This is a genomic window from Flavipsychrobacter sp., assembly GCA_041392855.1.
Lineage (GTDB): Bacteria > Bacteroidota > Bacteroidia > Chitinophagales > Chitinophagaceae > UBA5543.
The window spans coordinates 182,843-240,513 of record JAWKLD010000001.1 but is presented as its reverse complement, the minus strand read 5'-3'; the positions used below and the strand labels follow the sequence as shown (position 1 = coordinate 240,513).

Here is a 57,671-nt window from a genome sequence, read left to right as displayed (position 1 = left end):
GCTTTTGCACATTGACTATCAATTATTAGAAGATGAAGCAACTATACATCATAACAATAACGATGCGTGCAGTTATATTATTATGACTGCATTAGTCAAATAAATACATTAATCTCATTACCCACATATTGCTATACTGTTCAGCTCTACCAAACTCAGGGTGTATTGCCGTTCTTACAGGTAATAAAGAGTATTGGAAACGAACATTTAAATACAAGCCCTTTACCAGATGCAGATTGCCCCCTACAATAAAATTCACATCAAATTTTCTGAAACTAAAGTTATTCAGGTTAGCAGTATCATTGAACGCGGTATTACTTGTAGTAGCTTTTTCGTCTGAACCTATTAATTGAGAATAAGAAAAGCCTCCTCCAAAATGACTTTTACGCTTATCGTAATAGTGTATTTGTAAAGGCACTTCGGCATAGTGCAGATCAATAGTATAGTCAGTTATTAAATACTGTTTGGTATTGGATACTTGATTTTTATGCGCTCTAGCTCCTCTTTGAGAATATAGTATCTCCATACTAGCGGCTACTTTGGGCGCTATATTAGTGTAGATAATACCACCAGCATTGAGACCTATCTTTCTATAGCCTGCAAAATTATCTCCATCTATTTGTGAAAAGTTAGCACCTACTACCGCTCCACCATAAAAAGTACGCTGTTCTTCTATATAATAGTTGCTCTGTGCAAATGTTATCCCCTCTGTACTCACAACTAAGAATAAGCTCAGTATTAATCCTCGTATTTTTCTATTTTTAACCACTGAAATTGTATTTGCAAATGAACTTCAAATATACACCAAACACACTAAAAAAAATGGAACAACTATTCGAGGAAGCTCGATATGTTATCCGTTACGAAAAAGGGAACTTCAACTCCGGCTATTGTATCATTGAGGACAGGAAGGTGGCTGTTATCAATAAGTTCTTAAGTGTGGAAGGGCGAATTAATGTATTGGTAGAGATATTACCTACTATAGAAGTTACAAAAGAAGAATTGAGCGGAGAGATGCTAAAATGGTATGAAGACCTGATGAAAGGAATTGAGAAAAAGGCAAATGATGATAGCGCAGAACAATCAAAAATAGACCTATAGAATGCTCAAAGTCACATTTCTTGGAACCGGAACCTCTCAAGGCGTGCCTGTAATAGCATGCAAATGTGATATATGTTTATCTAACAACCCGAAAGACAGCCGTCTTCGGTCTTCTATACTCATACAGTCTGACAACACTACTATTGTTATCGACACAGGTCCCGACTTTAGATATCAAATGCTTAGGGCTAAAGTAGAGCAGTTGGATGCAATAGTGTATACACATGGGCATAAAGACCATGTTGCGGGGCTTGATGATGTTAGAGCATATAATTTCTTCATGGGGAAGCCAATGCAAATATTTGCTAATGAAGAGACGCAAGAGGTGCTTCGTAGAGAGTTTGAATATGTATTTAATAATAGATCCTACCCTGGCATTCCTCAAATTGACTTAAATACAATTAACGGTCAAGATAGCTTCACTATTGGCGATATCACTATTACTCCAATAAAAGTGATGCACTATAAAATGGAGGTACTTGGCTTTAGGATCAATGATTTCACCTATATCACCGATGCTAATTATATAGCAGAAAACGAACTGGAGAAAATAAAAGGAAGTAGCACCTTAGTATTAAATGCCTTGAGGCTAGAAAAGCATATATCACACTTCACACTGGAAGAGGCCATAGCTATAGCTCAGCAAATAGCTCCAGAAAATACATACTTCACGCATATTAGCCACCAATTAGGGCTTCATGATGCTATATCAGAACAACTACCGGTTAATATTTCGTTGGCATATGACGGATTAACCCTCCATTTATGATTTCCTTTGCACTATCCTTCTTATATTCACAATCTACAAATCGATACAATGAAAAGAATATTTACGCTAATAGTAGCATTAGCAACACTTACAGTAGCTGCACAAGCACAGCCAGGCAATACTAAAATGAACATAGGAGATGCAGCTCCTGAATTAGAGTTCAAGAACCCTCAAGGAGAGACCATTAAACTATCAGAGATCAGTAAAAAAAGAGTTGTTTTACTTGATTTTTGGGCATCTTGGTGCGGTCCTTGCCGTCATGCCAACCCGAAACTAGTAGCATTATATAATGACTATAAAGACAAAAAGTTTAAAGACGCCAAAAAAGGCTTTACAATAGTTAGTTTCTCTTTAGACAAAGACAAGGATAAATGGATAGCTGCTATCGAAAAAGATGGTTTGGTTTGGCCTTACCATATGAGTGACTTAGGTGGCTGGGAATCTGTAGGAGGAGCAGCTTATGGCGTTCGTTTTATCCCTCAAGCCTTTCTTATAGGGCCTGACGGGAAGATCATAGCAAAATATAATTTTGCCGAGCAAGCTGCAGAAGACCTAAAAAAACTACTTAAATAAAATAAATAACAGATATCTAGATATTTTTGCGGATTAAGTTAAAAGAACTTAACTTTGCAAGCTCATTTAATCGCATGGTCAGAATCATGCTTAAAAAGATATAACAAATGAAAAAAGGAATACATCCTGAAGAGTACCGCTTAGTAGTATTTAAAGACATGTCAAACGACTATGGTTTCTTGACTCGTTCTACTACTCCAACAAAAGAAACTATTGTTTGGGAAGATGGTAATGAATATCCACTTGTAAAAGTCGAGATATCTCACAAGTCTCACCCTTTCTATACAGGTAAGTCTGTATTTGTGGATACAGCTGGTCGTATCGAGAAGTTCAAAAAGCGTTACGCGAAGAAGTAGTACTACTACTTACTTGCTTATCGAATTTAAAATCCCGACTTTTGTCGGGATTTTTGTTTTTATAAAATCGCTCTATCCCCTTAGGGGTATTACGAAGAGTGCTAATTTCGGATATGACAATTATACTATTCGACGACGAAACTCGTTACCAACTTCTACCATTTACACATACACGACCAATAGCAGATATTCGTTGTGGAATCATGACAATGCGCGAACGTTGGGAACATTTCTTCAAACAAGAATCAGGATCTTTAACTGAAGAATACCTCCAAGAAGTATACCCTACTAATGCTTCTACCGACAACCTGTTCATCAACGGAAGCGTTTTTGCTACACAGGAACTATACGAACAAATAAATTCCCTTTCAGCAGGTCAACAACTACTACAAGGAGACCTTATAATAGCAGCACGTGTAGATGACTCTGCCTTGTCATTTAATAACGGCATCCATATTGACACTAATATTGAAAGCATTGCGCATCAAGGTGAAATAACTAGACTTAAGCATATCTGGGATATATTCAAGCTTAATGGTGCTGCTATCACCAACGATTTTGCACTCCTAACTAAAGGTCGAAAAAGCCAAACAATACCTGAAGATGTAACCGTAAGAAGTGCTGATAATATATTTATAGAAGAAGGAGCCAACATAGCGGCAGGATGCATTATCAATGCGACAACAGGGCCTATATATATAGGCAAAAATGCAGAAATACTGGAAGGCGTTTTAATGCGAGGTCCTATTGCAGTATGTGAACATGCAGCATTAAAAATGGGGGCTAAAATTTATGCTGACACTACCATTGGTTCAGGCTGCAAAGTAGGTGGAGAAAATAGCAATGTTGTCTATTTTGCTAACAGTAATAAGGGGCATGATGGCTACTTGGGAAATGCTGTAATTGGCGAATGGTGTAACCTCGGTGCAGACACCAATTGCTCCAACCTGAAAAACAACTACGACACCATCAAAATATGGGATGAACATAATAACAAGTCCATACAAACCGGAGAAACTTTCTGTGGTTTACTAATGGGAGATCATTCTAAATGTGGTATCAATACCATGTTTAACACCGGGACAGTAGTAGGTGTTTCTGCCAATATATATGGTGGTAGTTTCCCCGAAAAATTTATTCCTTCATTTGCATGGGGAGGTAGCGAAGGTATGACCAGCTATAGACTGGAAAGAGCTTTGGAGACAGCGGATAGAATGATGGCTAGAAGAAAAAGAAGCCTTAATGAAAAGGAGCGAAAAATGTATCAATATATATTTGACCATACTCAATCGCAAAGAGACACCTTTGCTAATGGATAATACTTTATACAATTAAAACACATAAGATGCGTAAAAAAATAGTAGCAGGTAACTGGAAAATGAATCAAAATCTTGCTGAAGGACAAACTTTAGTTAACGATATCATTAACGGCTTACCTACCCTTACAGATACTAAGCAAGTAGTTATATGCCCACCATACTTAAACATAGCGCTTACTGTAGCACAAACCAATAATGCAGCGCATATAAGTACAGGAGCACAAAACTGTCACGAAAAAGCATCTGGAGCATACACTGGTGAAATATCGGCACCCATGCTAGCGCACTTGGGGGTAAGCTATGTGATCATAGGCCACTCTGAGCGTCGTGAATACTTCAATGAAAGCAACGAACAATTGGCTCAAAAAGTAGATGTTGCCTTATCAAACAATCTACAAGTTATCTTTTGTTGTGGAGAGTCTCTTGAAATAAGGGATGCTAATGAGCAAAATAGCTTTGTAGAAAAACAAATAAAAGAAAGCCTTTTCCACCTTGGCGAAGAGCAAATGAAAAATGTTGTTATTGCCTACGAGCCTATTTGGGCTATTGGTACAGGTCGTACGGCAAGCTCTGAGCAAGCTCAGGAAATACATGCTCATATCCGTTCGGTATTAGCAGGAAAATATGGTGAAACTATAGCAAATGATACTACAATATTATATGGCGGTAGCTGTAAACCAAGCAATGCCAATGAGCTTTTTGCTTGCCCAGACGTAGATGGAGGGTTGATTGGTGGTGCTGCCTTAAAAGCTGAAGACTTCCTTGGTATTATTAACGCAATGATGGCAAATTAATTTTTCGTAAAAAAAGTTTTGACGGAAAGAAAACGTGTGCTATCTTTGCAATCCCAAAACGGAGATGCCGCGTTGGTCAAGGGGTTAAGACGCCTCCCTTTCACGGAGGAATCACGGGTTCGATTCCCGTACGTGGTACATCAAAAAAGCAGCTCAAATGAGCTGCTTTTTTATTGGCATACATTCTTAATTGCCTATGTTATTATCTAAGCCATGTCTTCTATTATCTTACAATCAACACACCACCTAACAATTATATAATCAGTATAAATTACATACAATCAAAAGGTTGAATATAAATACCATAACAGAAATGTTACCTTTGCTTACATCTCACGGCCTCGTAGTACAATGGATAGTATAAGAGTTTCCGAAGCTCCAGATTCAGGTTCGATTCCTGACGAGGCTGCTATTTAACAACAAAAGCCACCCAATGGGTGGCTTTTGTTGTTAATGAATAATATTAGCATAAAGCTATTATGAAACTGCTGCTTGCATGGCTGCAACATTGAGCTTAGCAATTTCAGGAAGTGTTTGCCGCCCTGCTGTAGAATCATCTACTTCCCCAAAGTTGTCAGATAATATAGCGCTAAGAGAGTCATAAACACCTTGCGCCATATCTCCTGATTTTACAGGAGCACCTACAATATTATTATCCTCACTACCATGAAACTGTACTGACGCTTGTGCAAATATCATTTTAGGGCCATCTTGCGTAATAGCAAACCCAGTAAGGAGAATAATATGATCGTCTCCTGTAGCACGTTCATAATCTATTTTACATGACACCAGCATCCCTGCATCTTCTTTCATGTTTGAGGTCTCTTGATACCAGGTACGATAAGTATCTCCACCTTTCATATATTCCATTGTCGTGTTAAGACTACCTGATGTATTGGCCCATTGAAACCAAGATTTACTAATTGTTATTTCATTTTGGCTACCCAATTCAGTAGCAAAAGTATTATGATCAAAAGTCATTTTATTATTGTTTTAAGGTGATTGAATTTGATTAAGATTTAACTACTGAATAGCAAGCCCTATTAATAACATGTGCAACGACAGGAATTAAATAAAAACGTCCTCCATCGTTCTCAGACCACTTTGCCATTAAATTAGAAATATCATTAAACACTTTACAAGCTGTATCAAACACTTCTATAAATTCATTGGCTGCCGCCTCTGATATACCACAGGATTCCAACGCACCTACTGCACCTAGGATCTCCGCAGATATATCTACAGCTTTCACAACACCATCAGGTATTTGATAGTTACTACCTGCATCCCAAGTATAGTTAGTGATACTAATAAGCCCGTCTGAATTAAACGTAAGATCAAGGGTCACATGGTCATCTGTAGACATACCAATAATATGATCAATAGAAAGAGACACCACCATTGTGTCTATTGATGGGTAAGATATAGTAGGGGCATAGATACGATATTCTGCATCTTGAGTTTGATAAGCAAAAGCATCGCCACTTATCTTGTTATCGGTATATTCCCCGTCAAACAACCCCTTAAATGTATCTTGATCGAATGATAATGACCAATTACTTGGTAGTTGATTATATAACTCAAAACTCTGGATTTGATTTTTCCAATCGCCATCAGTACCTCTGCTTACACTATTAAGATCTTTATAGGTTGTATTAGGATATATACGCTTGTAATTGCCTCCATAATTAGTCTCATCATAGATGGCAAGCCATGCCCCCGTTCCTGTTTTAAGCGAGTTGATACTATTATACATTGACTTAGTCAAATCGGTAGTATAACCAACACTTAAAAGACTATCCACTGAAGTACTTCCGCTATAAGTTTTATTGTCTCCTTTCAAATTGGTATTCTCTGTAAAATACACCTTGCACCCATTTAAGTCTAATGTCGGCGTTCCTGAGCTCGTATCCCAAAAAGAAGGTTTACTATCATACATCACAAAGCTTTGTATCTGATTTTTCCAGTCACCTCCACCACTTCTACTCGTATTGTTTAGATCACTGAGAGAAGTGCTAGGACCGACTTTCATCCAGTCGCCTTCGTAATATTTACTATTGTAAACTACGACCCAAGTATCTGAGCCTGTTTTCATGGAATCAATTCCGTTCATTACTCCACTTTCTTTCCCTTGTGGATCTGCATAATAATCGGAATCTCCATCATAATCATTGTTCTTATAAAATGTTACATGACACATATTTTCATGGTTTTATGGTTAATAAAAAGGTTGTAATCAATTAGCCACAATATGCAACCAATACATAACCAAATACAAAAAACACGCGTCACAAAAGCGTTACACCATCGTTACAATAGCGTTACAGACAAACTCTGTCTCCTTTACATCAAATAGGGAAATCTCTTTCCCTTTATTATTCTCCCCTATTATATAAGAAGTAAAGCGTATCTATTCAAGAAAAACTGCTGCTAGAACTCTGCAAATAATAACATAATAATAGCTAGACCACCTACTTATACTATCATATAAAACAAGAAACAAATCAATATAGTAATACGTAAAACCATAGAGGATTGTATCTTCGCACCTACCATTGTAGGTATATTTAAAAATGTCACAATATCAGAGACATATATCCCGACTATTGATAAGGCTTGACAACGTAAGAGTTAAGTATGTTCGCCATCGTAACTTTTTGATCGTCATAAGTTTTATAGTAGGTGCGCTTTCTGCTTTGGCTGCTGTATTCTTAAAGCTAACAGTACAGTTTGTAGAGCATCAGGCTGAATATGTCAATGACCTGATGGGCAGTAGCTGGCTTACCGCAATATTCCCATTATTAGGTATTGGTATTTCTTTATTCTTGCTTACAAAGGTTTTCAAAAACAAATTAACACGTGGGGTTGGCTATATCATAGATAGCATATTCACTAAAAAGAGTAGAATAGAAAAGAAGCATGCTTTCGGTCACATGTTTACAAGTGCTGTAACTGTGGCTCTTGGAGGCTCTGTAGGTTTGGAGGCCCCAATTGTAGCTACAGGCGCTGCTATTGGTTCTAATACAGCAAGAGATCTAAGATTATCTTATAGAGACACTACTCTATTGTTGGCATGTGGTGCTGCTAGTGGTATTGCTGCTATCTTTAATAGCCCTATAGCCGGTATTATTTTCGCTTTAGAGGTCTTAATCATAGATTTTAATATCCCCTTTGTTATTCCTTTGCTGATATCAACAGCTACGGCAACTGTTATATCACAGGTTTTATATCCTGATAAGTTCTTCTTTCTCATAATTGAAAGTTGGGACATCAGCTCTATCCCATTCTATATATTACTTGGCAGTCTTTGCGGATTGATTTCTGTATACACTACTCATGTTGTAGAAAGAATAGAAGGGTATTTTAATACAAGAGAACTCAATGCTCGTACTTGGCTAATGGGTAGTATTCCCCTATGCTTACTCATATTTATTATGCCCGACCTATATGGAGAAGGATATGGATTAATTACCAAACTCCTACACGGCAATTATGATGCATTAATAGACCACTCTTTTGCACGGCATATTAACAACTCTCACATTGGCATTATAGTTATGTGTATGTTGCTGATCGGCTTTAAGTCTATCAGTGCTGCATTAACAACAGGAGCAGGAGGTAATGGAGGTATATTTGCACCTTCACTTATGATCGGAGGTTTAGTAGGCTTCCTATTCTCTTATGTGGTCAACTTATTCCATTTTATACAATTACGTACAGAGAACTTTATTGTAGCAGCTATGGCAGGGGTATTGGCAGGAGTGATGCACGCACCGCTTACCGCTATATTTCTATTAGCAGAGATTACAGGTGGTTATACTCTATTCATACCACTAATGATAGTTACAGCTATATCCTATTTTATTACCAGAAAATATGTAAGACACTCAATATACCACAAGGCCTTGGTAGAGAAGCGTGTTTTAGATGAGGACGAGAACACTCCTGAGAGCTTATAAATCTAGGTAGTAGGGTTGCATGAGTTTTGTAAACTCATTGGTATAACCTTGATCAGCATAGATACATAACTCCTCCGCAGCAATTGCACTAACAGGATTTCGCCGACACAAACCTATTATTCTGTTATGAGCTTGTGTAACTCTAGGTTTTACTAATAGCTTAGCGGGTACGCTCCACCCTTTATTATTCAGTAATTGCTCCCAAATATCAAATTCTGTAGCAGGAAGCATGATAGAGGCATACCCATCTTTAGTTAATACCTTATCTATAGCAGCAAACAGGTCTTCATAACTTAAGCTATCATTATGCCTTGCCATATTTCTATTAGCATGTACCCCCTGCAAGCTATTCTGAAAAAAAGGGGGGTTGCATATCACCATATCATATAGCTCTTCAGGCATAAACGTTTTTACATCTGTATGATGTACATGAACTCTACTATTCCATGGAGCATTTGCTATATTATCTGTTGCTTGCAAGGCCGCATTTCTATCCAACTCTACTGCGTCAATATAAATATATTCATTACGCTGTGCCAACATTAACGATAAAAGCCCTGTACCAGTTCCTATGTCTAATACTCGTTTAACAGAAGGCTCAATGGGAGTCCACGCACCTTGCATGCAAGCATCTGTAGACACTTTCATGGCACAATGGGCTTGCTCTATTTTAAACTGCTTGAATTGAAAATAGTTGTTACTCATATCCACTTTGCTCTGGCAGTAGGACTGATCGTCAAGTCTACAAAACTCCCTTTCAGGTATTTATAATAACCTGTAATACCTATCATTGCAGCATTATCTGTACAGTATTCAAACTTAGGTATATACACATCCCAACCTAGTTTTGCTCCAACAGTTTCCAGCTCTTTTCTCAAACCACTATTGGCAGATACGCCACCCGCAATACCTACCTGATCAATGTTTAGATCTTTGGCCGCCTTTTTTAGCTTTTTCATGAGAGACTGTATGATTGTATGCTGCACCGAAGCACAGATATCATTGATATTCTCTTCAATGAAATTGGGATTGTCTTTTTTCTGCTTTTGAAGGAAGTATAGAACAGAAGTTTTGATGCCACTAAAGCTAAACTGATAATCCTTCATATTAGATATAGGAAATTCGAACTTCGTTGCATCTCCTTGCTGTGCTAGTTTGTCTACCATTGGACCTCCTGGATAAGGCAATCCCAACATCTTGGCTACCTTATCAAAAGCCTCCCCCGCTGCATCATCAATAGTTTCACCAAGTACTTCCATATCAAGATGATCTTTCACTAATACAACTTGAGTATGCCCTCCCGAAACGGTTAAACAAAGGAATGGGAACCTAGGTTTTGGCTCTTCTATAAAGTGAGCTAAGACATGAGCTTGCATATGGTGCACATCTATTAAAGGAATATCCATTGCTTGAGCAAAACCTTTTGCAAAACAAGCACCTACTAATAAAGAGCCTATTAAACCAGGCGCTTGAGTAAAAGCAATAGCATTAATTTCCTCTTTTGTAACCCCAGCTCTTTTTAGCGCTACATCTACTACAGGTACGATCTTTTGCATATGTGCTCGCGATGCCATTTCCGGCACCACTCCACCAAACTCTTCATGCACTTTTTGTGTTGCCACAAGATTACTCAGCACTTGCCCATTCTGTATTACGGCTGCACTCGTATCGTCACAAGAAGACTCTATTGCTAATATATTTACCACGAGGATTATTAAAAGTTATCCTACAAAAATAGGCAAAGAAAAGTATCTAAGTTATTTACAATGTTGATTTCTATATTTGTTGAAGTAGCAACTAATGAAGTACGTACTATTTATAGGCATTTTATCCATCTTGTCAGGCAGCTTGGCTTCCTGCAATCAAGAAAGTACGACCAATGACAACAAGCCTGTGAAATTATTATTCCATTTCGAACAAGATAGCACCTATAAGTACTTAGTAAAAAGCGACATCGAGATAAAGCCCCAGATAGGAGATAAAGATATCTCCATTACACAAGGCATGACCATTGCTTGCAAGTACAAAAAAACGTCCAGTAGAGGCACAAGCAGTAATATGTCTGTAACATACGATCGTATCATGATAAGCTCAGGTAACGATCAGAACCGATTAGAATTTGATAGTGATCATGATAACGGTGTCGGCAAAGTATTTCAGAGCATAAGAGAAGTTATTCATCAGCCTTTTGAGATGGTCATTACACCTTATGGTAATATCATTACTTCTTCTGGCATTGCCGACCCCAACAATAAAGGCAAATATTTTAGTGACACAGCGTTTCAGAAAGTAATGCTACAAGCACTACAGATATACCCTAAAAAAATAATCCAACCCGGCGATATTTGGGAAAGGAAATTTACTAGCTCAATAGGATTTATACATGTAGAAATAGTCAATAACTACAAATTAATGTTTGTCAACAATGATGTGGCGCATATAGAATTGACAGGCAGAATAAATGCGACCAATGACAATCGGCAAAAGATCGATATCAATGGAATACAAAGAGGTAGCATGGACGTTGCATTAAACAGCGGACTAGTTACCAATGGTAAAATGGAACAACAGCTATCGGGGCTTTTGTATTTAAATGGTAAAGAAACTCCTGTATCCATAAATGCTACTACTCATATAATGGGTACAAAAGCAGAAATCCCTGAATAACTGAAAACAGCATCCAAGGATTTCTAATATAGCAACCTGATAAAAGGTATAATTCAATTATTGTGCCAAATCATCATTTTGGCCCTCTTCTTCCGTATTATTTTCGTCATCGTTATGTCTCATTTCTTCATCAGTATTCCATTCTACAATGAAATTGTTTCTCCCGCCACCTATCATGATCGACAAAAAGCGTTGCTGAACTAGCTCTAGCATTGCAAGAAACGTGAATATAGCATGTATTCTATTTTCCACTTCTGAGAATAATGCCTCAAAAGACACTTTTCTATGCTCTTTAAGATGTGACAATAAGAACTTCCGCTGTCCATCCATACTGTAGTTATACTTAACGACTACGTGTTGTGGTCTATCCGTTCTCGCCTTCAAGCGCATCATTACCCGCTCAAAAGCTTGCATCAACTTATAGCTGGTAACGGTTTGTATCTCTGTACCTTCCGAATGTTCGTCAGTTATTGAGCTTAACTCCCCTTTAATATTTCCTCTCTTCTGCTGTAATAGTCGCTCTGCTTCCATTACGATCATCTGCTCAGAAGCTTCTTTAAAGCGCTTATATTCCAGTAATTTATCTACTAATTCCTGTCTTGGGTCTATTTCGTTTCCTTGTTCATCAACTTCTTTACGAGGCAGTAGCATCTTAGCTTTGATCCTCATCAGCGTTGATACAAACAAAATAAATTCACTAGCCAACTCTATATTTAATGCCTCTTTTTGGTGTATATAGGACAAGAAATCTTGAGTTATCTTATTAATCGGAATATTATAAATGTCTAGCTCATCCCTCTCTATAAAAAAGAGCAACAAGTCAAAAGGCCCTTCAAAATCAGGCAGTTTTATTTGATATACAGTAGACATTAATTAATTATCCAATATTTTATTTACAAATGAAGTACATCAAATGTAATATTTAAAAGCTAGATATTCTTATTAGAATTTATATTGGAAACCTAGTGTAAATATTTGTTTGATCTGTACCCAGCCCAAATCGTTTCCTATCTCATCTTTTTGTTGTGTAACTCCTTTTTCATCAACAAAAGTATCGGCGTATGGCAAATCATTATCATATATAAACGTAGCACCCAATGCTAGGCTAATGCTTTTGTTTATTTTATAAGAGAACAGGTTATCCCATAATACATCCACATTTCCAGGATTATCCTTTTTCACCACATTTCCAGCAGCATCAGTTGCATCCTTAGCTAAGTAGTTCATGTATAGGTCTACCCTAGTTTTGAAAGACATATTTTCTCTAATATTTGCAGTGTATCTTCCTGAGAAATAGGCACCAAGCTCAAAACGTGAGTTTTTGCCATATTCAATACCAAAAGCGCCTTCAGGTTTTCTTGTTGTGTATAGTACATCAGCAATAGTAAGCCTTGCCGCTATAGGAGAAAAGAAAACAGTAAAGTTATTACCTTGTCTATATTCTAACCCTTGTGCAAAAATGAAATAAGCCGGTGAAAAAGCATTTGACGTAGGCATCGTATCAAAATTGGGTACTTCATAGTCGAAACCCTGTGTGAATTGAGACTTAAAGTTGAACAATGTGGTCAAATAAAAATCCCTAGTCGTATCTAATCTATATCCGTACTTTGAAGTAAAATCTATACGGTCATCTATCTTTCTTGGGATGAAGTTGTTTGAGTAGGCATAAAACAGACCATAGTTCAAGTCCAGGTTGTTACTCCACAAACTTCTATGATACAATCTATTGATGTAACCACTAAATAATCCGTTTACAGTAAGAGAGGCAAGCTCACCACCTGCAGCCCAGTTATGCAAAAAACCCTGATTAAAACCAACGTTCAATACTCCTCCATATACCCATGCTACAGTATCCTTATTTTTAATCGATAAGGACTTCTGCAAAGAAGCTGTTTTTTCTACCTGTGCAAATGAAGCGGTAGTAACGCATAATAACGCAATAAGTAATAGTTTTTTCATGTCCTATTTTTAATATGTTATTTATTTAGGCTTGTATTTAGATTCAGTAAGTATTCTTTGAGCTTCTATCTCACTATCTATTATTTCTTGTACGGATAGCTCTTGGTGTTCATTGGCATACGCCTTTACAATTTGCAGTCCCACCCAAGCACCAATATCACCAGGACTAGCCTCGGGCATTCCTGTAGAGCTTGGTCCATCCATTACATATCTTATCACCTTTTGTATACTGTTTTCATACAGCAGGTTCTCTCTTATGAAAAAATCATAGATCATGCCTTCATTAGCTTCACACCATGCCAACTGCTCAGGAGTATAACCTAGTCTCACCTCATTTGAAACAAAGGGAAGGACTTTTTCTAAAAAATACATTTCCTTACCTCTTTGTATCATCATATCCAATAAAGACTTACCATCAGCTAAAAACTCATGTCTGTTTTGATAAATAGCTCTAAACACTGCAACGGGCAAATATTGCTCATCTAACTTGGTGTACATATAGGTTGCAATACCTACCGACCTGTAAAAGGGATACCCCTCGCCCAAAAACATATCTAATCCTATACCCACATTATTATCTCCGAAAGAAAAAGCACCCCAGTTATTCAACCCAGATACAACATATACAAAGTTGGGCTCTCTATAATCTGGTATATAATACTTTGTATACTTTAACCCTAGCTCAATTTGCTTTTCAAGTTCCTTTGTGTCTTCAAAATGAGCATTTACGCTATCAAAAACGCCTCTATAATCTTTGTGTGTAAGAAAGGTTTTCAACCCTTCTTTTATTGCTGGGTTGTCATCAACATAATCTCCTTTTATACCAAAACCCATTAGTGTATCTAAATAAAAGTCTAATACATGAGGATATTTTGCAGATAACTGCGCTAACCCGGCACCAATATTATTTGTATCGATAGTTGCCAGATCTCGGTCTAATCTACTACTGCTAAGCTTTACCTCAACAGCACTCACATCGGGCGTTTTAGTAGTATCACAACTATATATGATAATACTAAGCAGCGCTACAGTACATAAAGACGATAGTTTTCCCCACTTGTTTATATTAATCATATTTGAAAATCATTGAGTTCCCAGTAATTGCACTTACTTTTACAGCGGCAAAATTAGTATTACTATTTTATTTGCCAAGTAGTATTAATATTTATATAAACCATAATAAATATGAAAAAAGCATTAGTTCTATCCATTCTAGTAGCTATAAGTACATGTGCTTTAGCACAAACATATGAATATGGTCCGGCTGTGCCTGCAAAATCGGGGCTAGATGTTGGTAAAATGCGTTTTGGACTTTTCCTTGCTCCAAATATCTCTTGGATGAAACCTACAGCATCTAAGAGTAATGATGGACTTTACTTGGTAAATAGTGAGGGCAGTAAACTTGGCTACTCTTGGGGGTTAATGGCTGATTATTTCTTTTCAGAGAACTATGGTATCGCCACGGGCTTCCAACTAAACACTACAGGAGGGAAAATACAAGCTAATTATAATACTAATAATACCTCCAACATATCGCCTAACCAATTGGTAAAGGCGGCCTACTTCGATTACAAACTACAGTATCTGGAAGTTCCATTTGGGCTGAAGTTAATGAGCGATAACTTATCAGGCGGCATAAGAGTATTTGGTAACATCGGCGTTACACTTGGTATTAATATCTCTAAAAAAGTAACTTATGATGTTACCTACACAGATACTATGACAAGCGGAGGCCAACTTGTAACTGTAGACAGAAACCTTACTGGGGAGAACGAGAAATTAAAAGGAGGACTATCTATTACTCCTGTTCTTCTTCAAATGAACCTTGGCGCAGGTATAGAATATCAGATCACCGACAAACTTAGCTTTTATACAGGTTTGTTTTTCAACAACGGTTTTACTCCTGATGTAACAAACCCTAAGGAAATAAACATGGGCTATAAAGGCAACTTCTCTGATGCTAACACTCGCCTCAATAATATGTCCTTGAGAATAGGAATGTACTTCTAAAAAAACTCAATTGTAATTTAAGCCTGTGCTTTTTGCATGGGCTTTTTCATGTAGTATTGTAGCTAGTTTTAGTTTAATTTTGCCGTATATATGAAGATTTTTCTAGCACAACAGAACTACCATATTGGTAATTTTGAGGCGAATACCAATAAAATTATTACTGCTATTAGAGCAGCTAAAGAGCAAGGCGGTGATCTAATTATTTTTTCAGAATTAGCTGTTTGCGGCTACCCTCCCCGAGACTTTTTAGAGTTTGATGATTTTATAGAACAAAGTCTGCAAGCCATAGATAAAATAAAAGAGGAGTGTGATACTATAGCTGCAATTGTTGGTGCACCATCTCGCAACCCAAGAACATTAGGCAAAGACCTTTTCAATAGTGCCTTTTTCTTACATGAGAAAAAGATAAAAGATAGCATACAAAAAACACTACTGCCTACTTACGATATATTTGACGAGAACAGATACTTTGAGCCTGCTTATGACTGGGGTACAATAGACTTTAAAGGTAAGACCATAGCACTTACTATTTGCGAAGACATATGGAATCTTGGCGACAACCCTCTTTATAGAGTATGCCCTATGGATATACTCATAAAACAACAACCTGATATTATGGTCAATATCAGTGCCTCTCCATTTGATTATGCTCAAGCCGAAGAACGACTTGGCATTGTTAAAAGAAATGTGAGAAAGTATAAAATACCAATGATATACTGTAATACCGTAGGCTCTCAAACAGAAATTGTTTTTGATGGAGGCTCGGTTGTTATGGATGCAAATCAAAACCTTATTCTTGAACTACCTTACTTCAAAGAAGAGCTACGCTCATTTGAATTAAACGATGATAATAGCTTTGATCTACCTGTCATCAAGGAAGCCAAAGAAATACCATACTCAGATCCTATGCCTGCTGAACTGGATAGCTGGCTGGACATACACGAAATATATGATGCTTTAGTTATGGGCATCAAAGATTACTTTGATAAAATGGGTTTTACGAAGGCTATTATAGCTTCCTCTGGTGGTATTGATAGCGCTGTAACTTTAACGCTTGCCTGCCATGCTTTAGGTGCAGAAAATGTAACCGCCTTATTAATGCCTTCCCAATTCTCAACTAGCCACTCTGTAACTGACGCAGAACACCTATCTAAAAATTTAGGCAACCCTTACGAGACCATAGCTATAAAAGACATATTTGAGCAATTCCAAGAGCATTTAAAACCTGTTTTCAAAGAGCTGCCTTTTGACGTTGCCGAAGAGAATTTGCAATCGCGTATACGCGGCACCTTAGTAATGGCCATGTCTAATAAATTCGGATCTATTCTACTCAACACGTCAAATAAAAGTGAACTTGCTACTGGCTACGGTACCTTGTATGGAGATATGGCAGGAGGGCTTGGTGTTTTAGGAGACCTGTACAAAGTTCAGGTGTATGCCCTAGCCAAATATATTAATAGAAATGAAGAGATAATACCTAATCATATTATTAACAAGGCACCTTCCGCGGAACTAAGACCAGACCAAAAAGATAGCGATAGCTTACCGGACTATGCTATTCTAGATACCATTCTATACCAATATATTGAATGTAGGAAAGGTCCTAAAGATATTGTTGCTATGGGTCATGATAAGGATCTTGTTAGCAGAATACTGCGTATGGTGAATATGAATGAATATAAAAGGAATCAATTCTGCCCTATTATTAGAGTATCACCAAAAGCATTTGGTGTAGGAAGAAGGGTACCAATTGTAGGAAAATATTTATCCTAAAAAAAGAGCAGCCCATATGGACTGCTCTTTTATATTTTGAGAGAGAGACTTCTTAGTCTTGAGTAGCAGTGTACACTACATCTACAGTGTAAGTACCTGCAGGGTAAGCGAAACCAGGAGTAGCTTTGTACTTTACAGAGAAAGTTTGGTTACCACCACGGTCACCGTCAGTGATCAAGTCTTGGTTAGAGCTAGTCAAAGTGTTGTAAGCAGAGCTAGAGAAGTTAGCACCGATGCTACCACCTGTATTGTTAGCAGAAACCATCACTCCAAGAACACCAGAAACAGGCATGATAGGAGCAGGAGAAGTAGAACCACTGTATGAGAAGTTAGCAGCGTTAGTTTTTACTGCAACTGTGAAGTTTTTATTAGAACGAACTTTAAGTTCTTGAGCGCTAGTCTCAACACCGTTAGCGTAGTCGTTAACAGTTGTGAAAGGGATAGTTACGTCAGAACCTGTAGCATTACCAGTTCCAGTGAAAGTAATTTCGATAGCGTTGCTCAAAGCTAATTTAGTAGTTTGAGAAGCAGAAGAGTTAGCGTTACCCTCGTCAGCTGATGCTGTGAAACCTAGAGAAACTAATGCTGCGATTGCGATGATCTTTTTCATAATTGTTGTTTTTGTTTGTTTAATAAATGTTTTGTCGTTATTGACAATACAAAGATGCGACCCGCGACCGCATAGAGGAAAAAAAAAGAGCTTGTTAACCCATCGTTAGGAACTGGTTAACCACCCATTAACAAATGGGAAAACACGTTTTTAGATTAAAAGCCGCTTATAGATGGAATCCTACGAATATTAGTAGTAATTTATATTCCCTCTTATTCAAAGTAATATGATAACACAAATTATCAATCAGTACGATTTCAATTTAGCGTTTGCTCAACGTTTGGTAGAGGATCTAACAGAGTCTCAGATGACGCAAGTAGCATCAAAAGGGTTGGTTAACCACCCTGCATTTACATTAGGGCATTTAATATCCGGTAGTGCTTTATTAGTAGAAGATCTAGGTGGTACTTTTATTATGGAGAAGGAGTGGGCGGAACTATTTTTACGTAAAGGGCCTGGAGATCCTAGATTACCATTAACAGGAGTTAAGTACCCTAATAAAAAACAGTTACTATCAGAGCTGGAGCATCAACACGATCTGGTAAAGCTGCAACTAAGAAATATCACAAATGAAGAACTTTTCAAACCGCTAAAATGGCGTTTTAGTAATTATATGCCTACTATCGCAGATGTTGTATTTTTCATGTGTATATCGCATGAATCTATGCATTTAGGTCAGCTTTCAGCTTGGAGAAGAGCTATGGAGCTACCATCTGCTCTTGCTAAACTATAGTCATTAACGTAACCACACTATTTATGTATACAATACGTCTTATCTCAACTCAAGAGATACACTCTATTATCCCACTACTTAAACTACTAGATGAAACTAAAGCTGAAGATGTATTACAATCTAGACTGGAAGATATGGTTGCTAAAAATTATAGTTGTGTAGGAGTATATGACGACAACAAACTAATTGGCATATCAGGCTTATGGATTCTTAACAAATATTATGTAGGTAAACATCTGGAGGTTGACAATGTAATTATATTACCTGAATATCGTTCAAAAGGGATAGGTGACTTGCTTATGAAATGGATATTTGATTATGCAATATCCATTGGCTGTATTGCCTCCGAGCTCAACTGCTACACTTCCAATCATAAGGGATTACGTTTTTGGATAAATAAGGGCTACAAGATCATTGGTTACCATATGCAAAAAATGCTGTAATAATAAAGCCGCTACAATTGTAGCGGCTTTATTATTTATGTAGTTCTAATTGATTATCTGATCAATGTTACTTCACCTTTGTAGGTCTCTACATACCCATCAGGGAAACCTACTCTTATGATGTAACTATAGTTACCCATATCCTGTGGCTCTCCTTTCCAAGTACCATTCCACGCTACATTAGGACCTGCACCACTGAATATCTCTTGACCCCAACGGTTGAATACTCTAAACTCCATTACTCTCTGGAAGCTCAGGTTAGACACCTTGAACAGGTCATTCTTACCATCTCCATTAGGACTGAATGCTGTTGGTACAAACAGATTATCTCTGTAATCTACACTAACATGTAAGGTATCAAACGCTCTACATCCATTCAATCCAATACCACCAACGATATAACGTGTTGCTTCTTTTGGTGTAGCTATTGGGTAAGATATGTTTGGATTAGTTAATGATGATACAGGACTCCAGTTATATGTTCTAGCACCAGTAGCTAATAGCTTGAAGCTTTGACCATACTTAATAGTACTGTCATCTTTGTTAAGGATACGTACATCCGGTAAAGGCATGATAGTTACTCTTGCCTCAACAGTGTCATAGCACCATACACTATCAGAAATAGCTACTCTATATACTGTAGATTTCTTAGGTGTTGCTATTGGGTCTGGACAATCTACACAGCTTAGTGATTTCTCTGCATTTAAGTACTTACCATCTTTATACTCATACCAGTTGTAAGTAAAGCCATTGTAAACTTTAAATGGCACACCATCATTATAACATACTGCTGTGTCTTCAGGGAATATCTTAAAGTCATGCTTAGGGACATAAATACCCACAGTATCTCTTACGATACAACCGCTACGACCAAATGTTTCTACAACATAGTCTTTAGTTGCCGGAGCATAAGCTAATGGTTGTCTTATTGTCGAGTCTGACAAGAACTCACCAGGAGACCAGTTCACCACAAATGGTTGAGGGTTAGCTTCACAATATTTGAATCTAAATATTGGACGAGCTTGTACCGCTTCTATAAGAGATGAATTATTGACATTACATACACTCTTAGTAAATGTATCATTAGGCAACAATACTAAACCACTTACATAAGTAGTAGGAGAGAATTTCACAATTGGAGATTGCCCACTAGTACTATTACAACTGATAACGACACTATCATTATTGCTATAACACATTTCAACAATTAGGTTACGAGTAGTATCCCAGTTGTATGGAGTGTTAAAGACGAACTCTTTCCAGCCATTAGGCATGAACTCATTAGCTGAAGAATAGACTTGAACTAAACCATTCTCAAAACCACCATTAGTAGTCAACTCATCTTTATTAGTACACTTAATGCTGATAGTAAAGTTATTATATCTGTGCGTCGCTAAAGTAGACTTGTCTAGCTCTATTGATAAGCTATTGATGGTAGCAGAACGTAGTCCTGACTCCCATAGGTCTGCCTTACGAATTAGGTATTGACGTTTCATTGAATACACCTTATTATCAAATACAGGTGTAGTAGCACCAATAGTATCATAAGGTACTGTTCCATATACTGACGATCCAAACACAGTTGCTTCATCAGGTGTAGCACAAGATGTCGGATTGCTTACGCCACATGGAACATTACTTTGAGGTGGCTTACCTGCAATGAATGCCTCTAACTGAATATAGTCAGGACGACATTGTATAATTGGACTTTTAGGAATAGTAGTTATTTTATTGCTTGTATCTATAAACACAGATACTGTATCTCTATTTTTACAATTACCTTTTAATTCAGGAGAGCTAACAACATAACTAGTTGTTCTAGTTGTTGTCGCTATAGGATTATGTATACTGCTATTGTTTAAGCCAATAGCAGGACCTCCATTTATATCTGTCCAGTTTACAGTAACAAAATCTGTTCCTTTAACAAAAAGCTGACGAGGAGTAGGGTTAAGCTGACAAATAGGTAAATCCGGACCAGCATCTAAACCTCCTGTAACAACTATCGTGAGTACAGTGTAGTTTTTAAGTACAATAGAGAAACCAGCACCAGAACAAGTAGAATCTTTACCTGTAATAATTAATGTATGCTCACCAATATCACTTACTGTCGGTGTCCAACTAAATGTACCAGTAACACTATTAGTACCTGCACCTGTTGTCGTAAATGAAGACCCTGGTATAACATTAGTATTAGCTTCCATATACACATTACTAGTAGTATTTGCAGATGTAGCAGACATATCAAAACGTAATGGGCTACCTGGACAAACAAGAACCATATCACCTTGAGGACCTTTAACTATAGCTCCGCTACTAATTGACAATGGTAGTGAATCTACTGGTGGTGGTGGTGCAGAGCATTTAAATACACTCACCTGCACGTCACGCATGATATAACCAAGATTTATACCTGTTCCACGCTCATATTCATCACAGCGGAAAGCCATTACAAATTTACCTTCTAAGGTTGGAGTATATTTTGCAGTACCAGTTGTAGTATTGAACGTAAATGGATTACTAGCGGCAGAACCCATAGGATCAGCAAGAGTATAACCATTTGCAGCCAAATAAGCTATTGGATTAGCTGCACCTTGTAAAGGTTCTTGAACCTGAACATACATAGAATCTCCATTTACATCATATGGACCATTAAGGTATGTAGCAGGTTGATTAATACATATATAAGGAAGTGGGCTTACCAAAAATCTTGGTGTGCTGTTATTATATTTAGCCAAGTTATTCAAACCCGCCTCAACGTAAATACTTCCTGTATTCGTTAAGTTTTGTATACCACTGTTTCTACAACAGCTAGTCCACCAAAAACGCCAGTCTGTTTGTGCAGATGGCAATATGATAGTGTCTGTATATCTATGCCTAATGAAACCTGGTAAAGAGTCATTATTAGGGAATCTACATGAATTATCTTTTTTAAAGGTCTCACAAAGTCCATCAAGTGTATCTATTTGAGGGAATCTCATCGTTAAGGTTGTATTAGGTACACCAGAATTCACAGAACCATATGTTACGTTCTCTTGAGTTCCGAGACCAGCACTTGTCCTTTCACAAGCCCTATAAATATCTAAGGTTATCACATATTTATACTCTGCTGTCGCCGAACATCCATCAGCACCTGCACCAACATAGGTTAGATATATGTCAGCAGCAGCTAAGTGAGATGCTTTAGCTTTTGAAAAAGCAACGCAAGACAGTAATACTATACTGCAAGCTACCTTTGTAATAAAGCTGTTTAATGCCATGCTTCTAATAATTTTCATTTCTGTTGTTTACTTATATATATACGTTGCGTTTTGCAAATGTCTTATTCTTATCTAACAAGAGTTACGTTACCTTGCTTATTGATTGCTCTACCAGTAGGAGAGATACCATCTACAGTATAGATGTAAACACCCATTGGTTGTGGTTTGTCATTGAAACGGCCATCCCATCCTTCATTGATGTCTTTAGTTTCAAACATTTTCACACCCCAACGGTTGTACACCGCAAAACTCTTCAATTCAAAATCTCCTCTGCCTACTAGCTTGAAGACACCGTTTCTGCCATTACCAGGTGCAAACGCATTCGGTAATTTCACATAACTATCTTCCATTACTAATACATCCACAGAGTCTGTAACCGTACAACCACCTTCTGTTGTACCTCTAACGATATATCTTGTATTAACCTCAGGTCTTGCTATCGGGTTACCGCTGCTTGGGTTGCTTAAACCTAGTGGTGGGAACCAGCTATAGTACAAACAGTTGCCTTGAGGGTCCATTTGATAACTTTCCTTAGGATAGATCCTTACTGAATCCGGTAAGTGTAGTATCGCTTTCGGACGTACCACGATCTTCACATTAGCTGTATCCTTACAATTGTTAGGGTCTACACCATAGATGGTATACAAACGATTAGCTACAGGCCATGCTTTTGGTGTCAAACCATCGGTGCTGCTGATATTGATATCAGGGCTCCAGGTATATTTAGTACCTACTGGTACGGTCAAGGTCAAGCTAGCAGTATCTCCAGGGCAGATAGCTGTATCTGATGATACTTGTAAGAAATCTGCAGGGTATACCGAAATGGTCACTTGCTCTGTATCCGCACAACCTACACTTGAAGCCACTCTTAAAGACAAGGTTGTAGTTGCTGTACCCTTGAATATCGGATTAAGTATCGCATCATCATTTAGTGATGATCCTGGTGTCCACTTATAAGTATAACCAGTATAAGAAGCAGGGATCACTTCTCCTTTCACACTAATGGTATCATCAAAACAGATAGAAGCATCAGGGCTTACCGTTACTGTTGGTATTGGTTGAGCCTCTATAGTGATGCTCGCCAAGCTGTCATCACAACCTGTGTAAGAAGCTCTTAATACATAAGTATTAGTTCCTTCTTTTATTGGAGTGATCTTAGTGATCAAAGTACCAGGACTAGATAAAGTAGAACCTGATGTATCTACCCAGTTATAAGTATAACGAGTATCTCCTTTACCACGGATCTCTATAGTTTCTCCTTCACAGATCACTGTATCAGGATTATCCAAGTTAAAGCCATCCAATACATCTATGTTTACTGTATCTCTAGCTTTACAGTTGTTTTTATCTGAACCTACCACTACGATGTAGGTAATATCTACAGGAGTATTGGTTGTTGGGTTAGATATTGTATCTGAACTAAGATAAGTTGCAGGCGTCCACTTATAATTATATTTAGCGCCTTGTGTAGCTGTTGGTTTGATGTTTAAGCTTATTGTTTTACCAGGACAACCGATAACATCATCTTGACCTTGGAAACTTGGTCCTTGCAATACATTTACCGTAACCGTATCACTATTATCCTTACAGAAAGACGATGCTCCTGAGGTCACCACATAAGTAGAGGTTTTATTTGGTGTTGCTACCGGGTTAGGGATATTAGGGTTATTCAAACTGTTTTGATCACCACCTGGTAATACGGTCCATGTGTAGTTACCGCCACCAGTCACTCCTAAGAAAGCAGCTTCGTTAGAACAAATACTTGTATCAGGCACAGCCTTGGTTGTTGGCCATACATAGATAGGTACTGTGATCGCATATACTAATAAGATACCTGGAGGACGACAAGTAGAATCCTTCATCGTTAAGATGATATTATTCAAACCTGCGTCTGCAGCACCAGGTGTCCAAGAGAAACAACCACGAACAGAGTCTGTCTTCTGGTTGGTATAGGTCATAGTAGCTGCAGGGATAGAAGAAGCATGGTTGTCTTCTACTATGATGATAGCTCCAGTATCTTGTGATTCAATATCAAAACAAAACTCGATCTTTTGATCGATACAACCATTGACCTGATTGTTCAACCATTGACCTCCGGTTACTGTAGTAACGATACTTGGTGTATCGATCTTCGGAACTACTGCACTACATGGTAATACCTGTACCTGTACATCTCGTATGATAGAGCCTAAGAATTGATTGTTCCTATATTCAGTTGTTCTGATCGATAAGGTAGAAGCCCCTTGCTGCGTAGCGGTAAAGGACATCTGACCTGTTGCTGTATTAAGAGAAAAGTTATTATTACCTGTTTGTAAAGGGTTGGTAGGGAAAGAGATAACCGGGGTTTGGTTAACCAAACCTATGTTTGTAGCAGCATTCTGACAGCTACTACCCACCAATGGGTTAATGATCTGAGATACTAAAGAGTCTCCATTAGGGTCGATCGCACCATTATTGTACGTATACTGTTGGTTCACACATACATATGGGATCGGTTTAATAGAGAAATAAGGTGAGGAGTTGGCCCAGGTGAAGGAACTATTGAATATAGTCTCCACATATAGGTTACCACCTACGATGTTGTTACTGTTATTACGGGCACTGATCCACACAGCAAACTTCCACGAGTTACACGCTAATGGTAAGGTCTCGATAACAGAATACCACCATTCTCGATATCCGGGAACAGAGGAAGATGAGTTTTGACATTTGTTGGTATACTGAGAACAACCTGCTGATACAGGAGAACCATTTGGCTGGTTATACGGTGGTACCGTTCCTGTCCATTGTGTCATCGTTCTGTTGAACGTTGTATTGGTACAACTATTAAAGAAACAAAGACTAACGGAAGTAGGTTGAGAGATACCTGTACAGTCGCGGTAAAACTTAAAGAAGAATCTATATGTAGAGTCTCCTAACCACTCATATACAATCTCTCCACCTGCAGCATGCGATGCTTTTGCCTCTTTGTTGAACGCAACGAAAGTGGCAATTGTGAACACCGCCACGTAGAGAAAAGAAGTAAACTTTCTCATGATATAAATTATATTTTAATTATATAAAAACAAATATAAACAATTACTAGTCAAACGTCAAGTACCAATTTTAACAAGTTTTTGTTTATTCAACAGAGTATACGATTTATCAAACAATATACTCATGCACAATAATAGACTGCAATAAAACGTTAAAGGTTGGGTGTTTTTAATTTTTGGTTAATGTAGTTAGAAACATATTCCATATCAAGGTTTCTCATACATTTAAAATGACCTTTGGGGCATTTATTGTACCCTATTTTACTACAAGGTCTACACCTAAGTTCTTTATTTTCAACAATTAACGATTTATTATCCCCTAACCCTCCATTTCCATAATATGGATACATTCCCAATTCAGGTACTGTGTTCCCCCAAAAGGAGACTATATTTTTATTGTAAGCCGCAGCGGCATGCATTAAACCAGTATCATTGGTTAACACCATTTTAGCATACTTGACTAAAGACACAGACTCATTTAAGCTAAATTTCCCACAAGCATTATATATTTTCACAGAATCCTGTGCTGCTATAAGTGCTCCATCCTCTGCATCTTCCTTACCCCCTAACAATATAATTGGGTGATTAATCGCTTCACAAAGCCTCTTCCAATTTTCAACAGGTAGTTTTTTGGTATTATAAGACCCCCCTATAACACACGCTATATAGCCTGCAACATGACTCATAGGGATATCTTTTGTTCTGATATCCTCTGCCTTATCAATAAAATAATCCAGCCCCAGACTATCGTTTTTAACCCCAAGAGGCTTTGCTGCTTCCATGTACCTATCTACAATACTTATTTTGGGTAACAAGTCAATCTTCAAGTTAACTAACAGCCACTTTTTCAAGTTTAGCTTTGGGAAAACATAACTTTGTGCTTTTAATGCTTTTTTGACCTTAGCACTCCTAATATTTTTATGCAGATCTATTATGTAATCATAACGCTCTGCTTTGAGTGCAGGGATAACCTCCCTTAAATTGTCCTTGAAACAATATAAGTGATCTATATATTCATTAGCTGCAAGCACTGACCTGAACGACTCCTTTGTAAGGTAATGCACTTCAACATCTTTCAACTGCTGCTTGAGACACCTGATAACAGGCGTAGTTAGGACAATATCACCAATAGAAGAAAAGCGAATGATTAGCACTTTCATCTGCGAAACTTACTAAACATAAGAGAATGGACGACATTTATTTATTCAACAATGTTAATAAACTATGGTCGTGGAGAATAATACAATTCGCACCATGCTTTGTCATCAGTAATTCCTAGCTCCTCTTTAGCAGTTTCGCTAATGCCAATAACAGCATTATGATATTGCTTTGTTTGAGGCAGAGGACCTAACACCTTAGCAAAAACAAACATATTAGTGCCAGGATTTACCACCTTCACGATAGTACCTCTGGCTGCTTTATCATGGAATGCATAATAAATTTTAGCCTTTTTAACCGACATAGGAAAAAACACCGCTGTTCCTTTATCTTCTACAACAAAGGTTTCATTACTTGTTTGGGTTATATATCGCCTATGTATTTTAGACAAGGAATCCTTAGGCTTTAACGTAATAACTGTAACCCCATCTCCGTATTTAACAGTATTATTACCGTCTTTCCCTTCCGTGGCTTTCTTCAAAGAATCCTTTTTGGCAAATGGCTTTTGTGTGCCATCAAACAGGACCCATCCTACTTTTAGCAGCTGCCCCTCTTTCACATTGTTGTCTGCCATCGCATTCCACCCCTGTAGCACTTTTTGTTTTACACCTACATATTTCGCTATGATAAAGAGGTTGTCATAACGACCTATTTTATAGTAAAGCGTTCTTGCTTCAGAGAGATTAGATGGCAAGACCTTTAACCTGTTGTATGCACCAAGTGGTATGAATATTGTCTTGCCTAAACTGCTTTGATAATTCAGTCCGTTTGCGTCAGCCAACATAGCAGGTGGAACATGATATCTGCGAGCTAACATAAAGAGCGTTTCGCCACTCTTTACTTTATGTACAATAACAAGCTTGTTTTTATGTATTGCAGTTAAGAGTTTTCCATCATTAGTTGTACGAGCTTGAGCAATACCTACAAATAGCATTACACTCAATAAAACCATAAGAACTCGATACATGCTAATTTGGAATTTACTTTTCAATATACACAATACATTTTTTTACCAGCCAAATATCAGTGCTTAATATTTAATGTAGCGGTAAAGGATTGTTAATTTCACTTTTGAACTGCAATAAATTACAAAGTCATGTCTTAAAAAATACCCGTATAGTTATGTGGCGTGATCTTTTTTAGCTCCTTTTTCAACTTCAGTGTCACATTCAATCCATCTATAAACTTATGAATATCGTTCTTATTTATAGACGTTTTACCTCTTGTAAGTGCCTTTAAAGCTTCATATGGTTGAGGGTAGTTTTCTCTACGCAAAATTGTTTGTATCGCTTCTGCCACAACAGCCCAGTTATCTTCAAGATCCTCCTTTAGCTTATCTTTATTCAGGAGTAACTTACCTATACCTTTCTGCAAAGACTTTAAGGCAAGCAAGCTATGCGCAACAGGAACACCTACATTTCTCAAAACGGTACTATCTGTCAGATCGCGTTGCAAACGACTAATAGGCAACTTCGCAGACAAATGTTCATACAGTGCGTTAGCAATACCCAGATTACCTTCTGCATTCTCGAAATCGATCGGGTTAACTTTATGAGGCATTGCACTACTTCCTACTTCACCCTTCTTTACTTTCTGTTTGAAGTACTCCATTGAAATATAGGTCCACATGTCTCTACACAGATCAATAATAATTGTATTGATACGCTTCAAGGCGTCAAATTGTGCTGCTATATTATCGTAATGCTCTATTTGCGTAGTATACTGCATACGCTCCAGCCCTAGCTTCTTATTCACAAAGTCATTACCGAACTTTGCCCAGTCCATTTTAGGGAAAGCCACATTGTGTGCGTTGAAGTTACCCGTTGCACCACCAAACTTTGCAGCATGAGGTATATGGCTTAACAACCTTATTTGCCCTTCCAACCTTTCTACAAACACCATCAACTCTTTACCTAATGTAGTAGGAGATGCCGGCTGCCCGTGTGTGCGAGCTAGTAAAGGAATACCTTCCCAATCACTAACAAGGCTTTTTAGCGATAACACCACTGTTTGCAATTCTGGGAGATACACTTCTTCCATAGCCTCCTTCCAAGACAAAGGAACAGAGGTATTATTTACATCTTGGCTTGTAAGCCCAAAATGCACCCACTCTTTCACATCAGAAGCACCAAGTGCCTCCAGCTTTTCTTTCAGAAAATATTCAACCGCCTTTACATCATGATTGGTAACACGTTCTATATCTTTTATTTGCTGTGCATCAGCCTCTGTAAAGCTTGTATATATCTTACGAAGTTTGCCGGCCGTAACACCTTCTGGCAATGAAAATACCTTCTTCTGAGACAAGAAAATAAAATACTCTACCTCAACCCTTACGCGATAGTATATTAGACCATACTCTGAAAAATAGGGCGCAAGTGCTGCCAATTGTCTACGATAACGACCATCTACTGGGCTTATTGCCGAAAGTGCAGTTAATTCCATGCGGCAAAGATAATAAAACCAACCTGTAGAATATATCTAGATTATTCTCCTATGCCGCCTTCGAGAACCCACCTTTTCACAGGCTGTTCAAAGTTGATAAAGCCGGGTGTAGTGATGTACTCTTTTAGTAGCTTAAAACCTAGCTTTCCCAATGTTCTGTTAGGTGCTTCGTTTAATGCATATGGCTCACAGTAAAGCCTTTTTAATTGATAATTTTTAAAAAAATATGGGATACTCATTTTCACCAACTCCACTCCCATTCCCTTTTGCCTGTGCACACCATCCCACAGATGCAAATGCATGTAAGCTTCCTCTCCAAATTGTATTTTATTGATATTGCAATGTCCAATTGCCACTCCGTCCAAAAGCCATATCAAAGCATAAGATTGCTTTTCTTCAATAGGTGTGTTTATTTGCTTGATTAGCATCTGCTCCCAATCTTCACGCTTTGGCAATTTTGATAGCTCCACTCCCATACCTATCATATGGTCTGTATCAGAACCTAACCAATAGGACGCTATTGACCCAATATCCTCTTTTGTTATTTCTCTTACCGATAACATTATTTCCATTTTATATTGCAGCCTATACTTGGCTTCTGAACAGGGGGGATAGTTGTATCTTCTAACAGGCTATTTAAGACAGCTCTAATATCCTTACCCGTTACAGGAATACCATTACTAGGTCTTGAATCATCTAACTGACCATGGTACACTTCTGATAGTTTTTTGTCAAACACATAAAGATCTGGCGTACATGCAGCTTTATATGCCTTAGCAATCTCTTGAGTTTCATCGTAAAGATAGGGAAATGGATAGCCTAACTTTTCTGCATTGATCTTCATTTTTTCAGGGGCATCCTGTGGATAATTAACTACATCATTACTACTAATAGCAACGAACCCAACTCCTTTAGTATTATAATCACTAGCCAACTTGACCAATGCTTCGTTAACGTGTAAAACATAAGGACAATGGTTGCAAATAAACATTACAACAGTAGCCTTATCTCCTTTGACATCTGCCAATGAAATAAACTTATTAGACAAGGTATCTATTAAATGAAAATCAGGAGCCTGTGTTCCTTTCTCAGTGCTATTAGATTCAGTTAATGCCATATAGGATGCTTATTAAGCCTCCTAATTTACACTACTTTTTTTATCTCTTCTATTAACATATCAATATCTTCCGTACTGTTGTATATATGTGTAGACACTCTTAAGCAGTTCAGCTTACTCTCTGGAACATACCTTATCCGCACACCTTTATCTATGCTCTCTGTAAAGAATTTCTTGTTATCAATACCTTTTATCACAAAACTATTAATACCACAAAAAGACTCTTTTTCCGTAGGTGTTAGCAACTCCACTTTATTTCCTATAGATAGCAATTGCTCCTGTGCGTAAGTGCCTAGGTATTTTATGCGTTGATATATATTTTGCACACCAATATGCTCTAGAAAATCTACTGTTGCTACAAGGCCATCCAAAAGGCCCGTATTTTGTGTACCACCATAATACCTATGTGCAGTATCTGTATAACTTTCAATACTAGCTTCCTCTCCAGAAAGCTCCCATGAGGCAGAACCTCCACCTACATATTTAGGTATTAGATTGTCTTGAAACGATCTATTTACATATAAAAAACCGGTTCCTTTGGGTCCGAGCATCCACTTGTGCCCACAACTAGCATACACATCGCAGCCTAGATCTTTTACATCAACAGGCAGCATACCTGGCCCATGAGCACCATCTATAAAGGTATATATGTTATCCTTTTGTGCTATTAAACAAATATCTTTTACCGGCAATATCTGCCCCTGAGTACAGGGCATATGAGGCACTGCTATTACTCTTGTTTTAGAGCTGATAAGCTTTTTCACTCTATGCAAGGTTTCATCAGCGGTATCAGCAGGCGTAAAGGTTTTAATGACGATACCATCTTGCTTCATCCTATTCAACCAAGGTAACGCATTACCAACATGCTCATGCGTGGTCATTATTACCTCATCCCTTCTTTTCAAAGGCACTCCCCAGCAGGCTATATTTATCCCTTCCGTCACATTATGAGTAATAGCTATTTCTTCTTTAGCTGCGCCAATAAACCTTGCGAGGCTTTCGACTACTTCCTTACCATGATGATATTTACCTTTCTCATCGGTCAGCATCATTCCTCTATGAATAGCTTCTATCACAGGGTAAGGTGAAGGCCCAACTGTACCATTATTTAAATAAGCATACCCTTTTTCCAGAGGGAACAACTCCCTTACATCTCCCCAATACTTTTTATCGTCACTCGCAACACTTCTTCCTTGAGTTGCTGTACGATTCATAGTTGCCATTGCATCTATTTCACTAATAGTAAATCCTGCCAGTAAGGAAGCAGACCTTATAAACCCTCTGCGATTGAACTTCATACATGACTAAAGTATACAAAAAAGCACTAATAAATTACTCTATCATACGAATACAGCCTTCTATGCTACCAAATGCAACTTTAATACAACCAATTATTCCTTACTACTAAAGCGCGGGTGATACTTCTTTAACGTATCTCTGAGGTAAGAACTATCAAGATGTGTATATATCTCTGTAGTAGTAATACTTTTATGCCCCATCATTTCTTGTACTGCTCTCAAATCGGCACCGGCTTCTACCAGATGAGTAGCAAATGAATGCCTTAAGGTATGAGGATGTATATTTTTTTTGATGCCCGACTTTTCTGTAAGGTCTTTTAAAATAAGAAAGACCATCACCCTTGATAATTTGCCCCCTCTTCTATTTAGGAACAGGATATCTTCAGCACCCTGTTTAACTTTTATAGTATTCCTTATATGGCTTTTGTATATATTGATATGCTTTACAGCTGTTGTACCTATAGGCACAAGACGTTCTTTATTTCCTTTACCAATTACGCGAATAAACCCAACATCTAAATAAAGACAGGACAGTTGCAAACCTACAAGCTCACTAACCCGCAATCCACAGCTATACATCACTTCAAGCATAGCCCTATTCCTCTGCCCCTCGGGCGTGCTATGGTCTATGTTTTCAAATAGTGTATCTATCTCGTCTAAGCTTAAATATGCGGGAAGTGCTCTTTTCAACTTAGGCGCCTCCAATAGCTGCGTAGGGTCTGTTTTAATAACCTCTTCTAATTGTAAATAGCGAAAAAAAGACTTTATACCACTCAACACTCTAGCTTGTGTACCAGCAGACAAGCCCAGCTCTGTAACGTGCCTTAAAAAATATTGTAGATCCGATAGTTCTAACTGATCTATTGCCTTATTACTGTTGGTGCTAGAAATATAATCAGCTAGCATAGCCACATCGTGCAGATAGGCATCCACTGTATTATCTGACATGGAGCGCTCGAGTTGCAAATAAGCTTTAAAGCCCTTTAGATATGCCTGCCACACAATCTTAAATATTTATTCGTTCCTAAGCTTGTCTAAAACATCGCCTAACATTCTAGCTTCTTCTTCAGTAATATTTTTACTCACGTTGCCCAACATAGCCAAAAGTGGTTGTTCTATATCTTCAAGCAGTTTCAAACCAGCCTCTCTAATAACTATATCTACCCTTCTTCTATTATCCTGACACTCATTTCTTTCCACAAGCCCTTTTACCAAAAGCTTATCGATCAGCCTAGACACATTAGACATCTTCTGTATCATACGATCTTGTATCTCATACAAGTTCATAGGGCTTCCTTGCTGTCCACGAAGTATTCTCAACACATTATATTGTGGTTCTGTAATATCAAATGGCTTCAGCACTTGACTTACATTTTGTTGTAACCAAACACCGGTGTACATTATATTAATGTATGCACGCATGTAAGGATCCTTCATAGGTTTTGTTATAATAAGCTCCTCTATTGTAGGCATATGTAAAACAGATTAATTATTAACGGCTACTACAAAAGTACATAATAGTGTCTTTTTATTAATATTGTGTCTAAAGATTGTAAGAATGTTGCAGATAATGATAATAAATGGCCCTAATCTTAACCTATTAGGCAGTAGAGAGACTGATATATATGGAGGGCAAACATTTGAAGACTTCTTCATGTCACTACAAGGATCTTACAAAGAAGAGATAGCATTTACCTATCAACAAAGCAATGTAGAAGGCGAAATAGTCAATCTTATACAAGACGCAGACAAAACAAATGACGGGATCATCCTAAATGCTGCTGCATACACGCATACCAGTGTTGCCATTGCAGATGCTATAGCTGCCATTAGTACTCCAACAATAGAAGTACATATTTCTAATATCTATACCAGAGAAGAATTTAGAAAAACAAGCCTTACTGCTGCCAACTGCATCGGAGTAATAACAGGGCTAGGGCTAAATGGCTATTCCCTAGCGGCACAGCACTTTTTACACCTAGCCTCTAAAACCTCTTAGGAAAGAAGCTATATCCATACGTTTTTTCCCTTGCAGCTGCATATCCTCAACAGCTATCCAGCCATCAGACGCAGCAAACTTTAAATAGGTTTTATTATCGGTTTCATAACTACCTATAGCAGCATTATGTGAAGCTACTTCGTAGCTAGCCGAGTATATTTTCATAGTGCTATCCTGCAAGTCTGTATAAGCGCATGGATATGGAGACAACCCTCTTATAAGGTTATATATATCCATTACATTTTTACTCCAGTCTATCTTTGTATCGGGCTTGAATATTTTAGGTGCTGCTTTAAGATTCTCTACCGCTATATCTTTTTGTGGTATCTCGTTTAATGTTCCTGCCGCAAGCCCCTTTACTGTTTCTACTAACAAAGCAGCTCCCTCATTCATCAACAACTCATAGATCTTTCCTAGATTATCGTGCTCACCTATAGGCACCTTCCTTTGCAGTAATATATCTCCTGTATCTATTTCATGCTTAAGCTTAAAAGTTGTCACCCCTGTTTCCTGCTCCCCATTTATTATAGCCCAGTTGATAGGCGCAGCCCCTCTATACTGAGGCAATAATGAACCATGAACATTAATAGTACCCATTGGTGGCATATTCCATACCACTTCCGGCATCATCCTAAAAGCTACCACTACCTGAAGGTCAGCACACAAGCCTTTAAGCTCCTCTATAAAGCCTTCGTGCTTCATATTAGTAGGTTGCAATATATTCAGTCCTGCTTCTAAGGCATATTTCTTCACATCAGAAGCTTGCAACTGCTTGCCCCTACCCGCTGGTTTATCAGGGGCGGTTACCACTCCCACAACATTTGCCCCTGCTTCTACCAGTGCCTTTAAAGAAGCTACTGCAAACTCAGGTGTTCCATAATATACGATCCTTATTTCTTCAAACTTTTTCATTGGCTGCAAAGCTAAAGCAGATTTGGAGAAAAACTACCTTATTAAACTTTAGCGGTTTAATTTAGTCTAATAGATAAGAACAAAACAAATATGCCCCCAAACGTAATTATAGACGACAGTGAGATATTGGGCTTGTTTAGCAAAGCGGCAACTAAAGAGCTTGCTTTCAAACACTTGGTCGTAAAATATCAAGAGCGTTTATACTGGCATATCAGACGTATGGTTGTAAGCCATGACGACACTGACGACATATTGCAAAACCTGTTCATCAAAGTTTGGAAAAATCTGGAGAGCTTCCGTAGTGATGCCAACCTATATACTTGGCTGTATAGAATTGCCACTAATGAAACACTTACATGGATAGAAAAAGAGAAGAAAAGAAAATCTATACCACTTGATGGTGAAGACGGAATATATACGGACAAGCTAATAGCGGAAAAAGGCTTTGATGCCAATAAAATAGAATGGAAGCTGCAACAAGCCATCCAATCGCTACCCGAAAAACAAAAAGCAGTTTTTTGCCTGAGATACTATGAGGAGATGCCTTACGATGAAATGGCCATCATTTTAGACACCTCAGTAGGAGGATTGAAAGCATCTTATCATCATGCAGTAAAAAAGGTGGAAAGTTTTTTAACAAGCTAATTAAACATATAAGGTTTTATACTGTCTAATAAAAGGAATGAAACAGAACAATGACATACAAGAAGAGCTACAAATGCTCAACAGTAAGCTAGGCAATATTTCTAAAGAAATGCCTTTTACTGTACCTCATCATTATTTTGATGAGCTCTATAGTCATGTTTCATTACAAACCACAAAAAAACATGCAGCACCACATATAGTGCCAGAGGGGTATTTTGACAATTTACCTGAGGCAATGTTCGAGCGGCTCAAAAAAGAGCTGGAAGAGGAAAAGCCTGTGACTAAGCGAGTTAGCTTTAACTGGCGTAGCATAAGTATGGCTGCAGCGGCTGTTATCATTATACTTATCAGCATAGGCATTTACCAACAACCACATGAACAGCCTCTTTCTGCAACTGAAAATTTAGCGCAGATATCAGATGAAAAAATACTAGCCTATATGGAAGATAATATAGACGACTTTGACATGGAATTAATTAAAGCATCACTACCCAACACAACTCAAGAAATCAATTTCAAAGAAGTTGACAATACGACCATTAACGATTATTTATACAGCATAGACTAAGCATAAAGCAAACAAAATGAAAAAGCTATTATTCACGATATTACTGATAACTCTAGGTTCTTCCTTACTGTTTGCCCAAAGAGACAGAGGTAGATATGAAGAGATACAAACCATAAAAATTGGCTATATCACCAAAAAATTACAGCTTACGCCTGAGCAAGCCAAAGATTTTTGGCCGATATATAATGCATTTGAAAAGGACAATCATGAGCTTAGAAAAAGCTTTGGTAGCCAATATCATAAAGAAAACCCAGACGCCTCACGAAAAGAGGCTATGGACTATATCAATGCCGATATCCATTACCAAGAGGAAAAGCTAGCCTTAAAAAAGGAACTTATCCAATCATTAAAAGGAAAAATAACCGAACAACAAATAGCAGACCTTTTTATTGCTGAACGAGAGTTTAGAGCCATGCTCATTAAACGCTTACACAACAAAGGTGGTAGCAGTAGAGGCAACAGAGGCCGATAACCTACAACTGAGACACTGGGAGTTTCACATCATGATAAAAAAGAAACTGCCAAGCTTCATTCTTGCCTTGCTCAGCATACTGTGCCCTTAGCTCCATAGCACGCTTACCATTGTAGTCGTACTTTGCTATGTATTTTATTTTCATCTGCTTCAGTTGTGGTGCCTCGTCTCCACCAAAAAACACCTTATTCTGCCCGTCATCTATCAAATAAACAATATGCTGTGGACTGTGACCACCTGAATGAAAAAACTTAATATAACCATCTATTACACCCTCTTCCCCATCAAGCCATTCTACCTGATCGCTTGAAAGAACAGGATGTAAAGAATCAGGATTAAAAGAAGGAGCACCTTTTTCTAATGCAAAATCAGCTTCTGGCCTGTATATATAATACTTAGCATTAGGGAAAGTTGTCTTTACCATTCCATTATCATCTTCATAACATAGCCCGCTAGCATGGTCTTTATGCAAATGGCTCATCAACACTTTAGTAACCTCTTCGGGTTCGTACCCATTCTTTCTAAGGTTGGTATGTATTTGCAAAACACCATCTTTCTTATAGCCCAGTCCTGTATCCAGCACCATAACATCCTTATCTGTAACTATCAAAAAAGGTTGTATATCTACCAGCAAAGAACCTCTGGGTCTATCCGTCAACTCGTCTTTATCTACATCAAAAGGAACAAAGTCTTTATCATGACCAACTGTGAACACACCTTCTGATAACGGGATAATTTTTGCCATGGGCGCAAAGTTAACGTATCAATACTTGTCTATCAGCATCTAGGCGCAATAAAATAAATATCAATATACTGAAGGACAACAATGACGACCCTCCATAACTTAACAGAGGCAATGTAATGCCAATAACAGGAGCTATCCCAATGGTCATGGACACATTAATAGCAAAGTGGAAGAAAAGGATAGATGCCACACAATAGGCATATACTCTACTAAATACTGAGCGCTGCTCTTCTGCTAAATACACTATTCTGAGCATCAGCATTAAGTAGATAAGCACCAAAACCGTACTTCCTAAAAAGCCAAACTGCTCTCCTACAGCGCAGAATATAAAGTCAGTATTTTGCTCTGGAACAAATTCGTTTTTAGTTGATGTTCCATTTAAATAACCTTTACCTGAAAAACCACCTGAACCTATAGCGATCTTAGATTGAGTAACATTATAATTGGATATACCCTTTCTCTTTTTACCTCTATCTTTTTCTGGCAAATACTCTTCAGGAACTTGTTGTCCCAGCGTAGAATATATTCTTTCTATTTGGTGTTTTTGTAAAACATGCTTGAACGTTATTGGTACTATCACTTGTGAGAACAAGATACACACCAGCCAGCTACCAATTAATACAAGCCTTAGTGTCCATCCTTTTTTTAGTCCATTGCGTAATAATACAGCCAACAATACCGCAATAGCAGTAATAGCGACGAACAATGTTGTTTTATCTACCAATAAAGTAGCCAGAGTTAAAGCAATGCTTGAAAATCCAATAATAAGCACACTATGCGGAAGCCCTTCTCTATACAGCACTAATATGAAGGATAAATAGACTAAGGCTAACCCTGTTTCTTTCTGCAAAACAATAAACACCGCAGGCATTAAAGCAATAGCCACACCAATAAGTTTATATTTCAATTCTTTGAATTGAGTTTCGGGTGAGGATAAGAACTTTGCTAAAGCTAAAGACGTGAATATTTTACAAACTTCACCCGGCTGAAATTTAAAACTCCCTACCCCTAACCACGACTGTGACCCCTTCATGGGTATGCCTACAAATATGGTAATAATAAGCAAGAACAGGCCTATTGTATAGGACATATAGGCTATTGACGAGAAAAACTTTGTATCAGTAAATAAAATAAGCAACCCAAAGAACAATGAAATAAATAACCACATTATCTGTCTTCCATGGCTTTTACTAAATACAAACACACGGGTATCAGTACTGCTATATTCTACAGAAAATATAGACAGCAAACCTATACCTATCAACAACAGGTATAACACAAATGTGATCCCATCTATTCTACCAAAAACCGATTTACTGTTTCTACCCATCTTATTTAGCCCCTTTTATATAAGTAGACATATACCACTTTCTTATCATCAAAGAATCTCTCACACTGTTAGCGCTATCTCTCACCCTTAACCTTTCCAACCTTCTTTCCTCTCTTACTCTATCTGCCTCACGTTGGCTTGCATCTATTTCATAAATATGTTCATTGATCAGATTCGCCTTATAGAGCTTATCCTCTAAATACAACCTTCCAGTAGCTATAGTATCATTTAAATACTTTTCCATCATAAGACTAACAACAGGACCAGCCCATGTGGCACCAAAACCTGCATTCTCAACCACGGCAGCTAAAGCTATCTTAGGGTCTTCTCTGGGAGCAAATGCCACAAATACAGAGTGGTCTTTCATTTTGATCACCTTTGTACCTATTCTTGCTTTATTCTCAACAGTACCTGTCTTAGCACATACATCAACATTAGGTAGTTGTGCTACCTTTCCTGTACCAAACTCTACTACATCCTGCATACCCAGGGCTACAACATCATAAACCTCCTGCGGCATACTAGTCACTACGTGCTTTTCTTTATATGCTTTTAACTTAGGGTGATCGGCATTACCATTTATAGACCTTACAAAATGTGGTGTGTAATAGTACCCCTTATTCGCAATAATACACATAGCATTGGCTAACTGCAATGGAGTCAATGCTATTTCACCTTGCCCCATACCTGTGAACAGGACCATACAAGAATTCCACCTTCCATTATACGCTCTATTATAATACGAGGAATCAGGTAGTAGTCCTTTTCGTTCATACGGCAGGTCTACTCCCAGTTGTCTGCCAAAGCCAAAATCATTGTAGTATTCATACCATTTCTGTAACCCCTTCTTCACCCCTCCAAACTTCTTACTATCAATTGCCAAACGTAGTATGTGTACAAAATAAGCATTACAAGAGTTGGCTAACGCTCGGCGTAGGTTTGCTGCGTGGCCGCCTCCGGTGTGCGTACAACCAATTCGTTTACCACAGGAATAATACCCACCTGCACAAGGGTAACCAAAATTAGGCGTGATAACCCCTATATCTAATGCCACCAACGCAGTTAAAGGCTTAATCGTTGAACCTGGTTGATAGTACGCTTGTGTAGCTCTATTAAACAACGGTTTTGTAGCATCATAATAGAGCCTAGAGAAGTTTTTTGCTCTTTCCCTACCTCCAAGCAAGTTAGGGTTGTAGCTTGGAGCGCTCACTAATGCTAGTATACCGCCCGTTTTAGGATTTATTGCAACAACACTTCCTATCTTATGACTCATTAGTCGCTCACCATACGCCTGCAGTTCTACATCAAGCGACAATTCTAAACTACTTCCTGCAATAGCCTGTGTATCTAATGCTCCCTTTTTATAAGGTTCTGTAGGTCTGTTGTAGTTATCCCGTTCAAAAAAGTAAACTCCTCTTTGTCCTCTCAGCTCTTCTTCATATTCATGCTCCAGACCATTTATACCAATATAATCTCCACGTTGGTAGCTGACATAACGCTCATTTTTCAACATTCTGGGAGATATCTCTCCTATATAACCTAAGATAAGTGCAGAAGTAGAGTCTGGATAGGTTCTTATATAACGCTCACTCATCTCAAAACCGTCAAAAGCATACATATTCTCCTGCAATCTGGCTGTCTGAGCTTTGGTAAGCTGCTCTACCATTATGCCTTTTCTTACAGGCCCGTAGCGCACTCTTGTTCTATCCAACAGTTCTTCAAAACGAGCTTTATCAATACCTAAGATCCCGCATAGCTTCATGGTATCTAGCGTCTTAGGCACTTTACTATAGGTAGCCATAAGGTCATATACTACCTGATTGTAAAGCATTACTTTATGGTTTTTATCATATATAACACCACGAGGAGGATAGACAATTTTTTTATATATGGCAATATTATTCGCCATAACCTTATACTTATCATCTACAATCTGTATGTAAAAAAGTCGCCCTACTATCACTAGTGCAACCAGCGTAAATAGTGATGTAATGACCCACATGCGCGGCTTGTCCGCTAATGACATACGATTTGAGATTAAAATTTGAGGACTAACACAAACCTACTAGAAAAAGATGATTTTAGAGAACGAATTATTCTTCGTGGCTGGTATTGATTTTAAATAATTGAAAAATAAATTTTTAAAAAGTTTTGTGATATTCGTTTGACTATATAACTTTGCAGCCCTGCAACGCAGGAAACAGTCCGATGGTGTAATGGTAGCACTACAGTTTTTGGTACTGTCTGTCTTGGTTCGAATCCAGGTCGGACTGCATATAACACGTTAAAAGCCGCTTTCATAGCGGCTTTTGTGTTTTTTGGGTCGGTTTTTTACTGGTGGCGGTATATACTAGGTTTAACATGTTTTTTGGACCACACCCCCCGCCCCTTCCTTTTGGCCCGTTTTTCGAGCCTGGCAAACCGGTGGGTATGATCGTACTTTTTATAATGCCACGCTAAACACTCTTTTAATAAGAGGGCGTTTAAGGTTCTGTTAATTATATTTCTGTATTAATGGGGAAAGAGGTAAACCTGTAAATCAGTGAAAGCATATAATAACTGCCTATCCTATTAACAGATATGTCTTCATAATAGTTATCATTAATATTCCGCTGTACTGTAGGAAAATTATTGAATATATCGTATGCCTGAATACTAATAAATAGACCTTTTAATTTCTTAAACTCTTTATATAAGGATGTACTAACCAAGAAAAACTCTTGTTCAAAAGATTGACTTAGCCCATTATTTACAATATAGGAAAGGTCATATTCCCATTTAATATGAAAAGGCAAGTAGAAAGTCCCTTGTTGGGATAGATTATGTGTTTGTAATAGGTTATTAGTACTATTTGTTGTTATTGTTTTATTCCAATTATAGCCATAGCGTATGTTGCCTTCATAGATCTCGTTTGAAAGGTAGTTAAGGTATATATTGGGTGATATGGTATAGCTCTTTCTATCCTGTAGTGTGTTGTTGATGATATTGACGTTGTTTTGCCAACTGCCAGAGATACTTGTCGTAAGTCTTAGTTTCTTTTTAATAATAGAGGTGGTCTTGTTAATGCCTAAAGTGAAAGAATAATTACCATCTGCATTGATAGGGGTTGTCTCTCTTTTGCTATTCGTAATCACTACATTATTGATTATTTTTTGGCTGTGCCAACTACTGCGTAGATATATATTCGTGTTGCCACCTGATAAGTTGTAATTTCTATAGTTAAGGGTTACGTTGTTGCTGATTTCAGGTTTAAGGTTGGGGTTGCCCGTAAATATATTCAAGCTGTCAGTATAGTCAGGGATGGGCTGTAATTGACTAAGGTTTGGGGCATTAATACGACCATTGTAGCCAAAACTAATATTTCTTTTTTTAGTCATTTTGTATTGTAAATGTAAACGAGGTGCATAATTAACACCTTGTTGAGAAATGTTGTTTTGGTTATTATGCTCATCTTTTGTAGTCCTATTATAGAGCAGTAACTGAAACCCTAATGAGCCATATAGTTTGTTTTTTGAATACTGATAACTAAGCCCTAATGTGTTTTCATTATTGCTATTGTTATAGTTCCTGCTTTGCGTAGTGTCAAAAATGGTCATACCGTTGTTACCTACCAAAACTTCTCTCTGATTAGAGGCCATAGTATAGTTATTGCTATAATCAAGAGATACCATGCTGGACGAACTTATAGGTTCGTTGTATTTAATACCGATATGAGTAGCTACATTATTGCTTCTAGTGTGAGCAGTATTAGATACATTGGTGTTTGAAGAGGATATGAGGTATTCATTCGTGTTTTGATTGTTAGCTGTACTTTTTGAGACTCCATAATTTGCATTCACATTAACAATAAGGGTTCTTTTTTCCTTAGCAAATGCTTTCATTATTGTATTATTCCATCTAATATTAGCCTTAGTGTCATAGCTGTTCACTAGAGAAATTCTTTGAAAATCTATTTGCTCTTGCTGATTTTGGTATGTTATGTCTTTATTATTACTGTTGGCATCTTGGTCTTTATAGTTCATTGATAGGTAGGAGCGTATTTTAAGTCTTTTACTAATATCCCAGTTGCTTCTAATATTTACCCTATGACTATTGTTTGTACTTATTGAACGTTGACTTTGTTCTTGTAGTAGCAAACTGTCATTTTGTAAATAGGTGGTTCTGAAAGAGGAGCGGTATAGTGTGTTTTTGTTGGCACTGAAATTGTAACCACCACTTAACTTCCATTTAGGTGTTACATCTTTAGAGAAGTTGATAGTGGCTTTTTGTTCATCCTTTACACCTGGTGAACTCCAAGAGTTATTATTTGTATTCTCTACGTTGGATATACCTGTATTATTGACGCCAATAATAGTTGTTAGGCTAAGACCATCCTTAGACATGTAGTTGCCGAATAGCCCAGCTTGGTATCTATCCTTTGTTCCATATCCGCAAGTGGCTCGCCCATATATACCATTTTTATACTTTTTCTTAAACTGTAGATTGATAACTTTTTCCTCTGTGGGTTCTTTACTGCTACTAAATATGGCGTCTTCACTATGATAGTCGGCTACTTGTATTTTCTCTAAGATTTCAGCGGGTAGGTTTTTAGTGATCGAAGTAAGATCTTCAGTATCATACTCTTTACCATTAATATATATTCTGGTAACGGTTTTGCTATTGATAGTAACAGTACCATCTCTACTTACTTCAACTCCGGGCAGCCTTTTTAAAACGTCTTCTGTTGTTGCTAATGGGTCTTTATAAAAAGAGTCTACTCTATAGCTGATGGTGTCGTTGTTTACTTTAATAGCAGTTTTAGCACTTATAATTACTTCGCCTATCTCCATTGTATCACTAAAGATAGACCTTGTGGAATTTGATGTTTGTGCTTTACAAAAAGTACCGAATAAAATAATAAGTACAATTATTAATGATGTTGTTTTCACAGAAGCTATCTAATAACAATTACTTTATCAACTTCATTGTTTGAGAATAGTTAAGGAGTTTAAATCCAGTATCTGTAGAATATATTAATTGAGGTGAAGGTTGTTGTAGCAAGGACATTATCTTTATTTTTTTGTTTTGACATTCTTCTATAAAAAGGAAATAGACATTATTAATATTTTTTAGTTCTTCTTTATGTTTCGCTTCGATACTAAAAAGTGTTGTAGGGTTGTTATAAGTAACAACAATTAGATTGACATTTTTTCGGGGTTCTTCCTTTCTCAACGCATCTAATAATTCACGGAAACAATTATAACAATTCTTATCTGTCATAATCATATAATGTGCATTTTTTGAAGCTTTTTGATCATCCAAATTATACAAATTATCAACCAACTTTTCTGCACCCCCTTTTTGAGCATAACCTGTAAATGCACTCAAAATCAGCAGAAATAAAAATACTAATTGTCTATTTTGTATTTTAATATAGTCCATTTGTATCCATGATTTTTTATATAATTAAATACATTATCAGCAGACTTTTTAACATTGTCTTTTACAAATATTGAAGTGGGATAAAACCCACAAGTATATATATATCCGTCTTTGAATTTAGGTGATGCTATATCCTGTATTGAGATATCTAAAACAAAAAAGTCTTCAACTTTGTTTTGTTCTTCTGTAGGACTAATTCTCCATTTATCAATTTTCTTTACAATTTCTAAACTGTTTTTATTTAACAAAAATAGATTTCTGTAAACATTCCTATCATGTGGAGTAGCAGTTGTAACAGCAATTATAGAATCGTTAACCGTAAATATCCGATTTACACTATTATATGCACCGTGTAGACTATCTAAAGTAGAACCAATGTATTCTTTGCTATATATATATGATTGAAAATCTTCTCTATGATATTCTAAGGAGTCTTTATCATATTTATTAACTATTTTCTCAATTCTAATATTTTCATATTTAATAATGCTGTCGACATACTGTTCGTACAATATATTCTTTGCATAGCTATTAGCATCAAATAATTTCAACTGTTTTTTCTTTACAAGATTCAAATATTTATCATAAATATGTAACCATGTCGACAGTGGAGAAACTGCATATATATATCCTCCTGACACAGTTATCCAAGAATGACTCATAAACGAAATGCCTATTCCTGGGAAATCGTAAGACACAGATTTTACAATAGTATTTGTATTTAAATTCAGTATGTTAAGGTGCAAACCTGAACCACTTGAATTTGGATGGTAATTATACACACCGTGTAATAATGCAAGGCTATCGTTTATTATATTAGCATTCTTGAAAGCTATCGATTTGCCTTTATTATTTAATATTTCTTTTGGTAAGTATACAAAATGAGCATTTTGGGTATTATTTCTTTCATAATATAAATATTTCTTATGCCCAACTAACAAGCAATATTTATCATTAAAATCTATATCGTAAACTCTAAATGCAGAGGTAATACCTTGTATAGTATCTTTTTGTATCTCATTTCCACTGTTAAGGTCATGGAATGATATGACTATATGTTTTCTATTACCATTTTCACTTGAGGTGTCATTAATGGACTGCACAAGGCATATTGTGTTTTTATTCACTTCAAAGCCAACTTCATCTATTCTGCTGTTTTTAGGGAAAGTAACATCAGTGTTAATTTCATTTACGAGTTTATATTGAGCATATATATTTGTTTGCAATAATGAAAATAGAATAACAAATAATAACTTACTAATAAGTTTTTCCATGATGTCACTTTTTTATTTTATGCTTTAATATGTAGAATTGATATCCGTTTTTTTTGATGTCATTCAAATATATGCTAGACACGTCCATTTTGTTTCCACTTGTAAAAAGTTTAGGATTTAACCAAGTATAAGTATAAACAGTATCGTCTTGAAAATTAGGGAATCTTGAATGTTGAAGCCTTAGATCAATCGGGTAAAAGTCTTCTAACTCCATTATGTTTTTTTGAGATATACAATTCCAATTTTTATATACACTAACAAGTTCCCTTTTTTTAATATTATAGGTATACAAATCTAACTGTTCTTTATTATGTGTAGGTCTTGATATACATATACCAATAACACTGGTATTTATATTGAATATCTTTTTTATGAACGCAAAGTTTTTTTCAGTAGTATCTAATATATTTTGAATACCTTCTTTGGAAAATAAATTATTATTAGAATATTTTCCTATGGTATCATTATTATAAACAGCGTCATTATACTCGATAAATTCTTGCAAATAGTTTTCGTAAGTTTTATTTGTAATAACTTCTGTCTTATTAAACATCCCATTTATTACATGTTCATTTAACAACTGCAATTCTTTGTTATATTCCCTTAAGTTCCCTGTTAGTGGTGAGATCACATAAATCTTCTCATCCAATACAGTTAGCCATCTTTTATTAAGTGAGGACAAAGCTACGGAACTGTATTTTTCAAAATGTTTGGATAAAACTTTTTGATTATTGGTATTAATTACTTGCATAAATAAACCCGATTTCCCATCAGCAGGATGAAAATTATATATCAAGTATGCCAATAACAGGGAGTCATTTATTTTTTCACAATACTCATATCTAAGCACACTATCAATTCTGTTAACGTATTGAAATGTATTTTTTGAATTGCCAGGTTCAAAATAAAGATACTCGTCATCTGTAAATAAGTATATTCTATTTTTTTGAATTCCTATATCACGTAAAACAAAATACATAGGAATATCTAGCAATGTGTCTATGTGTAGATTTCGTCCAGTTTTTATGTCTAGTTGATAAGATATTATTTTATTATTGGTGCTTAACTTGTTTGTTTGGATAAACAAATAATAATTGGATTCATTTGCTGTAACGTGAACATCACTCATTCTTAAGTTCTTACTGTAAGAAATTTGTGTACTAACCGTATCAACTAATCTGGAATATTGGGAATATGTTACATTTGGGAATATGCTTAATAGTAACAGTAAAAAAAAATTATTGCTCATGGCTAAGTATATTAATAAAAAAAAAGATAAGAATTAGCATAACACTAATTCTTATCACTATTTAATGACAATTATAAACCATCACAATATGTAACTTCATATTCATTTACAGCTACTGCCGTCCATGAATATGATCCAAGTCCATCATCTGCATTTACTGTTCCAGACATGTTGCCAGAATTAATTTCACTTTGAACATTATCCATAGCGTCTTGCCATGTTACAGGAGTCCCTGCAATAATTATCGACGGTGGCTCAAATCCATCTTTAAATTTGCACGTATTACTGCCTGGTTTATAGCAATCTAATTGTTCTATGCCGTCTACAGGGTCACCTTGAATTACTTTTTCATACGTATATTTCCCATTGGGGTTAAGTGTACCTCCAGATGTCCTTGATTGATAACATTTAGCATTAGAGTTTGCACTAAATGCTGCAACTAATATTAATGCGGATATGCTTTTTATTATTACTTTTTTCATAAAATATTTAATGTTTTCAATTTATTCTTCATCAATAATGACTACTTGTGTGCAAGTTGCAGTGGAATTCCAGATGTAACCAAAATCAGGAATAGTAACATTGTCAACAAGATCATTAATAGTTAATGTACCAGATGTTCCGTCAAGATTTACATGCCCCGAAGATGTACCATTATTCACTTTGTCTTGCACGGTTTCATAAACATCTACCTCGTCAAAATTTTGACTAACTTTGGCTATAGAACAGTCCTTATCGCCAGGATCATCACAATTCATAGTCTTGTAATGAACTTCACCCAAATAAACACCTTTTATGACAACTTGATGTAATATATGGGTGGTCACAGGACCTACATAGTCGTAAAGATTACCTGTAGGTGGAGGATTGCAACGCGTGATATCTTTAATTACAATTGCAGCATTGCTAGGATTTAAAAAACTAGTGAATGCAATTGTCAATATTGCAAACACTATTAGTGTTTTTTTCATATAACTGATTTTGAGATTTTTCCTACTCTATATCTCCGCTTTTCGGAATACGCGGGCGATTATCTGGAATGAACCGGTTCTCATGTGATAATGCACTATAAATATAACGAATTGATTATAAAAATATTGTAACAAATCCAATTAAGTATCAGTTTTTTCATTTAAAACTATTGTATCATCCATCCAACAGTTTATTTTTACAAGAACAGGAAAATGTCTAACCATATTGAAAGTGACAGAAGTCAATAAAAAATGCTTATAAAAATAAACATTTGCTATGCTCTTCACACACATATTGCTAAATATGCACCCGTTTATTTTATTCTGATTACCTCATTGGTCACCTTAGTTTCAGAGAAGTTGGCAGAGGTTGTTTGAATATAGGAGTTCTCTTTGGTCTCATTTATCTTGATGGTGAGCATTGCGTCATCGGGTAAGTTATAGTAGCGCTCACGTGTTTCCTGAGTTGGGGTCAAAGTATATTCACATTCTCCTATCCAGTTCACTATAAAAGTAGAGCTATCTACCTGACCGTTCAGTATCTCTGTTTGATGCTTTCCGTTGCGAACAATATAAGAAGTGCCATTAGCCGTATCTTCTATTTTGAAACGACCATCCTTAAACTGCTCACAGTTCACTTTGCGCTCTGTATTACACGCTGTAAATAGGAAAAATGTAGCGATGCTTAATAGAAGGTATTTATATGGCATGATTCACTTTTACAGCTTTACAAATATAACAATTTTACGTCATTTTAAAAATACATAAAGTCATAATCCGAGTCGATACTCTGTAGTGGCAATGGTGCATTCTTCAAACCTTGCATTACTTCACCTTCTTGGCTATGATAGGCAAAACGTGCACTGAGCTTATCAAAAAGCACTTTATCATACAACTCTTTTAAAGCTGGCACATTGGTAATACCCCATAGCAACCCTACTTTTTCTTGAATAGCATGTGCTACTAAAGCTTGTAGCACTGCTCTTTGCGCTTTGGCAGCCACATTTGTATTTTGATAAAGGATGTGTATTCGTTTGATGTCCGCATACTCCAACACTCTGAAATAGATAACCGCATCGCCAAGCTTTATTCTATAATGCTTATTAGCATAGGGGCTATCCAGCAAGCGCCATTGCACCCAAGCCTTATCCCTCACGAGTCTATTCTCTCCTTCTTCTTTACAGTCAGTCACTATTTCATCAAGAGGTATATCTTTTATCGGTGTTATTGCCGCATGTTGCGCTTTACCATATTTCATTTTTAGCCAAAGGCTGTACAAGGGAGACAACACAGCTGCTGCCATTGCTTTAACTCCCGTCCACCCTTTCGATCTGGCTAAGGCATTTATGTTGATCGGCAATCCATAGCGCACCGTATGAAACTCTTCATCCCAACCCAATTTTCTAAACACAGCCATCGAGTTATCATTACAGTTGGTAATGTGTAGCGGTGCCAACTCCATCCATTTTTGGGTCAGTATTTTACCTAAACCTTTGCCTTGCATACTCGGCAGTACAATAAAATTATTGTACCAAGTAGCCATATATTGTTGCGCACCACATGTAGCCATTATGGGTTGTAGTGCTGCCTGCCCTACTATCTTACCTTCATACTTTATATAAATAGGCTCAACCTTGGCATCGTACCCTATGCGAAACTGCCATTTAAGTAATGGACTGTTAAGCTTATGCGCCTTATTAGGATAGGCCTTTTTATTGAATGCTAATATATCAGCCTCTTCCAGCTCCGAAAAAAGATGAATAGAAATATTGTCGGTGGACATGACCTTATTTAGTTAACTGTTTTAGCAATGTTCTCCCTTTCGTATCAATATTATATAGAGGGATACGTGGTAGCATGTAAGTATCAGCTTTATCAATTCTACCTCTACTCATCGTCACTGCCGAGTCGAAATGTTGGGCAACGATAGCCTGTGCTTTTGTGCCTATACATTTATCCGCACCATATGGGTAGCAGAAGTGCTTCACTTCTTTACCCGTCACTTCATATAGTTTTTGCTTACTGTCTATACACTCTTTTGCCAGTTCCTCATCACTTAAACCTGCTACGGGCATATGTGTTACACCATGGCTCTGGAAGCTCAGGAGGTCATTCTTACTTTTTTTTGCTATGAAGTCCCATGTCACAGGGTGCGGGTGTTCATATAGATCAGCTCGGGTGGCTATATTATTGGAGATTACATAGTCAGCAATAGTATCAAACAAATGCATATACTCCCGCTCGTGCAGGGTGTACATTTTGTGCTGCAAAAGCTCAAAGTACTCGTGCCATGTCTGCTCGTCACGAAAATCTTTTTCTTCTCCTTCAATAGCTATCACCTGCCCTTTAGCATATTTACGCAGATTGGCCAAGCGGTAGGCAACCATCACAATACCATTCAAGAAATCAACAGGTGGAAAAAAGGTAATTGGCCATTCCTTTTCTGCACATATATCACACAAATCTGGCACGGTATCTTCATAGCCATCATCTACCGTTATCGCAAAAAGACCTTTAGTAGATTTTCCAGAAACTTTACGGGCAACTATTTCGCTAAGCGACACTAGCCTATCCGGACGAAGAATATTAATATGCTCCACAAACAAGTCGGGCTTAATACTATGATAAGCTAATATATAGCCGCCATTAGCACCCGAGAGTATGCCTCTGGCTGTATTTAAAAACAGCTTGCTTATCGGGTTTGTGAAGAGTACATCATTCATCTGTTAGGATATTTACCGCTAAAATAACTATCCTAACATTTAATATAGAAGAACTAAGCATAAATTACGATTACCAATCGAATTTCTCAGCTGAACTACTACCCACGCTTATTACACCGTCTAGTTTTAACCCTACTCTAAAACCTATACTATTTCTACCCACATCGTCCCAAGACTTAACAAGGTCTACTCTTAAGAACCTGTATAGCTTAAATCCTATGTTATCCAAGCTAACAAAGGCTTCTGTATAGTAGCTACCATCATTCGTATACAATGTATTATTACCCAGCAGCAAGTACCATTGTGTTTTTCTAAAAAAAGGAATTTTGTTGGTCAACAATCCATTCATATTATACTCTACATGCGCCTCGCCATATAGCTCTGCCGTATTGCTGTATTGATAATAAGGTGCTAATTGGAAACCACTCATGTAAGACAAGCCTAATACTGTTTGATTATCTGCAATATGCTTCATATCGGGCAAGCTCACATAGTTGCTGTTAAGGAAACCACCTACTGTAAGGTTATAACTTAATAACCCTAGTAGCTTAAAGTTCATATCATCTTTTATGCCTATGACCCATTTATCAAAATCGGTCTTACTATCTAAGATATTAGGTATTCCTTTTTCGTACTGTAAGGTAAAAGTGGGTTTATTACTGCTTAATGGTTTTTTACCATCAGGCAGAATAATGTATTTAACACCAGGCTGATAAGACAATCCTAATTTTATCAATGCTGCATTATGTTGCTCCCATTTGGTAGCGGCTAGTTCAGCAGGATAGTTTGAGGTCCACCTAGCTGGCGTAAAGTTAGACCATGTATAAAAAGAGGTATTGGCTAAAGGCAATCTTTTTTGGAAACCTGCTTTTGCGTACCAACTAAAACCATTGCCGTAGTTCCTTTTTACGAATGCTGCACCTGTCCAACGTTCATACAGCTTCATGTAATTCTTACTGTAGGCTAGTGTGCTAAACAGATTTATCATTGAAGAAACAGTACTATTCTGGTTATACTGGAAAATATACTTCCCTCCTTCTATACCTATTTGCCAATTTCTATCTCTCCAATCTTTTTGCCTTTGTATATAGGCCAGCTTACCAAACATATTGAAGCGCGTGTTAGCAAAACCATACCTAGCTACAGTATTTAGCTCAATGCTTTTTTGTTGACCCAACGAGCTTCTCCAATTTATGCGGGGAGCTACATATATCCCTTCAACGGTATTATAATTCACCATACCATCCAAAGCTGAATTAATACGCAATCTATTTTTATACTTCTTAGTATGGTAAGTATATCCACCAATTATCAAGTCTGTTGGAGAAAAGCGATTCCCTCTTCTTCTTAGTGAATCTAAATTGTAGCTACTAGTGTCTCGCCTTACAATACTATCATTTCTTGCGTAGTCTTTCAGTTCATCTTGCTCTAAGGGTATAGGTCTTTTATCAACCCAATAGGTCGAATCTTTTTTATTGGCATCCGCAAGGTATTCGCTCACTATCTTACGATCGAACACACTATCAGGTATTGCCTCATTCACCTTTTGCTTGTCGTAAACTGTAATAAAGTGCCCCGAAATATCAAAACCTAATATGGTTAAAGTAGGGAACAACACTTGGTTTTTTATCACCCATGTATCTTTTCTAAGCGGCAGATACACTTGCTTTACAGCTAGTGTATCCAGCTGGTCTAGATTGGCTTTATTCGTCAACAAAAAGTCTAAACTGTGTATAGCCCAATCCTTTTCTACTATATAAATAGTACCAGTAAATAGTGGCTCGTATAACCTTCTCGGTGTTACTTTTATCCTATCAACAGTATAACCGTTCTCTATAAACTCTCCTTCATATTTATACTTGTAGTAGCGTAACGCATTATCACTTATAGGAGAAATAAAACCTCTTGGGTTGGCACCATTAAGTACGTTCACATTATTTTCGTAGAAGCTGATAACACTAGGCACTTGTGACATACCCAATCCATTCGGGTCTCCGCTTTCTGTTACCGACTTAATAACGGTCTTACTTTTATTGTCTTTAGAATAATAATCTACATCCTGCTCGCAGAGGTATAAAACACCTTTACCGTTTGAGTCCACACCAAGCTCATTACTCAAGCCCCCACTTTCACCATCGGCATCTTTCACTTTAATACCAAATACTTGGTCTGGCATATCCCGCATACGCAATACACCTTTCAGGTAAATAGAGGACTGGAAAGAGTTTTGTTGCTCTAAATGAAACTTTCTACGTTTAATGGCTTGCCTAATGATACCATATGCGGGGTCTTCACCCGACTTAACTGTTACTGTCTTTAGCTTTAAATTTTGTTCCATCAAGCTAAAGTTATGTGTTACAGTTTCGCCTGCTTTTATAGTCAATACATGCTCCGCCTGAGTAAACCCCATGTATTGACATACTATGGTATACTTACCTTCAGACAATCTTAATGAATAGTCTGCATTGGCATTAGCAGAAGTACCGATAGTACTACCTTTTACAAATACGGTAGCAAATGGTAGAGGCTCTCCCTTGGTGTCTTGTACACGACCTTTTAATATAGCGGCTTGCACATTTGATATAACAAACAAAAGCGCTAGAGTGATAGATATATAACGAAGCATGCTGATATGAATATAATTATTAACAAGTATAATAACTATATCGTTAAAGCAACTTAAATGTTACAGTATTTGGGAATTATTATTTTTTCTAGAATAATCCGTTGATTTGGGCATCTATACGGGCGATTATTTCAGCAAAGTCTTCTTCGTTTTCCTCAAAGTCTACATTATCTATATCAACGATGAGTAGTTTACCACTATCATAGCTATCTACCCATTTATCGTATAGTCTACTCAAACGTTTTAGATAGTCGAGCCTGATGTTCTCTTCATATTCTCTACCCCTTTTTTGTATTTGGTCTACCAGCTTAGGTATAGACGCCTTGATGTATATTAACAAGTCGGGCGGCGCCACCATATTAGATAACGTGTTAAAGAAAGAGGAATAGTTTTCAAAATCACGCTTGGTCATTAGCCCCATCTCATACAAGTTGGGCGCAAAAACATAAGCGTCTTCATATATGGTACGGTCTTGTATTACGGTATCTTTACCATTACGTATCACCTCTAGCTGCTGCAACCTGTTATTCAAGAAATACACCTGTAGGTTGAACGACCAACGATGCATGTCTTCATAAAAGTCTACTAAGTATGGATTGTGATCCACATCTTCAAAATGCGGTGTCCATTTATAATGCTTAGCCAGCTTTGTAGTTAGCGTTGTTTTACCAGCTCCTATATTTCCTGCAACTGCAATATGTTTTATTTTCTTTTTTGGAGGCATAGTAATCTCTTATACTCTGGTAATTTCAATAATGGTTTAACTCATAGTTGATAAGGGAATACAAGATAACAACCTATTTCAATAAAAACAGGCTTAAGTACATTAATAATAGTTAATACCGATCAATTTTCTTGCTTCGGCAATGGTTTTTGATGCACTTGCTCTTGCTTTTTCTGCACCCTCTTTCAATATTCTGCGCAGTTGCTCTTCATCTTTTTGCAACTCTGTAGCCTTCTCTCTAATAGGTGCAACAAATGCTACCATATCTTCAGCCAGTTGCTTTTTCATATCACCGTAACGAATAGCACATTCGTTATAGTCCTTTCTAAACTTGTCTACCACCTCTTTCTCCGACACTAGATCCATCAGCAAGAATAGGTTCTTGATATACTCCGGCATTTCGCTGTTGGGTTCTGTAGGACCAGAATCACTTTTTGCCTTTTTTACTTTTTTACGAATCACCTCATCTTCGTCAGCTAAGTAAATGGTAGCATTTACATTCTCGCTCTTACTCATCTTACCGGCACCATCGAGGCTAGGTACTTTTACAAGCTCACTACTAAAGTTGAATGGATATGGCTCAGGGAATAGTTCACCATATCTATTATTAAATCTTGAAGCAAAGTTGCGTGCCATTTCTATATGCTGCTCCTGATCTTTACCTACAGGCACTTTTAATGCTCTATGTATCAAAATATCAGCGGTCATCAATACAGGATAGGTCAACAAACCGGCATTTACATTATTGGGTTGCGTACGCACTTTATCCTTGAATGTAGGCACTTTTTCCAGCTCTCCCTTGTAGGCCATCATGTTGAGCATCAAGTATAACTCCGGTATTTCAGGGATATCACTTTGTGCATACAAGGCCACTTTATTTGGGTCAAGACCGCAAGCAATATTTTCTGCTGCTACACGAAACACATTCGACTTCAGATCTTTCGGATCAGGGTGTGTAGTTAAGGAATGATAATCTGCCACAAAAAAATAGCAATCATATTCATCCTGCATTTTCACATAATTCTTCATGGCACCGAAGTAATTACCCAAATGCAAAAAACCAGTAGAACGTATACCGCTTACAACAATCTCTTTACTCATAACGGCGGCAAGATACGAAATGACGTGTTAAGTGCATATCAAAAAGCCACTCCGTATTGGAGTGGCTTAAATTTTTATTTTTTTCAATTATGCCTTTACTACAAACCGAGCTTCCATATCGCCTAGCAGCTCCTTTATTATAACGAGCTTTTTCTTCGTAGCCATATTTAGCGTTTCATATTTACTGGCTACAGAAGTGTAAATATTCACTAAGATATCTGCAGGACCTTCTTTAAACATTGCATGTTTTGTAATGTCATGCTCCGTCACCTCTTTCACATCTATAGGTGGCGGAGGAGGTGGTGGATTGTCTGTATCCTCTTTCATTTTGAATACAAAAGGCAACATCATTTCCACACTTACAGCCTGCCCATCTATCTCACCGGGCGCCCATGTAGGCATTTTTTTCATAGCGTCCAGTGCTGCTTCTGCCAATAGCGGGTTGGCATCTTTACTTACAACCGTTGCGTCGATAGCCTCTCCTTTATCGGTAACAACAAATTTTACCACAACTTTTCCTTCTATGTTCTTTTCTTTAGCCTCTTCAGGATATTTTACATTATCAATAAAAAACTGAGTAAGGCTTGTTTCGCACTCAGGCATCTTGGTCAGCTTAGACATTTCATGTTGTGTCACTACTTTTACTTCTGCTTTTTGTTGTTCGCAGCTTTGTAGTGTGGTAACAGCTCCTATAAGCCCTACAAGTGAAAGTGTAACTATAGCTCTTAGTGCTTTGCTAGGCTGTCGCCTATTTTTTAACATCATAATTCTACGTTTTACAGGATGAATAATAAATGAATGAGATAGGGGTAATGTACAGGTGGCAAAAACAGAGGACAGTAATAGTTTAGAATAGTCGTCACCATTCGCATTTACAGCTCTATCTGCCTGAAACTCGTGCACTAGAGTTATTTCTTTTCTTAGGATATGTATAAATATATTGGGCCAAAACACTGCTTGAAGCAGACTGATGAATATAGTATCCCTACTATGCTTCAAACGTACATGGGCTACTTCATGTTCAAGAATGACAGGATTTTCTTCTGCATCGGGCAAGAAGATATACTTACCCCAGCTACCCGGACCATGCTGAGTATTGGTAAGCACAATATAGTCGCCCCGATTGCTCTGCTCATATTTATTAGTAGCCTTATACACCTTAATGTAATTGATGCACCATCTTACCAATAATAGCAACGCAATAAAGACATAAACAATTGCTACTGTATTGAACCAGTTGAAGCCTGCTTTACTAGAGAAGGTTTGACTTTCGATAATAATTTCGTCCAGCATATTTCCTGTAGCTACAAATGCCACTGCATTCGACTCAATTGCCCATGGCAGTTTGATGAGCGGTAGCACTAAAGGCAATATTGCTGCTAGTAATAAATACAATCTATTGAAACTATGAAGTGTTTTATCTCTTAACAACACGAGATACAACCACCAGATCAATCCTGTGTATATGGTTACTTGTAGTATATATAGCATAACCTTATTTTTTCTTCATTTCATTTAATATATCCTCCAACTCGGTGATGGATATATCTTTTTCTTTGGCAAAAAAGGAGAGCATATTTGAAAACGACCCTTCAAAGTATTTGCTTACAAATTGCTTCATACTATTTTTACTGTAGTCTGCCTTGCGCACCAAAGGAAAATACCTGTTAGATTTTCCAAAGCTTTCATGATCTACAAAACCTTTCTCTTCCAGTATTTTTACAATAGTGCTTACAGTATTGTAGTGAGGCTTAGGCTCTGACAATTCATCTACTATGTCTTTTATAAAAACATTTTCCCGCTCCCAGATCACTTGCATTATTTCCTCTTCAGCCTTAGTTAATGGTTTAAAATTCTTCTTCATTATACTGTTATTACTAATTCTTTAGTAAAACTACTAAGTTTTTAGTTTTAAAACTAATTTTTTAGTTGAAATAAATATTATTCACATAGATGTGACAATTCAATTAGTTTATTTAGATTTGTCTAAAAATATTTTTAGACAAGCATATGCAGGTTATTACAGATTTCTTTGTTGAGATAGGACCAATATATAGTGCACTATTAGCTACATGCTTTACTTGGCTAGTTACAGCATTAGGAGCTTCTTTAGTATTCTTTTTCAAAAGTATGCATAGAGGTGTGCTGGATACCATGCTTGGCTTCACAGGTGGTGTTATGGTTGCGGCAAGTTTTTGGAGCTTGCTGAACCCAGCTATCGAGATGTCGGAAAAGCTCTATCCTAATATGATATGGATGCCTGCTGCTGTAGGCTTCTTTGTAGGAGCCATGTTCATTTTTATATTAGACCGTTTCACCCCCCACCTACATATCAACTTTAAGCTGGAAGAAACAGAAGGTGTAAAAACAAAACTACACCGCACGACACTACTCATATTAGCCATTACACTACACAATATACCTGAGGGCTTAGCCGTAGGTGTTATGTTTGGCGCAGCGGCTAACGGCATGGGTGATGCAACAATAGCTGGTGCTATTGCCCTAGCTATAGGTATCGGCATACAAAACTTTCCTGAAGGTATTGCTGTAGCTATGCCCTTGCGCAGGCTGGGCGCTAGCAGAAAGAAAAGCTTCTGGTATGGGCAGCTTTCGGCAATAGTAGAGCCCATTGCAGGTGTGCTGGGAGCATTAGCGGTTATCTATATAGAACCAATACTACCTTTTGCGTTAGCGTTTGCAGCAGGTGCAATGATATTTGTAGTAGTAGAAGAAGTGATTCCTGAAACACAAAGAGATAAATATACCGACCTTGCCGTTCTTGGTTTTATCGGCGGCTTCTTGGTCATGATGATACTAGATGTAGCATTGGGTTAAAATTTCATGAATTGATACGATTCACTGGGGCTAACCGTTTACCTATAAAGCAACCCAATGAAATATATATTAACCGCTATTACTATTTTTATAGCTATAACATGCTATGCACAAAAGCCAACTAACGGCTATAAATATCAAGTAAAACTTTATGGTCTTATATCCCCTAATAGAGAATCGGCCAATGTAGATCTGAAAAGAAACACACTAACATCTCAAACAGGTATTAGTCATTTTTTCAATCCTACTTTTGCTGTTAACCGCATGAATAAAAGGGGTAATAGACATGAGCTAGAACTTACAAGCCTATCCGACAATGAATACTCTTCTAGAACATCTTACTCTTCAGACACTGCACGCATTTGGGGATTCGTAAGTGATGTAAGAGAGTTTAAAGTGGCTATTCGATACGAATACATTCAAGTATTTCTAAAGAATAGGAAACTGCAACCATCTCTTGGTTTTGCCGCCTCTCCATACTTTGTGAAATATCGTCATACACCACAATGGTCTAATTTCAATCCATTTACAGAAAGAGTATTTGGGATACAAACGTTTATTGTACCAAGGCTGAATATCAATATCAGTAAAAGATTCCTTCTGGATGTAAATGTACCTATCAGAATCTCTGAACATCAGTTTAGCAAAAGGGAAGAATACAGTAGCAGTACTGGACATTTAACAATCAAAGGAACAAACACAG

55 protein-coding genes and 3 tRNA genes (1 of these 58 cut by a window edge) are annotated in these 57,671 nt (G+C 37.2%); 21 read left to right on the top strand and 37 right to left on the bottom strand.

Annotated features, from left to right (window positions below):
* Nucleotides 1–91: 91 nt before the first annotated feature.
* Complete coding sequence (locus tag R2800_01145) at nt 92–718, bottom strand: porin family protein (protein ID MEZ5015629.1); 627 nt, start codon at nt 716–718, stop codon at nt 92–94.
* A 104-nt stretch (nt 719–822) separates the two neighbouring features.
* On the opposite strand from R2800_01145, the gene R2800_01140 reads away from it, so the two are divergent.
* From R2800_01140 to R2800_01105, 8 genes are all read left to right on the top strand, one after another.
* Nucleotides 823–1,101 carry a hypothetical protein gene (locus R2800_01140; GenBank protein MEZ5015628.1) on the top strand — a complete coding sequence of 93 codons (279 nt, stop codon included), beginning with the start codon at nt 823–825 and terminating at the stop codon, nt 1,099–1,101.
* Between the two features lies 1 nt (nt 1,102).
* Nucleotides 1,103–1,870 (top strand): MBL fold metallo-hydrolase, encoded by a 768-nt coding sequence (locus R2800_01135; GenBank protein MEZ5015627.1) that lies wholly within the window; start codon nt 1,103–1,105, stop codon nt 1,868–1,870.
* A 48-nt stretch (nt 1,871–1,918) separates the two neighbouring features.
* Nucleotides 1,919–2,443 carry a TlpA disulfide reductase family protein gene (locus R2800_01130; protein ID MEZ5015626.1) on the top strand — a complete coding sequence of 175 codons (525 nt, stop codon included), beginning with the start codon at nt 1,919–1,921 and terminating at the stop codon, nt 2,441–2,443.
* A 107-nt stretch (nt 2,444–2,550) separates the two neighbouring features.
* Entirely contained in the window at nt 2,551–2,799 is a 249-nt protein-coding gene (locus tag R2800_01125) for a type B 50S ribosomal protein L31 (protein MEZ5015625.1), read from the top strand.
* Nucleotides 2,800–2,912: 113 nt separating this feature from the next.
* A complete protein-coding gene (locus tag R2800_01120; GenBank protein MEZ5015624.1) occupies nt 2,913–4,118 on the top strand; it encodes a GlmU family protein in 1,206 nt (401 codons plus the stop codon).
* A gap of 26 nt (nt 4,119–4,144) precedes the next feature.
* Nucleotides 4,145–4,912, top strand: a complete 768-nt coding sequence (tpiA, locus tag R2800_01115) for a triose-phosphate isomerase (GenBank protein ID MEZ5015623.1) — start codon at nt 4,145–4,147, stop codon at nt 4,910–4,912.
* Nucleotides 4,913–4,978: 66 nt separating this feature from the next.
* Nucleotides 4,979–5,050 (top strand) — tRNA-Glu (locus R2800_01110).
* Nucleotides 5,051–5,249: 199 nt separating this feature from the next.
* A tRNA-Arg gene (locus R2800_01105) sits at nt 5,250–5,321 on the top strand.
* Nucleotides 5,322–5,389: 68 nt separating this feature from the next.
* Here R2800_01105 and R2800_01100 read toward each other — a convergent pair.
* Nucleotides 5,390–5,893 (bottom strand): hypothetical protein, encoded by a 504-nt coding sequence (locus R2800_01100; protein MEZ5015622.1) that lies wholly within the window; start codon nt 5,891–5,893, stop codon nt 5,390–5,392.
* 31 nt (nt 5,894–5,924) lie between these two features.
* Nucleotides 5,925–7,112 carry a hypothetical protein gene (locus tag R2800_01095; protein ID MEZ5015621.1) on the bottom strand — a complete coding sequence of 396 codons (1,188 nt, stop codon included), beginning with the start codon at nt 7,110–7,112 and terminating at the stop codon, nt 5,925–5,927.
* A gap of 373 nt (nt 7,113–7,485) precedes the next feature.
* Here R2800_01095 and R2800_01090 point away from each other — a divergent pair, with 373 nt between their 5' ends.
* Complete coding sequence (locus R2800_01090) at nt 7,486–8,871, top strand: chloride channel protein (GenBank protein ID MEZ5015620.1); 1,386 nt, start codon at nt 7,486–7,488, stop codon at nt 8,869–8,871.
* On the opposite strand, the gene R2800_01085 is transcribed toward R2800_01090, so the two are convergent.
* Nucleotides 8,866–9,576 (bottom strand): methyltransferase, encoded by a 711-nt coding sequence (locus tag R2800_01085; protein MEZ5015619.1) that lies wholly within the window; start codon nt 9,574–9,576, stop codon nt 8,866–8,868. The two genes, R2800_01090 and R2800_01085, sit on opposite strands and share 6 nt — an antisense overlap.
* On the bottom strand, nt 9,573–10,577 hold the full coding sequence (gene tsaD / locus R2800_01080) for a tRNA (adenosine(37)-N6)-threonylcarbamoyltransferase complex transferase subunit TsaD (GenBank protein ID MEZ5015618.1): 1,005 nt from the start codon (nt 10,575–10,577) through the stop codon (nt 9,573–9,575). The genes R2800_01085 and tsaD overlap by 4 nt, the downstream gene beginning before the upstream one ends.
* 94 nt (nt 10,578–10,671) lie before the next feature.
* Between tsaD and R2800_01075 the strand changes: the two genes are divergently transcribed.
* A complete protein-coding gene (locus tag R2800_01075) occupies nt 10,672–11,538 on the top strand; it encodes a DUF6263 family protein (GenBank protein ID MEZ5015617.1) in 867 nt (288 codons plus the stop codon).
* Between the two features lie 57 nt (nt 11,539–11,595).
* On the opposite strand, the gene R2800_01070 is transcribed toward R2800_01075, so the two are convergent.
* From R2800_01070 to R2800_01060, 3 genes are all read right to left on the bottom strand, one after another.
* Entirely contained in the window at nt 11,596–12,408 is an 813-nt protein-coding gene (locus tag R2800_01070) for a segregation/condensation protein A (protein MEZ5015616.1), read from the bottom strand.
* 72 nt (nt 12,409–12,480) lie between these two features.
* Nucleotides 12,481–13,497, bottom strand: coding sequence for a DUF3078 domain-containing protein (locus tag R2800_01065; GenBank protein MEZ5015615.1), 1,017 nt, complete (start codon nt 13,495–13,497; stop codon nt 12,481–12,483).
* 21 nt (nt 13,498–13,518) lie between these two features.
* A complete protein-coding gene (locus tag R2800_01060) occupies nt 13,519–14,571 on the bottom strand; it encodes a hypothetical protein (protein MEZ5015614.1) in 1,053 nt (350 codons plus the stop codon).
* 111 nt (nt 14,572–14,682) lie between these two features.
* On the opposite strand from R2800_01060, the gene R2800_01055 reads away from it, so the two are divergent.
* Nucleotides 14,683–15,507 (top strand): porin family protein, encoded by an 825-nt coding sequence (locus R2800_01055; protein MEZ5015613.1) that lies wholly within the window; start codon nt 14,683–14,685, stop codon nt 15,505–15,507.
* A gap of 90 nt (nt 15,508–15,597) precedes the next feature.
* Nucleotides 15,598–17,280 carry an NAD+ synthase gene (locus R2800_01050; GenBank protein MEZ5015612.1) on the top strand — a complete coding sequence of 561 codons (1,683 nt, stop codon included), beginning with the start codon at nt 15,598–15,600 and terminating at the stop codon, nt 17,278–17,280.
* A 52-nt stretch (nt 17,281–17,332) separates the two neighbouring features.
* Here the strand turns inward: R2800_01050 and R2800_01045 are convergent, their stop codons facing one another.
* Nucleotides 17,333–17,890: a hypothetical protein gene (locus tag R2800_01045; protein ID MEZ5015611.1), complete on the bottom strand. Its 558-nt coding sequence runs from the start codon at nt 17,888–17,890 to the stop codon at nt 17,333–17,335.
* A 226-nt stretch (nt 17,891–18,116) separates the two neighbouring features.
* Here R2800_01045 and R2800_01040 point away from each other — a divergent pair, with 226 nt between their 5' ends.
* Both R2800_01040 and R2800_01035 read left to right on the top strand, forming a co-directional pair.
* Nucleotides 18,117–18,623: a DinB family protein gene (locus tag R2800_01040; GenBank protein ID MEZ5015610.1), complete on the top strand. Its 507-nt coding sequence runs from the start codon at nt 18,117–18,119 to the stop codon at nt 18,621–18,623.
* 23 nt (nt 18,624–18,646) lie between these two features.
* Nucleotides 18,647–19,066, top strand: a complete 420-nt coding sequence (locus tag R2800_01035) for a GNAT family N-acetyltransferase (protein ID MEZ5015609.1) — start codon at nt 18,647–18,649, stop codon at nt 19,064–19,066.
* 53 nt (nt 19,067–19,119) lie between these two features.
* Here the strand turns inward: R2800_01035 and R2800_01030 are convergent, their stop codons facing one another.
* From R2800_01030 to R2800_00985, 10 genes are all read right to left on the bottom strand, one after another.
* Complete coding sequence (locus R2800_01030; GenBank protein ID MEZ5015608.1) at nt 19,120–22,341, bottom strand: gliding motility-associated C-terminal domain-containing protein; 3,222 nt, start codon at nt 22,339–22,341, stop codon at nt 19,120–19,122.
* A 50-nt stretch (nt 22,342–22,391) separates the two neighbouring features.
* On the bottom strand, nt 22,392–25,358 hold the full coding sequence (locus tag R2800_01025; protein MEZ5015607.1) for a gliding motility-associated C-terminal domain-containing protein: 2,967 nt from the start codon (nt 25,356–25,358) through the stop codon (nt 22,392–22,394).
* 152 nt (nt 25,359–25,510) lie between these two features.
* Nucleotides 25,511–26,437, bottom strand: a complete 927-nt coding sequence (locus R2800_01020; GenBank protein MEZ5015606.1) for a glycosyltransferase family 9 protein — start codon at nt 26,435–26,437, stop codon at nt 25,511–25,513.
* 143 nt (nt 26,438–26,580) lie between these two features.
* Entirely contained in the window at nt 26,581–27,483 is a 903-nt protein-coding gene (locus R2800_01015) for a LysM peptidoglycan-binding domain-containing protein (protein MEZ5015605.1), read from the bottom strand.
* A gap of 134 nt (nt 27,484–27,617) precedes the next feature.
* The gene (purB, locus tag R2800_01010; protein ID MEZ5015604.1) at nt 27,618–28,958 is read right to left on the bottom strand and encodes an adenylosuccinate lyase; all 1,341 of its coding nucleotides are present in this window, start codon (nt 28,956–28,958) and stop codon (nt 27,618–27,620) included.
* A gap of 41 nt (nt 28,959–28,999) precedes the next feature.
* Nucleotides 29,000–29,521 (bottom strand): GNAT family protein, encoded by a 522-nt coding sequence (locus tag R2800_01005; protein MEZ5015603.1) that lies wholly within the window; start codon nt 29,519–29,521, stop codon nt 29,000–29,002.
* Nucleotides 29,521–30,075, bottom strand: coding sequence for a thioredoxin family protein (locus R2800_01000; GenBank protein ID MEZ5015602.1), 555 nt, complete (start codon nt 30,073–30,075; stop codon nt 29,521–29,523). Before R2800_01000 ends, R2800_01005 begins: the two co-directional genes overlap by 1 nt.
* Before the next feature lie 26 nt (nt 30,076–30,101).
* Nucleotides 30,102–31,373: an aminotransferase class V-fold PLP-dependent enzyme gene (locus R2800_00995; GenBank protein MEZ5015601.1), complete on the bottom strand. Its 1,272-nt coding sequence runs from the start codon at nt 31,371–31,373 to the stop codon at nt 30,102–30,104.
* Between the two features lie 93 nt (nt 31,374–31,466).
* Nucleotides 31,467–32,375, bottom strand: a complete 909-nt coding sequence (gene xerD, locus R2800_00990; protein MEZ5015600.1) for a site-specific tyrosine recombinase XerD — start codon at nt 32,373–32,375, stop codon at nt 31,467–31,469.
* Between the two features lie 12 nt (nt 32,376–32,387).
* Nucleotides 32,388–32,846 (bottom strand): MarR family transcriptional regulator, encoded by a 459-nt coding sequence (locus R2800_00985; protein MEZ5015599.1) that lies wholly within the window; start codon nt 32,844–32,846, stop codon nt 32,388–32,390.
* A gap of 85 nt (nt 32,847–32,931) precedes the next feature.
* On the opposite strand from R2800_00985, the gene aroQ reads away from it, so the two are divergent.
* Nucleotides 32,932–33,372 (top strand): type II 3-dehydroquinate dehydratase, encoded by a 441-nt coding sequence (aroQ, locus tag R2800_00980; GenBank protein MEZ5015598.1) that lies wholly within the window; start codon nt 32,932–32,934, stop codon nt 33,370–33,372.
* Here the strand turns inward: aroQ and fmt are convergent.
* Nucleotides 33,352–34,284, bottom strand: coding sequence for a methionyl-tRNA formyltransferase (gene fmt / locus R2800_00975; GenBank protein MEZ5015597.1), 933 nt, complete (start codon nt 34,282–34,284; stop codon nt 33,352–33,354). The genes aroQ and fmt overlap by 21 nt on opposite strands.
* A gap of 90 nt (nt 34,285–34,374) precedes the next feature.
* On the opposite strand from fmt, the gene R2800_00970 reads away from it, so the two are divergent.
* Genes R2800_00970 through R2800_00960 form a run of 3 tightly spaced genes read left to right on the top strand, consistent with a single transcriptional unit; the run spans nt 34,375 to nt 35,969 of the window.
* Nucleotides 34,375–34,929, top strand: a complete 555-nt coding sequence (locus tag R2800_00970) for a sigma-70 family RNA polymerase sigma factor (protein ID MEZ5015596.1) — start codon at nt 34,375–34,377, stop codon at nt 34,927–34,929.
* Between the two features lie 37 nt (nt 34,930–34,966).
* The gene (locus R2800_00965; GenBank protein ID MEZ5015595.1) at nt 34,967–35,497 is read left to right on the top strand and encodes a hypothetical protein; all 531 of its coding nucleotides are present in this window, start codon (nt 34,967–34,969) and stop codon (nt 35,495–35,497) included.
* 16 nt (nt 35,498–35,513) lie between these two features.
* Nucleotides 35,514–35,969: a hypothetical protein gene (locus tag R2800_00960; protein MEZ5015594.1), complete on the top strand. Its 456-nt coding sequence runs from the start codon at nt 35,514–35,516 to the stop codon at nt 35,967–35,969.
* Nucleotide 35,970: 1 nt separating this feature from the next.
* Here the strand turns inward: R2800_00960 and R2800_00955 are convergent, their stop codons facing one another.
* The 3 genes from R2800_00955 to mrdA are packed head-to-tail and all read right to left on the bottom strand — an operon-like array spanning nt 35,971 to nt 40,070.
* Nucleotides 35,971–36,714: an MBL fold metallo-hydrolase gene (locus R2800_00955; protein ID MEZ5015593.1), complete on the bottom strand. Its 744-nt coding sequence runs from the start codon at nt 36,712–36,714 to the stop codon at nt 35,971–35,973.
* Nucleotides 36,715–36,724: 10 nt separating this feature from the next.
* Complete coding sequence (rodA, locus tag R2800_00950; protein ID MEZ5015592.1) at nt 36,725–38,044, bottom strand: rod shape-determining protein RodA; 1,320 nt, start codon at nt 38,042–38,044, stop codon at nt 36,725–36,727.
* A 1-nt stretch (nt 38,045) separates the two neighbouring features.
* Nucleotides 38,046–40,070, bottom strand: a complete 2,025-nt coding sequence (gene mrdA / locus R2800_00945; protein ID MEZ5015591.1) for a penicillin-binding protein 2 — start codon at nt 40,068–40,070, stop codon at nt 38,046–38,048.
* Between the two features lie 176 nt (nt 40,071–40,246).
* On the opposite strand from mrdA, the gene R2800_00940 reads away from it, so the two are divergent.
* A tRNA-Gln gene (locus R2800_00940) sits at nt 40,247–40,317 on the top strand.
* Nucleotides 40,318–40,542: 225 nt separating this feature from the next.
* Here the strand turns inward: R2800_00940 and R2800_00935 are convergent.
* The 14 genes from R2800_00935 to R2800_00870 all read right to left on the bottom strand — a co-directional run bounded on the left by R2800_00935 (nt 40,543) and on the right by R2800_00870 (nt 55,997).
* Nucleotides 40,543–42,972 (bottom strand): outer membrane beta-barrel protein, encoded by a 2,430-nt coding sequence (locus R2800_00935; GenBank protein MEZ5015590.1) that lies wholly within the window; start codon nt 42,970–42,972, stop codon nt 40,543–40,545.
* Nucleotides 42,973–42,991: 19 nt separating this feature from the next.
* Nucleotides 42,992–43,465: a hypothetical protein gene (locus R2800_00930; protein MEZ5015589.1), complete on the bottom strand. Its 474-nt coding sequence runs from the start codon at nt 43,463–43,465 to the stop codon at nt 42,992–42,994.
* Nucleotides 43,432–44,739, bottom strand: coding sequence for a hypothetical protein (locus R2800_00925; protein MEZ5015588.1), 1,308 nt, complete (start codon nt 44,737–44,739; stop codon nt 43,432–43,434). The genes R2800_00930 and R2800_00925 overlap by 34 nt, the downstream gene beginning before the upstream one ends.
* Nucleotides 44,740–44,743: 4 nt before the next feature.
* Nucleotides 44,744–45,868, bottom strand: a complete 1,125-nt coding sequence (locus tag R2800_00920; GenBank protein ID MEZ5015587.1) for a hypothetical protein — start codon at nt 45,866–45,868, stop codon at nt 44,744–44,746.
* A gap of 191 nt (nt 45,869–46,059) precedes the next feature.
* Complete coding sequence (locus R2800_00915; GenBank protein ID MEZ5015586.1) at nt 46,060–46,470, bottom strand: hypothetical protein; 411 nt, start codon at nt 46,468–46,470, stop codon at nt 46,060–46,062.
* A gap of 21 nt (nt 46,471–46,491) precedes the next feature.
* Nucleotides 46,492–46,959 carry a hypothetical protein gene (locus R2800_00910; protein ID MEZ5015585.1) on the bottom strand — a complete coding sequence of 156 codons (468 nt, stop codon included), beginning with the start codon at nt 46,957–46,959 and terminating at the stop codon, nt 46,492–46,494.
* A gap of 314 nt (nt 46,960–47,273) precedes the next feature.
* Nucleotides 47,274–47,669, bottom strand: a complete 396-nt coding sequence (locus tag R2800_00905; protein ID MEZ5015584.1) for a hypothetical protein — start codon at nt 47,667–47,669, stop codon at nt 47,274–47,276.
* 44 nt (nt 47,670–47,713) lie between these two features.
* A complete protein-coding gene (locus R2800_00900) occupies nt 47,714–48,742 on the bottom strand; it encodes a GNAT family N-acetyltransferase (protein ID MEZ5015583.1) in 1,029 nt (342 codons plus the stop codon).
* Nucleotides 48,743–48,746: 4 nt separating this feature from the next.
* Nucleotides 48,747–49,682 carry a polysaccharide deacetylase family protein gene (locus R2800_00895; GenBank protein MEZ5015582.1) on the bottom strand — a complete coding sequence of 312 codons (936 nt, stop codon included), beginning with the start codon at nt 49,680–49,682 and terminating at the stop codon, nt 48,747–48,749.
* Nucleotides 49,683–49,752: 70 nt separating this feature from the next.
* Nucleotides 49,753–52,308: a DUF5686 and carboxypeptidase regulatory-like domain-containing protein gene (locus tag R2800_00890; GenBank protein MEZ5015581.1), complete on the bottom strand. Its 2,556-nt coding sequence runs from the start codon at nt 52,306–52,308 to the stop codon at nt 49,753–49,755.
* A gap of 88 nt (nt 52,309–52,396) precedes the next feature.
* Entirely contained in the window at nt 52,397–53,032 is a 636-nt protein-coding gene (locus R2800_00885; GenBank protein MEZ5015580.1) for a deoxynucleoside kinase, read from the bottom strand.
* Between the two features lie 102 nt (nt 53,033–53,134).
* Nucleotides 53,135–54,133 carry a tryptophan--tRNA ligase gene (gene trpS, locus R2800_00880; GenBank protein MEZ5015579.1) on the bottom strand — a complete coding sequence of 333 codons (999 nt, stop codon included), beginning with the start codon at nt 54,131–54,133 and terminating at the stop codon, nt 53,135–53,137.
* Nucleotides 54,134–54,220: 87 nt separating this feature from the next.
* A complete protein-coding gene (locus R2800_00875) occupies nt 54,221–55,624 on the bottom strand; it encodes a M56 family metallopeptidase (GenBank protein MEZ5015578.1) in 1,404 nt (467 codons plus the stop codon).
* Nucleotides 55,625–55,628: 4 nt separating this feature from the next.
* Nucleotides 55,629–55,997 carry a BlaI/MecI/CopY family transcriptional regulator gene (locus R2800_00870; protein MEZ5015577.1) on the bottom strand — a complete coding sequence of 123 codons (369 nt, stop codon included), beginning with the start codon at nt 55,995–55,997 and terminating at the stop codon, nt 55,629–55,631.
* A gap of 146 nt (nt 55,998–56,143) precedes the next feature.
* Here R2800_00870 and R2800_00865 point away from each other — a divergent pair, with 146 nt between their 5' ends.
* The gene (locus tag R2800_00865) at nt 56,144–56,968 is read left to right on the top strand and encodes a ZIP family metal transporter (GenBank protein ID MEZ5015576.1); all 825 of its coding nucleotides are present in this window, start codon (nt 56,144–56,146) and stop codon (nt 56,966–56,968) included.
* Between the two features lie 57 nt (nt 56,969–57,025).
* Nucleotides 57,026–57,671, top strand: the 5' portion of a protein-coding gene (locus tag R2800_00860; protein MEZ5015575.1) for a hypothetical protein. Its footprint extends 53 nt past the window's final position; 646 of the gene's 699 nt are visible here — the first part of the coding sequence; the start codon lies at nt 57,026–57,028; its stop codon lies beyond the right edge, outside the window.

What these genes read in the sequence shown, in the direction of transcription:
- R2800_01140 (MEZ5015628.1), top strand. Translation starts at nt 823, where the DNA reads ATGGAACAACTATTCGAGGAAGCTCGATATGTTATCCGTTACGAAAAA.
- R2800_01135 (MEZ5015627.1), top strand. Translation starts at nt 1,103, where the DNA reads ATGCTCAAAGTCACATTTCTTGGAACCGGAACCTCTCAAGGCGTGCCT.
- R2800_01130 (MEZ5015626.1), top strand. Translation starts at nt 1,919, where the DNA reads ATGAAAAGAATATTTACGCTAATAGTAGCATTAGCAACACTTACAGTA.
- R2800_01125 (MEZ5015625.1), top strand. Translation starts at nt 2,551, where the DNA reads ATGAAAAAAGGAATACATCCTGAAGAGTACCGCTTAGTAGTATTTAAA.
- R2800_01120 (MEZ5015624.1), top strand. Translation starts at nt 2,913, where the DNA reads ATGACAATTATACTATTCGACGACGAAACTCGTTACCAACTTCTACCA.
- tpiA (MEZ5015623.1), top strand. Translation starts at nt 4,145, where the DNA reads ATGCGTAAAAAAATAGTAGCAGGTAACTGGAAAATGAATCAAAATCTT.
- R2800_01100 (MEZ5015622.1), bottom strand. Translation starts at nt 5,893, where the DNA reads ATGACTTTTGATCATAATACTTTTGCTACTGAATTGGGTAGCCAAAAT.
- R2800_01095 (MEZ5015621.1), bottom strand. Translation starts at nt 7,112, where the DNA reads ATGTGTCATGTAACATTTTATAAGAACAATGATTATGATGGAGATTCC.
- R2800_01090 (MEZ5015620.1), top strand. Translation starts at nt 7,486, where the DNA reads ATGTCACAATATCAGAGACATATATCCCGACTATTGATAAGGCTTGAC.
- R2800_01085 (MEZ5015619.1), bottom strand. Translation starts at nt 9,576, where the DNA reads ATGAGTAACAACTATTTTCAATTCAAGCAGTTTAAAATAGAGCAAGCC.
- R2800_01075 (MEZ5015617.1), top strand. Translation starts at nt 10,672, where the DNA reads ATGAAGTACGTACTATTTATAGGCATTTTATCCATCTTGTCAGGCAGC.
- R2800_01070 (MEZ5015616.1), bottom strand. Translation starts at nt 12,408, where the DNA reads ATGTCTACTGTATATCAAATAAAACTGCCTGATTTTGAAGGGCCTTTT.
- R2800_01065 (MEZ5015615.1), bottom strand. Translation starts at nt 13,497, where the DNA reads ATGAAAAAACTATTACTTATTGCGTTATTATGCGTTACTACCGCTTCA.
- R2800_01060 (MEZ5015614.1), bottom strand. Translation starts at nt 14,571, where the DNA reads ATGATTAATATAAACAAGTGGGGAAAACTATCGTCTTTATGTACTGTA.
- R2800_01055 (MEZ5015613.1), top strand. Translation starts at nt 14,683, where the DNA reads ATGAAAAAAGCATTAGTTCTATCCATTCTAGTAGCTATAAGTACATGT.
- R2800_01050 (MEZ5015612.1), top strand. Translation starts at nt 15,598, where the DNA reads ATGAAGATTTTTCTAGCACAACAGAACTACCATATTGGTAATTTTGAG.
- R2800_01045 (MEZ5015611.1), bottom strand. Translation starts at nt 17,890, where the DNA reads ATGAAAAAGATCATCGCAATCGCAGCATTAGTTTCTCTAGGTTTCACA.
- R2800_01040 (MEZ5015610.1), top strand. Translation starts at nt 18,117, where the DNA reads ATGATAACACAAATTATCAATCAGTACGATTTCAATTTAGCGTTTGCT.
- R2800_01035 (MEZ5015609.1), top strand. Translation starts at nt 18,647, where the DNA reads ATGTATACAATACGTCTTATCTCAACTCAAGAGATACACTCTATTATC.
- R2800_01030 (MEZ5015608.1), bottom strand. Translation starts at nt 22,341, where the DNA reads ATGAAAATTATTAGAAGCATGGCATTAAACAGCTTTATTACAAAGGTA.
- R2800_01025 (MEZ5015607.1), bottom strand. Translation starts at nt 25,358, where the DNA reads ATGAGAAAGTTTACTTCTTTTCTCTACGTGGCGGTGTTCACAATTGCC.
- R2800_01015 (MEZ5015605.1), bottom strand. Translation starts at nt 27,483, where the DNA reads ATGTATCGAGTTCTTATGGTTTTATTGAGTGTAATGCTATTTGTAGGT.
- purB (MEZ5015604.1), bottom strand. Translation starts at nt 28,958, where the DNA reads ATGGAATTAACTGCACTTTCGGCAATAAGCCCAGTAGATGGTCGTTAT.
- R2800_01005 (MEZ5015603.1), bottom strand. Translation starts at nt 29,521, where the DNA reads ATGTTATCGGTAAGAGAAATAACAAAAGAGGATATTGGGTCAATAGCG.
- R2800_01000 (MEZ5015602.1), bottom strand. Translation starts at nt 30,075, where the DNA reads ATGGCATTAACTGAATCTAATAGCACTGAGAAAGGAACACAGGCTCCT.
- R2800_00995 (MEZ5015601.1), bottom strand. Translation starts at nt 31,373, where the DNA reads ATGAAGTTCAATCGCAGAGGGTTTATAAGGTCTGCTTCCTTACTGGCA.
- R2800_00985 (MEZ5015599.1), bottom strand. Translation starts at nt 32,846, where the DNA reads ATGCCTACAATAGAGGAGCTTATTATAACAAAACCTATGAAGGATCCT.
- aroQ (MEZ5015598.1), top strand. Translation starts at nt 32,932, where the DNA reads ATGTTGCAGATAATGATAATAAATGGCCCTAATCTTAACCTATTAGGC.
- fmt (MEZ5015597.1), bottom strand. Translation starts at nt 34,284, where the DNA reads ATGAAAAAGTTTGAAGAAATAAGGATCGTATATTATGGAACACCTGAG.
- R2800_00970 (MEZ5015596.1), top strand. Translation starts at nt 34,375, where the DNA reads ATGCCCCCAAACGTAATTATAGACGACAGTGAGATATTGGGCTTGTTT.
- R2800_00965 (MEZ5015595.1), top strand. Translation starts at nt 34,967, where the DNA reads ATGAAACAGAACAATGACATACAAGAAGAGCTACAAATGCTCAACAGT.
- R2800_00960 (MEZ5015594.1), top strand. Translation starts at nt 35,514, where the DNA reads ATGAAAAAGCTATTATTCACGATATTACTGATAACTCTAGGTTCTTCC.
- R2800_00955 (MEZ5015593.1), bottom strand. Translation starts at nt 36,714, where the DNA reads ATGGCAAAAATTATCCCGTTATCAGAAGGTGTGTTCACAGTTGGTCAT.
- rodA (MEZ5015592.1), bottom strand. Translation starts at nt 38,044, where the DNA reads ATGGGTAGAAACAGTAAATCGGTTTTTGGTAGAATAGATGGGATCACA.
- mrdA (MEZ5015591.1), bottom strand. Translation starts at nt 40,070, where the DNA reads ATGTCATTAGCGGACAAGCCGCGCATGTGGGTCATTACATCACTATTT.
- R2800_00930 (MEZ5015589.1), bottom strand. Translation starts at nt 43,465, where the DNA reads ATGGACTATATTAAAATACAAAATAGACAATTAGTATTTTTATTTCTG.
- R2800_00925 (MEZ5015588.1), bottom strand. Translation starts at nt 44,739, where the DNA reads ATGGAAAAACTTATTAGTAAGTTATTATTTGTTATTCTATTTTCATTA.
- R2800_00920 (MEZ5015587.1), bottom strand. Translation starts at nt 45,868, where the DNA reads ATGAGTGATGTTCACGTTACAGCAAATGAATCCAATTATTATTTGTTT.
- R2800_00915 (MEZ5015586.1), bottom strand. Translation starts at nt 46,470, where the DNA reads ATGAAAAAAGTAATAATAAAAAGCATATCCGCATTAATATTAGTTGCA.
- R2800_00910 (MEZ5015585.1), bottom strand. Translation starts at nt 46,959, where the DNA reads ATGAAAAAAACACTAATAGTGTTTGCAATATTGACAATTGCATTCACT.
- R2800_00905 (MEZ5015584.1), bottom strand. Translation starts at nt 47,669, where the DNA reads ATGCCATATAAATACCTTCTATTAAGCATCGCTACATTTTTCCTATTT.
- R2800_00900 (MEZ5015583.1), bottom strand. Translation starts at nt 48,742, where the DNA reads ATGTCCACCGACAATATTTCTATTCATCTTTTTTCGGAGCTGGAAGAG.
- R2800_00895 (MEZ5015582.1), bottom strand. Translation starts at nt 49,682, where the DNA reads ATGAATGATGTACTCTTCACAAACCCGATAAGCAAGCTGTTTTTAAAT.
- R2800_00890 (MEZ5015581.1), bottom strand. Translation starts at nt 52,308, where the DNA reads ATGCTTCGTTATATATCTATCACTCTAGCGCTTTTGTTTGTTATATCA.
- R2800_00885 (MEZ5015580.1), bottom strand. Translation starts at nt 53,032, where the DNA reads ATGCCTCCAAAAAAGAAAATAAAACATATTGCAGTTGCAGGAAATATA.
- trpS (MEZ5015579.1), bottom strand. Translation starts at nt 54,133, where the DNA reads ATGAGTAAAGAGATTGTTGTAAGCGGTATACGTTCTACTGGTTTTTTG.
- R2800_00875 (MEZ5015578.1), bottom strand. Translation starts at nt 55,624, where the DNA reads ATGCTATATATACTACAAGTAACCATATACACAGGATTGATCTGGTGG.
- R2800_00870 (MEZ5015577.1), bottom strand. Translation starts at nt 55,997, where the DNA reads ATGAAGAAGAATTTTAAACCATTAACTAAGGCTGAAGAGGAAATAATG.
- R2800_00865 (MEZ5015576.1), top strand. Translation starts at nt 56,144, where the DNA reads ATGCAGGTTATTACAGATTTCTTTGTTGAGATAGGACCAATATATAGT.